This is a genomic window from Zhongshania sp. (assembly GCF_041584495.1).
Classification (GTDB): domain Bacteria; phylum Pseudomonadota; class Gammaproteobacteria; order Pseudomonadales; family Spongiibacteraceae; genus Spongiibacter.
Window position 1 is genome coordinate 1 of the sequence record NZ_JBFHDY010000005.1, and the last position, 57,671, is coordinate 57,671.

Annotated in this window: 54 protein-coding genes (1 of these 54 running past the window's edge); 25 read left to right on the top strand and 29 right to left on the bottom strand. The window is 50.5% G+C overall.

From position 1 onward, the window contains the following. Window positions 1–84 precede the first annotated feature (84 nt). Both ABYP33_RS01635 and ABYP33_RS01640 read left to right on the top strand, forming a co-directional pair. A complete protein-coding gene (locus tag ABYP33_RS01635) occupies window positions 85–1,065 on the top strand; it encodes a malate dehydrogenase (protein WP_373087606.1) in 981 nt (326 codons plus the stop codon). 179 nt (window positions 1,066–1,244) lie between these two features. Continuing rightward, a complete protein-coding gene (locus ABYP33_RS01640) occupies window positions 1,245–1,910 on the top strand; it encodes a nitroreductase (RefSeq protein ID WP_373087609.1) in 666 nt (221 codons plus the stop codon). A gap of 69 nt (window positions 1,911–1,979) precedes the next feature. Here ABYP33_RS01640 and ABYP33_RS01645 read toward each other — a convergent pair whose 3' ends face one another. Then, window positions 1,980–2,456: a PleD family two-component system response regulator gene (locus ABYP33_RS01645; RefSeq protein WP_373087612.1), complete on the bottom strand. Its 477-nt coding sequence runs from the start codon at window positions 2,454–2,456 to the stop codon at window positions 1,980–1,982. A gap of 463 nt (window positions 2,457–2,919) precedes the next feature. After that, window positions 2,920–4,206, bottom strand: coding sequence for an MFS transporter (locus tag ABYP33_RS01650; RefSeq protein ID WP_373087614.1), 1,287 nt, complete (start codon window positions 4,204–4,206; stop codon window positions 2,920–2,922). A 333-nt stretch (window positions 4,207–4,539) separates the two neighbouring features. Here ABYP33_RS01650 and ABYP33_RS01655 point away from each other — a divergent pair, with 333 nt between their 5' ends. Further along, window positions 4,540–6,306 carry an autotransporter assembly complex family protein gene (locus tag ABYP33_RS01655; RefSeq protein ID WP_373087617.1) on the top strand — a complete coding sequence of 589 codons (1,767 nt, stop codon included), beginning with the start codon at window positions 4,540–4,542 and terminating at the stop codon, window positions 6,304–6,306. Further along, the gene (locus ABYP33_RS01660) at window positions 6,303–10,022 is read left to right on the top strand and encodes a translocation/assembly module TamB domain-containing protein (protein WP_373087620.1); all 3,720 of its coding nucleotides are present in this window, start codon (window positions 6,303–6,305) and stop codon (window positions 10,020–10,022) included. The genes ABYP33_RS01655 and ABYP33_RS01660 overlap by 4 nt, the downstream gene beginning before the upstream one ends. Window positions 10,023–10,100: 78 nt before the next feature. Here the strand turns inward: ABYP33_RS01660 and ABYP33_RS01665 are convergent, their stop codons facing one another. Both ABYP33_RS01665 and ABYP33_RS01670 read right to left on the bottom strand, forming a co-directional pair. After that, window positions 10,101–10,343: a hypothetical protein gene (locus ABYP33_RS01665; protein ID WP_373087623.1), complete on the bottom strand. Its 243-nt coding sequence runs from the start codon at window positions 10,341–10,343 to the stop codon at window positions 10,101–10,103. Next, window positions 10,340–10,576, bottom strand: a complete 237-nt coding sequence (locus ABYP33_RS01670; protein WP_373087626.1) for a hypothetical protein — start codon at window positions 10,574–10,576, stop codon at window positions 10,340–10,342. Before ABYP33_RS01670 ends, ABYP33_RS01665 begins: the two co-directional genes overlap by 4 nt. 178 nt (window positions 10,577–10,754) lie before the next feature. On the opposite strand from ABYP33_RS01670, the gene ABYP33_RS01675 reads away from it, so the two are divergent. Further along, on the top strand, window positions 10,755–11,420 hold the full coding sequence (locus ABYP33_RS01675; protein WP_373087629.1) for a TetR/AcrR family transcriptional regulator: 666 nt from the start codon (window positions 10,755–10,757) through the stop codon (window positions 11,418–11,420). 22 nt (window positions 11,421–11,442) lie between these two features. Here the strand turns inward: ABYP33_RS01675 and ABYP33_RS01680 are convergent, their stop codons facing one another. Then, a complete protein-coding gene (locus ABYP33_RS01680) occupies window positions 11,443–13,938 on the bottom strand; it encodes an ABC transporter permease (RefSeq protein WP_373087632.1) in 2,496 nt (831 codons plus the stop codon). Continuing rightward, on the bottom strand, window positions 13,935–14,648 hold the full coding sequence (locus ABYP33_RS01685) for an ABC transporter ATP-binding protein (protein WP_373087635.1): 714 nt from the start codon (window positions 14,646–14,648) through the stop codon (window positions 13,935–13,937). The genes ABYP33_RS01680 and ABYP33_RS01685 overlap by 4 nt, the downstream gene beginning before the upstream one ends. A gap of 61 nt (window positions 14,649–14,709) precedes the next feature. Between ABYP33_RS01685 and ABYP33_RS01690 the strand changes: the two genes are divergently transcribed. Next, the gene (locus tag ABYP33_RS01690; RefSeq protein WP_373087637.1) at window positions 14,710–15,306 is read left to right on the top strand and encodes an arylesterase; all 597 of its coding nucleotides are present in this window, start codon (window positions 14,710–14,712) and stop codon (window positions 15,304–15,306) included. 42 nt (window positions 15,307–15,348) lie between these two features. Then, window positions 15,349–15,795 carry a thiol-disulfide oxidoreductase DCC family protein gene (locus tag ABYP33_RS01695; protein ID WP_373087639.1) on the top strand — a complete coding sequence of 149 codons (447 nt, stop codon included), beginning with the start codon at window positions 15,349–15,351 and terminating at the stop codon, window positions 15,793–15,795. A 76-nt stretch (window positions 15,796–15,871) separates the two neighbouring features. On the opposite strand, the gene ABYP33_RS01700 is transcribed toward ABYP33_RS01695, so the two are convergent. The 3 genes from ABYP33_RS01700 to ABYP33_RS01710 form a co-directional block, all read right to left on the bottom strand. After that, window positions 15,872–16,525, bottom strand: coding sequence for a DsbA family oxidoreductase (locus ABYP33_RS01700; RefSeq protein ID WP_373087642.1), 654 nt, complete (start codon window positions 16,523–16,525; stop codon window positions 15,872–15,874). Between the two features lie 215 nt (window positions 16,526–16,740). Then, window positions 16,741–17,085, bottom strand: a complete 345-nt coding sequence (locus ABYP33_RS01705) for a carboxymuconolactone decarboxylase family protein (protein WP_373087645.1) — start codon at window positions 17,083–17,085, stop codon at window positions 16,741–16,743. 79 nt (window positions 17,086–17,164) lie between these two features. Further along, window positions 17,165–18,529, bottom strand: coding sequence for a class II fumarate hydratase (locus ABYP33_RS01710; protein ID WP_373087647.1), 1,365 nt, complete (start codon window positions 18,527–18,529; stop codon window positions 17,165–17,167). A gap of 134 nt (window positions 18,530–18,663) precedes the next feature. Here ABYP33_RS01710 and bioA point away from each other — a divergent pair, with 134 nt between their 5' ends. Together bioA and ABYP33_RS01720 are read left to right on the top strand one after the other, a co-directional pair. Then, complete coding sequence (gene bioA, locus ABYP33_RS01715) at window positions 18,664–19,968, top strand: adenosylmethionine--8-amino-7-oxononanoate transaminase (RefSeq protein ID WP_373087649.1); 1,305 nt, start codon at window positions 18,664–18,666, stop codon at window positions 19,966–19,968. 6 nt (window positions 19,969–19,974) lie between these two features. Further along, on the top strand, window positions 19,975–20,793 hold the full coding sequence (locus ABYP33_RS01720; RefSeq protein ID WP_373087651.1) for an ion transporter: 819 nt from the start codon (window positions 19,975–19,977) through the stop codon (window positions 20,791–20,793). A gap of 185 nt (window positions 20,794–20,978) precedes the next feature. On the opposite strand, the gene ABYP33_RS01725 is transcribed toward ABYP33_RS01720, so the two are convergent. Both ABYP33_RS01725 and ABYP33_RS01730 read right to left on the bottom strand, forming a co-directional pair. After that, entirely contained in the window at window positions 20,979–21,554 is a 576-nt protein-coding gene (locus ABYP33_RS01725) for an outer membrane beta-barrel protein (protein ID WP_373087653.1), read from the bottom strand. A gap of 75 nt (window positions 21,555–21,629) precedes the next feature. Further along, window positions 21,630–22,001: an EF-hand domain-containing protein gene (locus tag ABYP33_RS01730; protein ID WP_373087656.1), complete on the bottom strand. Its 372-nt coding sequence runs from the start codon at window positions 21,999–22,001 to the stop codon at window positions 21,630–21,632. Window positions 22,002–22,382: 381 nt separating this feature from the next. On the opposite strand from ABYP33_RS01730, the gene ABYP33_RS01735 reads away from it, so the two are divergent. The 3 genes from ABYP33_RS01735 to ABYP33_RS01745 are packed head-to-tail and all read left to right on the top strand — an operon-like array spanning window position 22,383 to window position 25,668. Next, the gene (locus ABYP33_RS01735; RefSeq protein WP_373087658.1) at window positions 22,383–23,798 is read left to right on the top strand and encodes an ATP-binding protein; all 1,416 of its coding nucleotides are present in this window, start codon (window positions 22,383–22,385) and stop codon (window positions 23,796–23,798) included. 8 nt (window positions 23,799–23,806) lie between these two features. Then, a complete protein-coding gene (locus ABYP33_RS01740) occupies window positions 23,807–24,313 on the top strand; it encodes a hypothetical protein (protein WP_373087660.1) in 507 nt (168 codons plus the stop codon). Then, window positions 24,310–25,668 carry a sigma 54-interacting transcriptional regulator gene (locus tag ABYP33_RS01745; protein WP_373087663.1) on the top strand — a complete coding sequence of 453 codons (1,359 nt, stop codon included), beginning with the start codon at window positions 24,310–24,312 and terminating at the stop codon, window positions 25,666–25,668. Before ABYP33_RS01740 ends, ABYP33_RS01745 begins: the two co-directional genes overlap by 4 nt. Window positions 25,669–25,738: 70 nt before the next feature. Here the strand turns inward: ABYP33_RS01745 and ABYP33_RS01750 are convergent, their stop codons facing one another. From ABYP33_RS01750 to ABYP33_RS01770, 5 genes are read right to left on the bottom strand one after another with little or no spacing between them, the layout of a single operon-like run. After that, window positions 25,739–27,082, bottom strand: a complete 1,344-nt coding sequence (locus ABYP33_RS01750) for a serine hydrolase domain-containing protein (RefSeq protein ID WP_373087665.1) — start codon at window positions 27,080–27,082, stop codon at window positions 25,739–25,741. Beyond that, window positions 27,073–28,608: a carboxylesterase family protein gene (locus ABYP33_RS01755; RefSeq protein ID WP_373087667.1), complete on the bottom strand. Its 1,536-nt coding sequence runs from the start codon at window positions 28,606–28,608 to the stop codon at window positions 27,073–27,075. The genes ABYP33_RS01750 and ABYP33_RS01755 overlap by 10 nt, the downstream gene beginning before the upstream one ends. 1 nt (window position 28,609) lies before the next feature. After that, the gene (locus tag ABYP33_RS01760) at window positions 28,610–30,136 is read right to left on the bottom strand and encodes a M28 family peptidase (RefSeq protein WP_373087669.1); all 1,527 of its coding nucleotides are present in this window, start codon (window positions 30,134–30,136) and stop codon (window positions 28,610–28,612) included. Window positions 30,137–30,138: 2 nt separating this feature from the next. Beyond that, window positions 30,139–32,490, bottom strand: coding sequence for a TonB-dependent receptor (locus ABYP33_RS01765; RefSeq protein ID WP_373087671.1), 2,352 nt, complete (start codon window positions 32,488–32,490; stop codon window positions 30,139–30,141). Between the two features lie 40 nt (window positions 32,491–32,530). Next, window positions 32,531–33,244 carry a TetR/AcrR family transcriptional regulator gene (locus ABYP33_RS01770; protein WP_373087673.1) on the bottom strand — a complete coding sequence of 238 codons (714 nt, stop codon included), beginning with the start codon at window positions 33,242–33,244 and terminating at the stop codon, window positions 32,531–32,533. Window positions 33,245–33,452: 208 nt separating this feature from the next. On the opposite strand from ABYP33_RS01770, the gene ABYP33_RS01775 reads away from it, so the two are divergent. Beyond that, window positions 33,453–33,863 carry a secondary thiamine-phosphate synthase enzyme YjbQ gene (locus tag ABYP33_RS01775; protein WP_373087675.1) on the top strand — a complete coding sequence of 137 codons (411 nt, stop codon included), beginning with the start codon at window positions 33,453–33,455 and terminating at the stop codon, window positions 33,861–33,863. Window positions 33,864–33,992: 129 nt separating this feature from the next. Beyond that, entirely contained in the window at window positions 33,993–34,562 is a 570-nt protein-coding gene (locus ABYP33_RS01780; RefSeq protein ID WP_373087678.1) for a YtfJ family protein, read from the top strand. A gap of 25 nt (window positions 34,563–34,587) precedes the next feature. Here ABYP33_RS01780 and ABYP33_RS01785 read toward each other — a convergent pair whose 3' ends face one another. Continuing rightward, a complete protein-coding gene (locus ABYP33_RS01785; protein WP_373087681.1) occupies window positions 34,588–35,106 on the bottom strand; it encodes an SRPBCC family protein in 519 nt (172 codons plus the stop codon). Between the two features lie 173 nt (window positions 35,107–35,279). On the opposite strand from ABYP33_RS01785, the gene ABYP33_RS01790 reads away from it, so the two are divergent. Beyond that, entirely contained in the window at window positions 35,280–36,062 is a 783-nt protein-coding gene (locus tag ABYP33_RS01790; RefSeq protein ID WP_373087684.1) for a pseudouridine synthase, read from the top strand. A gap of 101 nt (window positions 36,063–36,163) precedes the next feature. Then, on the top strand, window positions 36,164–37,765 hold the full coding sequence (locus tag ABYP33_RS01795; RefSeq protein ID WP_373087686.1) for a GMC family oxidoreductase: 1,602 nt from the start codon (window positions 36,164–36,166) through the stop codon (window positions 37,763–37,765). Between the two features lie 15 nt (window positions 37,766–37,780). Here ABYP33_RS01795 and ABYP33_RS01800 read toward each other — a convergent pair whose 3' ends face one another. Then, on the bottom strand, window positions 37,781–38,647 hold the full coding sequence (locus tag ABYP33_RS01800; RefSeq protein ID WP_008249463.1) for a DUF2971 domain-containing protein: 867 nt from the start codon (window positions 38,645–38,647) through the stop codon (window positions 37,781–37,783). A 75-nt stretch (window positions 38,648–38,722) separates the two neighbouring features. Beyond that, window positions 38,723–39,508, bottom strand: coding sequence for an alpha/beta fold hydrolase (locus tag ABYP33_RS01805; protein WP_373087689.1), 786 nt, complete (start codon window positions 39,506–39,508; stop codon window positions 38,723–38,725). Between the two features lie 67 nt (window positions 39,509–39,575). Between ABYP33_RS01805 and ABYP33_RS01810 the strand changes: the two genes are divergently transcribed. Continuing rightward, a complete protein-coding gene (locus tag ABYP33_RS01810) occupies window positions 39,576–40,394 on the top strand; it encodes a hypothetical protein (RefSeq protein WP_373087691.1) in 819 nt (272 codons plus the stop codon). Here ABYP33_RS01810 and ABYP33_RS01815 read toward each other — a convergent pair. From ABYP33_RS01815 to ABYP33_RS01825, 3 genes are read right to left on the bottom strand one after another with little or no spacing between them, the layout of a single operon-like run. Beyond that, entirely contained in the window at window positions 40,388–41,389 is a 1,002-nt protein-coding gene (locus ABYP33_RS01815) for a HupE/UreJ family protein (protein ID WP_373087693.1), read from the bottom strand. The genes ABYP33_RS01810 and ABYP33_RS01815 overlap by 7 nt on opposite strands. Then, the gene (locus tag ABYP33_RS01820; RefSeq protein ID WP_373087695.1) at window positions 41,376–42,356 is read right to left on the bottom strand and encodes a peptidyl-prolyl cis-trans isomerase; all 981 of its coding nucleotides are present in this window, start codon (window positions 42,354–42,356) and stop codon (window positions 41,376–41,378) included. Before ABYP33_RS01820 ends, ABYP33_RS01815 begins: the two co-directional genes overlap by 14 nt. Further along, the gene (locus ABYP33_RS01825; protein ID WP_373087697.1) at window positions 42,296–44,296 is read right to left on the bottom strand and encodes a DUF3604 domain-containing protein; all 2,001 of its coding nucleotides are present in this window, start codon (window positions 44,294–44,296) and stop codon (window positions 42,296–42,298) included. Before ABYP33_RS01825 ends, ABYP33_RS01820 begins: the two co-directional genes overlap by 61 nt. Window positions 44,297–44,473: 177 nt before the next feature. Between ABYP33_RS01825 and ABYP33_RS01830 the strand changes: the two genes are divergently transcribed. Next, complete coding sequence (locus ABYP33_RS01830; protein ID WP_373087699.1) at window positions 44,474–44,770, top strand: hypothetical protein; 297 nt, start codon at window positions 44,474–44,476, stop codon at window positions 44,768–44,770. Window positions 44,771–44,810: 40 nt separating this feature from the next. Here ABYP33_RS01830 and ABYP33_RS01835 read toward each other — a convergent pair whose 3' ends face one another. Continuing rightward, the gene (locus ABYP33_RS01835; RefSeq protein WP_373087701.1) at window positions 44,811–45,434 is read right to left on the bottom strand and encodes a glutathione S-transferase family protein; all 624 of its coding nucleotides are present in this window, start codon (window positions 45,432–45,434) and stop codon (window positions 44,811–44,813) included. 106 nt (window positions 45,435–45,540) lie between these two features. Between ABYP33_RS01835 and ABYP33_RS01840 the strand changes: the two genes are divergently transcribed. The 4 genes from ABYP33_RS01840 to ABYP33_RS01855 are packed head-to-tail and all read left to right on the top strand — an operon-like array spanning window position 45,541 to window position 48,417. Continuing rightward, the gene (locus ABYP33_RS01840) at window positions 45,541–46,053 is read left to right on the top strand and encodes a glycine zipper 2TM domain-containing protein (RefSeq protein ID WP_373087703.1); all 513 of its coding nucleotides are present in this window, start codon (window positions 45,541–45,543) and stop codon (window positions 46,051–46,053) included. Between the two features lie 21 nt (window positions 46,054–46,074). Continuing rightward, window positions 46,075–46,377, top strand: coding sequence for a PepSY domain-containing protein (locus tag ABYP33_RS01845; protein WP_373087705.1), 303 nt, complete (start codon window positions 46,075–46,077; stop codon window positions 46,375–46,377). A 19-nt stretch (window positions 46,378–46,396) separates the two neighbouring features. Beyond that, on the top strand, window positions 46,397–47,080 hold the full coding sequence (locus ABYP33_RS01850) for a response regulator (RefSeq protein WP_373087707.1): 684 nt from the start codon (window positions 46,397–46,399) through the stop codon (window positions 47,078–47,080). 2 nt (window positions 47,081–47,082) lie between these two features. After that, window positions 47,083–48,417 carry an ATP-binding protein gene (locus ABYP33_RS01855; protein ID WP_373087709.1) on the top strand — a complete coding sequence of 445 codons (1,335 nt, stop codon included), beginning with the start codon at window positions 47,083–47,085 and terminating at the stop codon, window positions 48,415–48,417. A gap of 92 nt (window positions 48,418–48,509) precedes the next feature. On the opposite strand, the gene ABYP33_RS01860 is transcribed toward ABYP33_RS01855, so the two are convergent. The 5 genes from ABYP33_RS01860 to ABYP33_RS01880 form a co-directional block, all read right to left on the bottom strand. Further along, window positions 48,510–49,034, bottom strand: coding sequence for a hypothetical protein (locus tag ABYP33_RS01860; RefSeq protein WP_373087712.1), 525 nt, complete (start codon window positions 49,032–49,034; stop codon window positions 48,510–48,512). 321 nt (window positions 49,035–49,355) lie between these two features. Beyond that, window positions 49,356–51,089: a ShlB/FhaC/HecB family hemolysin secretion/activation protein gene (locus ABYP33_RS01865; RefSeq protein ID WP_373087715.1), complete on the bottom strand. Its 1,734-nt coding sequence runs from the start codon at window positions 51,087–51,089 to the stop codon at window positions 49,356–49,358. Window positions 51,090–51,112: 23 nt separating this feature from the next. After that, a complete protein-coding gene (locus tag ABYP33_RS01870; protein WP_373087717.1) occupies window positions 51,113–52,060 on the bottom strand; it encodes an OmpA family protein in 948 nt (315 codons plus the stop codon). 262 nt (window positions 52,061–52,322) lie between these two features. Then, window positions 52,323–53,300, bottom strand: coding sequence for a hypothetical protein (locus ABYP33_RS01875; protein WP_373087720.1), 978 nt, complete (start codon window positions 53,298–53,300; stop codon window positions 52,323–52,325). 311 nt (window positions 53,301–53,611) lie between these two features. Continuing rightward, window positions 53,612–54,022 (bottom strand): nuclear transport factor 2 family protein, encoded by a 411-nt coding sequence (locus ABYP33_RS01880; protein WP_373087723.1) that lies wholly within the window; start codon window positions 54,020–54,022, stop codon window positions 53,612–53,614. Between the two features lie 280 nt (window positions 54,023–54,302). Here ABYP33_RS01880 and ABYP33_RS01885 point away from each other — a divergent pair, with 280 nt between their 5' ends. After that, window positions 54,303–55,316: a YheT family hydrolase gene (locus ABYP33_RS01885; protein ID WP_373087726.1), complete on the top strand. Its 1,014-nt coding sequence runs from the start codon at window positions 54,303–54,305 to the stop codon at window positions 55,314–55,316. A 6-nt stretch (window positions 55,317–55,322) separates the two neighbouring features. On the opposite strand, the gene ABYP33_RS01890 is transcribed toward ABYP33_RS01885, so the two are convergent. Beyond that, window positions 55,323–56,186 (bottom strand): CoA ester lyase, encoded by an 864-nt coding sequence (locus tag ABYP33_RS01890; RefSeq protein ID WP_373087729.1) that lies wholly within the window; start codon window positions 56,184–56,186, stop codon window positions 55,323–55,325. Between the two features lie 170 nt (window positions 56,187–56,356). Here ABYP33_RS01890 and ABYP33_RS01895 point away from each other — a divergent pair, with 170 nt between their 5' ends. After that, on the top strand, window positions 56,357–57,622 hold the full coding sequence (locus tag ABYP33_RS01895; protein ID WP_373087731.1) for an imelysin family protein: 1,266 nt from the start codon (window positions 56,357–56,359) through the stop codon (window positions 57,620–57,622). 3 nt (window positions 57,623–57,625) lie between these two features. After that, a protein-coding gene (locus ABYP33_RS01900) for a di-heme oxidoredictase family protein (protein ID WP_373087734.1) crosses the window boundary here: on the top strand, window positions 57,626–57,671 show its beginning. Its footprint extends 1,328 nt past the window's final position; only the first 46 of its 1,374 coding nucleotides appear in the window; the start codon lies at window positions 57,626–57,628; its stop codon lies beyond the right edge, outside the window.

Consider the following 57,671-nt stretch of genomic DNA (forward strand, 5'->3'; position numbering starts at 1 on the left):
CACGGGTGCATGTCGGACTGTGTAATCCACATCCGATCGCACCCGCTCACAAATCAGCCACTCATTCAGAAAGGGAATCGCCCAATGAAACAACCAGTTCGCGTCACCGTTACCGGTGCAGCCGGCCAAATTGGCTACGCTTTACTTTTCCGCATCGCCTCTGGCGCTATGCTGGGCGACGATCAGCCCGTAATTCTGCACCTGTTAGACATCACTCCAGCCATGGACGCCCTGCAAGGCGTGCGCATGGAACTGGAAGATTGCGCCTTCCCATTATTGGCTGGCGTAGTTTGCACCGACAATCCAAATGTTGGCTTTAAAGATGCCGACTACGCACTACTGGTTGGCGCACGTCCACGTGGCCCTGGCATGGAGCGTAAAGATCTGCTCGAAGCTAACGCGGCAATCTTCTCTGTTCAAGGTAAAGCCATTGACCAGAATGCCAGCAAAAACATCAAAGTATTGGTTGTTGGCAACCCCGCTAACACCAACGCCCTGATCGCCCAGCGCAACGCGCCGTCTATCAGCCCACGCAACTTCACTGCCATGACCCGCTTGGATCACAACCGCGCCATGACGCAGATTGCTATCAAAACTGGCAAAACTGTAAACGACGTGACCAATATGACCATTTGGGGCAACCACTCTGCGACTCAGTACCCAGACCTGTTCAATGCCAAGGTCTCTGGCCAGACTGCAAGTGACTTAGTTGACCAAGCGTGGCTCGAAGGCGACTTCATCCCGACTGTTCAGCAGCGCGGTGCAGCAATCATCAAAGCCCGTGGCGCTTCTTCTGCTGCTTCTGCGGCTAACGCTGCAATCGGTCACGTGCGCAGCTGGGCACTGGGCACCGAAGGCGACGACTGGGTTTCTATGGGTGTTCACAGTGACGGCAGCTACGGCATTGCCGAAGGCCTGATCTACTCATTCCCTTGCCGCTGCAAAGATGGCGAGTGGGAAATTGTTCAAGGTCTTGAAGTTAACGACTTCAGCCGCGCAAAAATGCAAGCTTCTGAGCAAGAGCTGGCTGAAGAGCGCGACGGCGTTAAACACTTGCTTCCTTAAGACTTAAGCAAGTAAAAAAGGCGACCTCAGAGTCGCCTTTTTTGTGCCCCGATGAAAACCAAAACCACAAAAGACAGAATAAATGCAGCGGTGACAGCTGTTCAAAAATACCTTATCTTAAGACTTTTGTTTTCACTGAAAACTTACATTACTTTATTCGGTAACACAGGATGCACACCATGAATGTCTCAGATGCCATCTCGGCGCGCCGTTCAATTCGCGGCTTTAAACCAGACCCGGTCGCACCCGAGCTACTCGAGAAAATATTCACAACCGCAAGTTTGGCGCCCTCTAACTGCAATACCCAGCCTTGGCATATTGTCGTGGTTTCTGGCCAAGCAAGAATCGACTTACAAACAGCCATTTTTGCAGAAATGAGCGCGGGCAAAGCGCCCTCTCCTGCCTTTCCACCAGGCGACCAAGGCCTAACCGGCGACTATAAAGAGCGCCAATACCAATGCGCTTTTGGCTACTACGGCACCATGGGCATTGAACGCCACGAAAAAGATAAGCGCTTTGCACTTATGATGAAAAACTGGGAGTTCTTTGGCGCACCCCATGTTGCATTCATTTCCATGCCCACGAGCATGGGGCCTGTCAATGCGATGGATGTCGGCATTTACCTTCAAACCCTTATGCTAGTATTAGTTGAGCACGGACTGGCTAGTTGCCCACAGGGCGCGCTCGCCTTTTACCCAGATGAAGTCAAGAAGATCGCCAACATCCCAGAAGGCAATGGCATTATCTGCGGACTTTCCTTTGGTTACGAAGAAGTCGGCGCACAGATAAACAAGGTGATCATGGATCGCGCGCCGCTTGCAGATACCGTGCAATTTATAGACTAAAAGTAACGACATCAGTACATGTTCAGGCTACGAATTGAACCGCGCAGCCTGAACAATTGGCCTCAATGACTAAGCCCTTGCATCTACCCAAACAAGCCCAGGTGTCGACGAAATTTGATGACGCCGCCCTGCACGATTGAGCGAGCGAACCCCCGCCTGCAAACGCACCCTCAACTCCTCACGCCAAGCAGGCTTTGCAATATAATCGTCGGCGCCCGCATCCATGGCTGCAATTAAGTCGACCGAGGCATTACGGCCGGTCAGCATTATGAAATAAGGACGCCCTAAATCCTCGTCCTCAGCCAAGCGCTGACAAAGTTCTAGGCCAGTCATGCCCGGCATCAACCAATCGCTCAGTACGATATCCACCTTCCGCTTTTTAATAAACCGCAAACCCTCACTTGCATTCTCAGCGAGTATTGGCGCCATACCCATTGACTGCAAAACGGCCTGTAAGCGCATTCGCTCCACTCGATTATCCTCTACAACCAAAACCTTGACCTCGGAGCCGCCGTGCAACATCTCGCTCTTTTCAAAAAACTCCATACATCACCTGCCCATGTAGTTTACGTCTTCGCTTAAACAGAACAGAGCAAGCTTTAAGCCACTGGACAAAATATTTATAAACAATTGAATTGAATGGAGAGTTTAAAATTCGCCAAACTCAAACACGCCGAACTCGCGCCATCTCGCGGTAAATGCTTAGCAATATGCAATGCTTTTTGCGTAAATCGAGATAATGGATGGCGCCTGTCAGCTGACTGCTTGCGACCTGTCCTTAAGCATCTGCGTATGACGGCCAATTTCGTTCCAGCCGCCACATCAACAAAGACCTCGACGACGGCAAACGGCAGGTGGTACTCCCCAACGACCTATAGGCCCATCTATCTTTGCGGAGACGCCCGAGCGCCGCCCGGCTCCCCCGCGCGTTAAAGCCTTTACCGAACTCTTAGAGGAGCAAGTGGCCGACGAGCGCTGGACTTAACACCCCTGTTACTACGATGAAATGCTAAACCACAGGCCCATCCGGCGGCATGTCGCCACCGGAATCCGTTTCTGTGGGCACTAGGGCATCGTCGTCCATACGCGGATCAAGTTCAAAAATCACCGGCGAGGTCACCGACACCGGCCGGAAGGGTTCAGTTTCATCAACAATCGGCACCTCATGGGATTTACGACGGATGGCAATACCCAGGGCAAAGCCAAGTAGACTCAGGGCCGAGAACACAAACAAGCCCTGCGGGCCCAGCAGGGACATGAGCAGGGACGCCAGTGGTGCGCCGAGCGCGGAGCTAACGCCAAAGATAAACAATATGCCACTGCCGATTAGCACAAAATCGCTGGGCTCGGCGTTGTCAGAGGTGTGGGCCAAACAGATCGAATACATGGTCATTGCCGATGCACCCCACAGCACCGCGAGCAACAGGAGGAAATCACCACTGGCGGGCATAAAACCCAAAACCAGCGACACCACGGCACCAAAAATACTGGCAAAAAGCAAGACTAACCGCCGGTCGTAGTGATCAGACAAACGCCCCAATGGTAACTGAAAAAGCGCACCACCCAATACTGCGCCGCTCATAAACAAGGTCAGTTGCGCAGTATCTAAACCGAGCCCCCGCGCATAAACCGGCCCCAAGGCCCAAAATGCGCCCGTAATTAAACCACTACACACTGCGCCTTCCATGCCCACATGAGATAGCTGCCACAGCCGCTTAAAGTCGAGCTTTACGACCTGCATCGGTGCGGGCGCCAAGGTAAGAGTGAGTGACACCGGCACAATTGCCAGCGACAACAACACCCCTGCGAGGCCAAATAACACGGGCCCCGACGGCTCCGCAAAGTTAATCATTTGCTGACCTAAAATAATCATACTTAAATTGATTACCGTGTAGATCGACAGCAAGCTGCCTCGGGTTTCCCGCGTGGCGCGGTCATTCAGCCAGCTCTCGATCACCATGTATAAACCAGAGATACAAAAACCCAATACAAAGCGCAGCACCAGCCACACTTCAAATACGGGCAAGGCGTGGAATAGAAACACAATGGCGGAAAAAACCGAACCCAAGACCGCGAAGCTACGAATATGACCAACCCTGCGCACAATATGCGGCGTCATTAGACTGCTAACCACAAAACCAACAAAATAGCAGGACGCAGTAAGGCCAATCTCGGTGGGGCTAAACTGCTCAATTTCGGCCCGCAGTGGCAGCAGTGTTAGCATCATGCCGTGGGCGAGTAATAATAAGGCATCAGACAATAACAACGCCGTCAGGGGCAGTAATAAACGTCTCATAAATCGTCCATTTTAGGAGCTACAACCGCAATGCTATAAGGCGGGCCTGAGTTTCTATATGCTATCGCATGTGTATGCATCTTATTGTACTAAACTCGTTGTTGGTAAATCTAAAAACTAGCCCTTGCGTATCGCAAACACGTTCGGCCAGCTAAAATAGCGCGCATGGTGCTCACCCTGTTATGCACATCGCAAATCATCCCGCACGCTCGGGCATTTACACAACAAGCTATATTTGGATTTATGCTTAAAGCTTTGCTTTGCCAACCCACATTAGCCCAAAGGCGGAGCGGCTGCTTTTCCCTAACGCTGCTCTGCTGCCTATTTTGGGCAATGCCCGGCTGGGCAACTGATTTCGCCAGCTTGAAAATCAACGGCGGCAAAAATGAGTTGGAAAAAAATATTCGCGCTCACCTCGATCTTGACGACATTCCGTGCAATACCACTGAAGCGCGACTGCGCACCCACTTACGGGGCAGCGACAACAATATTTCCAACGCATTGCGTGCCCTCGGCTATTACCATGGCAGCTGGGTTTTACGCCGCGAACACGCGCGTATCAAGCCTAAACGTATTAGTAACAATCCGATCACCACGGCAGTGAAAAAGATTGGCAACGGTAAATCGCCTAAAACCACGCCAGATGCTGAAGCTTGCTGGCTGCTAACACTCGAACTAACACCCGGCCCACAAACCCTGATCAAGCAATTAGATGTGAGGGTTATTGGCCCTGGTGCCCGTGAGCCACTGTTCAGTCAGTACCTGAGCAAGCTTCCCATTGCCATCAATGACCCGATTCAGCACGAGCTTTACGAAGAAACGAAAAAAGCCATTAATCACCGCGCGCGCAGTGCCGGCTATCTTGACGGCAAGTTTGTGGAACACCGCTTGGAAGTGGATATCGACCGCCATAGCGCCGCCATTATCTTAGTATTTGATAGCGGCACCGCGTATACCTTCGGAGAGATAGACTTTGGCCCCTCGCTGCTCAAAACCAGTTTCCTTGAACGCTATCTCCCTTTTAAGCCTGGCGACGCATTCGAGCCGAATAAAATTGTGCAACTACAAAACAATTTAATCAGCAGCAATTATTTTTCCTCAGTCAATATTGACCAACAAAGCCCCGACCCAGAGGGTCACAGTGTTGACCTGAGCATAACGAGCACGGATAAACCAAAATACGAAACCACCGCTGGCATTGGCGCCTCAACGGACACGGGTCCACGCGTGAGCTATGGGCTGCGCAATAGGCGGGTGAATGACGACGGCCACACCTATCAAGTTGCGAGTCAGTACTCACCGGTTTTGTCCAACCTCAGTTTTCAATACACCTTACCCGGCACCAAACCGCTGACCGACAAAATACAGCTGGCAACCGGCGTTGAGCGCAAGAAAACCGATACCTCAGACAGCACCAGCTACCGCGCTGAAGTGGCACAAATTTCCCTGCAAAATCACAACTGGATTCAAACCTTAAGCCTCAAGTTTCTCCGCGAGAGCTACGATATCGCCGAAACGAGCAACACATCTACCCTGCTTATGCCAGGTATCGGCTGGTCCCGTAGCGAAGCCAATGACCGCCGCTACCCCAGCCGAGGCTGGCGAATCAATACGGCTGTGCGCGGCGCGCTGAAAGGCGTGGTATCTGATGTCAGTCTTGCCCAAGCTGAACTCGACGCAAAATTGATATTCCCGCTCTGGGGCGGCCGTATTATTAGTCGCGGTGGACTCGGTGTTACCGCCCTTGATGATTTTTCAGAATTACCCGCCTCCCTGCGCTTTTTTGCCGGTGGCGACAACAGTGTGCGCGGCTACGGTTATGAAACCCTAGGCCCGGAAGACGCCGCAGGCGAAGTGGTCGGCGGCAGTCACCGCCTCACCGGCAGCATTGAATACGATCACCGCGTCTGGGGCGACTTCGCGCTTGCCACCTTCTATGACGCGGGTAATGCCTTTGATACCAGCGATTTCACTTTTTATGAAAGTGCTGGCTTTGGTCTGCGCTGGTTGTCGCCTATTGGCCCGGTTAGAGTCGATTTTGCATTCCCGTTGAAAGACGGTGGCTTTCACTTTCATTTATCCATGGGGCCGGATCTATGATCGCTACCTTCGGGCTCTATTTATTCCGCACACTACTGGCCTTGTTTGCCCTGGCCTTTTTATGTGTGGCCAGTGTTTACCTCATATTAGATACTCAGCGCGGCAGCGACTGGCTCTTACACCGTGGTCTGGCGCTAGTCTCGCCAGAAGCCGAGTTCACCTCTTATAGCGGCAGCTTAGCGCGGGGCATACAGCTCGAAGGCCTGCATATTCCCTTAGATGGGATAGACATCCAGCTCGGGCAGTTAGACAGCAGCTGGAATTTATGGGGTGTACTCAGTGGCAGCTTAACCATCAATAAACTGCACCTCGACGAGCTGCGTATAAAAATTGACGCTAGCGCGACACCCACTGCAGAGTCGAGCGCGACATCTCCCGGCCCCTGGCCCAGTTTAAGCCTGCCCATTGCTATTGCTATCGACAACCTAAAAATCGCCCAGCTGCAGCTTATTCAAGGAAGCGATATTCAAAACATTGAACAGATAAACCTCAGCGCGGCGCTCGGTTTAACACGCAGTAAAATTAAAGCCCTAAAGATTCAAACCGCCACTCAGCGGCTGAACATGCACGGTCGAATCAACAATACACCGCCCTACCCAATGGACATTAATGTGGATTGGGAAACAAGCACCGAGGAGTTTGGCGCCCTCAGCGGCAAGGCTCAACTCAGCGGTGATTTACGCAAACTACAACTGAGCCACCGCTTAAACCAACCCGCCCTGCTCGACTCTAAGGCCAAAGTTCGTCTGCCCTATCGTGCCGAGCATATGGTCATCGACTACCGAGAAATTCAACTTAGTCTTAATAACCAGTGGCACAATTTCAAAACCTCGGCGTTAACCTCCTCTGAGGTGGCATTGCAGAGCACGGGTAGTTTGACCATTGAAGGGAGCTGGCAGGATTACCAGTTAAACCTAGACACCACCATCAGCGCAGACGGCCAGCATCGTCCCCAGAAAACGGCTCCGGCGCCAGCAAGTACCGCGCAAATTTCCGCCAGTACCGCTCCAGACATGGCGAGCATACTGAACGCGGTATTCAAAGAACCCGGTCAGTTCGCCGCCAAGCTCAGTGGCAATCAACTCAGTATTGCCATTGCCAAGCTTGATGCGAAAACCGCGGTCGGTGAGCTAGCCGTAAACGGTAAAGTCAATGCCAATAATTTTCTCAATAATACAGCTGCCAGCGCTCAGCAAGCGCTGCAGTGGCAGCTCGCCATAACGGCCAAGAACTTGGATAACCGCAGCCTCACCCCCCAATGGCCCGCGCACTTGTCAGCCAAACTCAACAGCAATGGTCATTGGCAGGGCGATCGCTACCAGCTCAGCGTCGACATTGAATCCCTTAATGGCGATTTTTTGGCACGGACTGCCCAGGGCAGCGGCCAAATACGGCTTAGCGAACGCGGCCAAGAATTTAAACAGCTCAAACTGCAACTCGGCGATAACCACCTGCAATTACACGGCAAGCTTGCTGAAACCAGTTCCCTAGACTGGCAGCTTGACGCACAAAACCTCGGGCAAATATTGCCTGAACTCAGTGGCGCATTGACTAGCGAAGGCAGCCTACGCGGTGGCCCGCTGGCCACACTGCTTGGCCCACTAAGCAGTGCCACCAAAAACACACCCCAGATCAATGCCACCGCGAGTGCCACCAAGCTCCAGTATTTGACTTATTCAATAGCCCAGGCCGACCTAGACGCAAAATTAAGCGCAGACCAAAGCCTGACACTGAAGGTCAACGCCACAGAACTCAATGTCGGCCCACTGTCTAAGGCTGATATGGAGTTGAACGGCACCGGCAGCTTAGAAAATCATAAACTCGCCTTTAAAGTGGCGGATCGCAATCAGCAAGTTGAATTAAGCCTGTCAGGTGGCTTAGGCACTGCGTCAACATCTGCCAAGACTAAAGCGCAAACCGCAAGCGCCACATGGTACGGACATATTGAACACCTCGCCGTAAACCACCCAATGTTAGGCCCCTGGTTTTCTAAGGCGCCAAGCTCCCTGCGTGCATCAGCGACCGAGATACAGCTAGGCGAGCTCTGCTTAGTTCAAGAACAAGACTCCGCACCCGCCAGCCTCTGCACTGCATTGAACTTCAATGACGACACCATAAAGCTCAATGGCGAAATTCAGGGTCTGTCACTCAATCGCTTCAGTGCCGGTCTACCCCCGGGATCCTCTCTGCAAGGCAAAGTCGACAGCGAATTTAATGTGGCCGGTAAGCTAGACCAACTCACTGGCCAGTTCGCGCTAGCAGCAGCACCGATTCTCATCCGCTACCAGGCCGGTGTTGACGAAGCGGCCCTTGAACACCACGCCAGCTTAAGCGCCAACGCCAGCCTCAAAGACAATGAAATGCGCAGCGAAATGGCATTTGTGATCGCCGAAGTCGGCAGTATAAACGGCACACTGAACACCCGTGGTCTTGACCCCGGCAGCGCAATTGAGGGCTCAGTGAGCAGCCAATTTGACAACCTGCTTTGGCTCGGCGGTTTCTTTCCTGAACTTGACAAACTCGACGGTAGCCTAAATGCCGATCTTGCCATTAATGGCAGCGTCGCGGCACCCGCGCTGGTCGGCGCCGTGGGCCTCGACAATCTTCATATGCAATTGCCCGCCATTGGTCTCGCGCTCAATTCTGGCAGCGCCAGCCTTCACTTGGCCAATGCTGGCGACTGGCAGCTAGAAGCCGGTATCAGCGCCGGTGCAGGCCGCATCAATCTCATCGGCCAAGGTGTTTTTGAGCCGAGCAACGGCCCCACCGGCAATATCGCCATCAGCGGCGAAAACTTCACTGCCGTTGATCTTGCAGATGCCAAGGTGCTTATTTCGCCGGATATTAATATCAGCCTTGCCGCCGAACTCATTAAGATTCGAGGCAACCTCGCGATCCCCCAAGGTAATTTCACCTTAAAATCTCTGCCCGCACAGGCCAGTTCGGTGTCCGCAGACGAGGTGATAATCAGCAGTAAAAGCGCGCCTACCATCGCCGCCACGAGAGCAATTGACACCCAGGTCACCATCTCCCTAGACGACAGCTTTCAGTTTACCGGCTACGGCCTGAGCACCCGCTTTGGCGGCAAACTCAAAATAGTGCAGAAGTCCCAATCTGCAGTACAGGCCTTTGGCAGCCTCTCGCTCTACGACGGGGTGTATAAAGCCTACGGACAAGACTTAAGCATTCAGCGCGGCTTACTGCTCTTCCAAGGCCCGGTAGACAATCCCGGTTTGAATATTACCGCCGTGCGCGACGTGGAACGCTACCGTGTCGGCATCAATATTGGCGGCTTCGCGCAGGATATACGCAGTGATTTATTCTCTGACCCCACTATGCCGCCCACAGACGTGATTTCAATGCTCATCACCGGCAAAGCGCCCGGTGCAATGAGTCAGTCTGATGCCAATCAAGTCATGAATGCCGCGACATCACTGGGTATATCCCAGAGCAAAGGCATAACTAATACTCTGCAAAGTACCTTTGGCATGGATGTGTTGAATTTTCAGGGCGGCGACAGTTATGAGGAAAGCTCACTGGTGGTAGGAAAGTACTTAACGCCAAGTATCTTCATCAGTTATGTACAAAACCTATTTACCCCAGCAGGCAGTGTCCAGCTGGACTACACCCTGAGCAAATCCCTAGGTTTAAAAGCCCAGTCTGGCGAAACGCAAAGTATTGACCTCTTGTACCGAGTTGAACACGGCAAAGATTAAATGCGTTACTTACCCCGCCACTAGCACACCGTTTGCATTGTGCCGCCATCCACAGCACGGTACCGCCGGTAATATAGCTCACGACTGGCGACAGCAGAAAGCTCCCACCTTACCAAACGCAACAGGCTCGCCATAGCGGCCAAGGGGAATAATCCGCTCATTGGCGCGGCGGTGATCGTTAATACTAAGGTGCTTAGCCTGCGCTTGGAGCTTGTCTAAATCCTGCATGCGACCAGTGGCGATCAAGCCCGGTATCAAATTATTGACGCCGATATTTTCGGCCGCCAACTGTTTTGACAAACTTTTGGCCAAGCTCGTCACGCCAGCCAATCCTCATTATCAACGTTATTAAACTGATCAACTGGCGGCCCGCCGGCATTCACCACGAAGCCATCGGTCCGCCCGAAATCGCTATACGCATAGCTTACCCACCGCTGAATACTGGCGCCGTCACTCGCGGCCACCACATAGGCCTCTACCGGATTTCCGCTGTAACCGGTCAATTCAATGGTGCTCGCCACAATAGTTTGCGCACTGCGACTCGCAGTGGCCACCAAACTTAATCAACCGAGACGGCTAGGTGGGAATTGGGTAGAATAGCCCCCAAAATAGGTCGGTCCGAATTTTGCTTTACTTAAAGCGTATTGTTGCTGACTCAAGAAAACCTAAAAAACACATGACATCAGATATAATCGCTGTCAACATTACCGCACGATGACGGGCGAATACATTATGACAACTGACACGAACACAAGCACAAGTTATCACCACGGCAATCTCCGCCAAGAATTGATGGAGCTCGCCGAAAAGCACCTCGTTACTGGTGGCATTGGCGAGCTGAGCCTGCGCGCGCTCGCTCGAGAGATCGGCGTTTCACAAACTGCGCCTTATCGGCACTTTAAAGACAAAAATGCCTTGCTTGCAGCGCTGGCCACCGAAGGTTTTCGCCGTTTCTTTGCATTGTGTGAAGCAAGCGAAAATGAACCAAGGGCTGACCTAAGCTTATTAATGTTTGGCTTGAGCTATGTACAATTCGCCAAACTCCATACCGAAATGTTCCATCTCATGTTTGGCCCGGTATTACAGCCTCGCAATGACTACCCAGAACTGTTTGCCGCTGGCCGTGAAGCAATTTACAAAGTCCGCGCCGGTGTTGAACGCGGCTTTAAAACCAATGTTATTCGTCAACTCGACGATGTTGCATCAATGGCACACACCGTTTGGGCCGCCGTACACGGTGTTGCGACGCTAATGCTTGACCACGGCGACACCTATGGTTATCACCGCGACCTCGACCTTCAAGCAGAAAAATCGCTGCGCATGATGATCGCGGGGCTTTGCACCGACCCCACCGATATTGCTAAATTGCCAACAACGCCTAGCCCAGCAGCCGAATAAATCCTTCGGCTGTAACTCATCGTTATAAGCGGCCCAAAACCAATAATGGCGGCGTAGTAAGTACGGTTCGGCAATAAAACCACCCCGTTGCAGCCATTGTCACCGCGCCCAGTAATGGCACCACCAAAAACACCTCGCCATGCCAAACGCCGTCCATATCCAACACCCAACGCTGCACGCCATAAAGCGCAATATTACTGCCTAGGGCGGCCAACGAACCGGCTAGCAGTCCTACTGCAGAAAACTCTAACAGCAAGCCGCTGGCGACAAGTTTTCTGCTCGCCCCCAAGGTACGCAATATGGCATTTTCGTGCAGGCGACTGTCTAGGCTTGCCTGCACATTCGCCACGCTCACTAGCAAGGCGCAAACCACAACCAATAGCAGAACTAAGCCAATGGCCGCACTCACCTGCGCGACCACGGTATTCATTTGCTTAATCACGGCATCAATTTCGATCAAGGTCACCGTGGGAAACGCCCGTAACAACGCCGTAAGCAACGGCTTGTCGCCCTCCGCCAAATAAAAACTGGTGATATAACTCCCGGCGTATTTCTCTAAGCTGCCCGGCGGAAACATAAAATAGAAATTGGGGCGCATACTGCTCCAGTCCAAGCTGCGGATACTGCCAACCTCCGCCTGCAAAGTCTGCCCGCCAATATTAAAGTTAAGCACTGAACCAAGCTTAAGATGCAATTGCTCGGCAAGCTCCTGCTCTACTGAAACAGCAATATTGTCAGCGCCGTTAACGCTCACCTCGGGCCACCAAGCCCCCGCCTCTAGACGGTTATCTTCAGGTAAGTCACTGGCCCAGCTCAAATTTATTTCTCGATTAACATTGCCGCGCTCGGCATCAATACCCTCAATGTCCTTAAGTAGCATTTCGTTAATATGCGTCAAACGGCCCCTGACCATGGGGTATAAACCGGCATCCGCAATTTGATGCTCAGCGAAAAAGGCATTCAAGGGCGAAATTTCATTTGGCTGAATATTAATTAAAAAATGATTAGGCGCACCCTCGCTCAATTGCATTTGCCAATCGGCCAATAATGTTGATCGCAACACGCCCAAGGTAGTTAGCGCCATTAACGCTAGGGCAAAACTTGCCACCTGAAAAGCATTGCCAAAGCGTCGCCGGTAGATAGCCGCAAGCGCTAGACGCAGTGCGCCCTGTGAGCGACTCGCCGTTGCGCGCCGAGCCAGAGAAATCAAAAGCAGCACCAAGCCCGCGGCCAACAAACCTAAACTCAGACTTGCCAGTAACAGCGCACCGCTAAGCTGAATGTCCTTGCTATACCACCACATTAATAGTCCAACGCCGAGCAAGCCAATCAAACCACTGCTCAGCAAGTCATCACTACTGTCAGCAAGGTCTCGGCGCAATACCCGCAACGGCGCCACTTTGCTAAGGCGCCACAGTGGCGGCAAGGCAAATACCGCGGTGGATACCACGGCGGTAATTGCCCCGACCATAAAGGGTCGCCAGCTAGGCGGCGGAATTTCAATATCAATTAAACCCTGCAAGCTACTGAACAGAATTTCTTGCAAGCCAAAGCCCAATAAGCCGCCCAGTGCAATCGCACCGCTGCACAACAGGAGCAATTGGCCAAGATAGCGGTATAAAATCTGCCGACGTTGGGCGCCCAGCGCCTTCATTACGGCAACATTATCGGTATTGCGGTCGCCGTAGCGCCGCGCCGCCAAGGCAATTGCGGCGCCCGCAAGGGCCACGCCCAAACTCGCCGCGAGCAATAAATAGCCCTCGGCCCGCTTTAAGGTATTCGCTAGCGCCGGCTGCCCATCGCGCAGGTCTTCCCAGCGTTGCCCTTCAATTAAATGCGGTGCAAGCCACGCCCCGTAGGCATCGAGCTGTTCAGCATTACCTGCAAATAAATAGCGGTAGCGCACCAAACTACCCGGTTGCACAACCTCGGTGGCCGCCAAATCGCGGATATTGATCATTGCCCGTGGTGCCAGCATGTCATTCATGCCACCACGATCAGGCTCACTGAGCAGTGCCCGACTAAGCCTGAAATTCGCCTCACCTAAGCTGACTTCATCGCCAAGCGCTAAATTCAGCAATGCCATTAAGCGGGAGTCCAACCAAATCTCCCCGGTTTGGGGGCCGCGATTGACAAGCTCTACCTCACCAAAGGCGGTGTCGCTCACGCCTAACTCGCCAATTAATGGGTAGGCTTCCGACACCCCGCGCACCGAGGCCAATTGCATGTCTTCATCCGCAGCGACCATCGAGCGAAAGCTCACCACACTGGCAGTGCGCAAGCCCTGTGCCTGGGCCTCAGTTAACCAGCTCTCAGGAATACTGCGGGCAGTTTTCAGCACCCGATCTGCGGCTAAAAAATGATGACTCTGTTGCGTCATGGCGCCGCTGAGCCGCTCCGAGAACCCCGCGATGCCGGTAACAATCAATACCGCCAAACACAGAGAAAAACCCAATAAGCCCAGCTCGCCGCCCCGCCAAGCGCGGCTGAAATTGCGCAGCGCCGCCACAATATTCATAGCGCGTCCAGCGCAGAATCACTTGGTGTCGCAACGCCGCCATTATCAAATTCTTCACTCAAAACACCGTCGTGCATCACAAATTGTCGTTCGCAGCGCCGCGCGAGGGGTAACTCATGGGTGACCAGTACAAGGGTGGTATCGCTCTCGCTATTTAACGCAAACAATAACTCTATAATGCGCTGACCAGTGTGCTCGTCTAAATTCCCGGTGGGTTCGTCGGCAAACAGAATATCTGGCTCCACCGCAAACGCCCGCGCCAGAGCAACTCTCTGCTGCTCACCACCAGAGAGTTGACGGGGGTAATGATGGCCGCGTTCGGCCAAGCCGACCTTATCAAGAAACACTTTTGCCTTAGCGGCAGGGCCAGAGCGGCCGCTCAGCTCTAGTGGCAACATCACATTTTCTAATGCGGTTAAACCCGGCAATAACTGGAAGGACTGGAACACAAAGCCGACATGCTTGGCCCTGAGACTAGCGCGCTGATCCTCGGTCATCACACTGATATTTTGGCCGTGCAGAAATACCGCGCCACTACTGGCATTGTCCAAGCCAGCCAGCAAACCCAATAAGGTGGACTTGCCCGCCCCAGACACGCCAATAATGGCCGCGCTCTCCCCCGCCTTGATTTCGAGGTTAATCCCTCGCAATATGGCAAGTTCTTGGGCACCGCTGGTGACCGTCTTACAGAGATCTTGTACTAGAATCATGTTAAAACCTGTGTTTTCATTTTATTCACGTCTTCGTCGCCGCGCCGGATTACTTATACTCTTGAGCTTAATATCGCTAGGCGCAACGTCTGTTGCCTATGCGAGCGCCGCTGATAAAACAGCCAAGATACTGGTGCTTGGCGACAGTATCAGCGCAGGCTATGGCTTTGACCCCGCGCTGGGCTGGGTGACGTTGCTCAGCAAGCAAATCCCCGAAACTTACACGGTGGTCAATGCCAGCGTCAGCGGCGAAACCAGTGCCGGGGGCTTAAACCGCCTGCCCACACTACTGGCTAAACACCAGCCGAGCATCGTCATTATCGAACTCGGCGGCAATGACGGCCTGCGCGGCTACCCCGTGAATACTTTACGTAAGAACCTGCAAGCTTTGATCAATTTAAGTATCGAGGCCGGCGCCCAACCGCTGCTCCTCGGCATGAAAATTCCACCTAACTACGGAAAGCGCTATACCGAGGCCTTTGCCGCCAGCTACGCAAAAATCGCAAAGGCCAATGATCTGCCCTGGATAGACTTTTTCCTCGACAATATCGCCACCAACAGCAGCCTAATGCAAAGCGATGGCATACACCCCAACGCCGACGCCCAAGCATTGATAGTACAGAAGGTATTGCCAGCACTGACACCCCTGCTGAATTAAGTTTTGGTAAGAGAAGCTATAAGCAAAGACAGAGGAAGCAGTATGGATGGCAATTTTGAGCAAGCGAACCCACCACCGCCCGGATTTTTAGGCACCGATGATAAACTCGTGGTGTTCGACGGGGTCTGCAAGTTCTGTCATTTCTGGAGCCGCTTCATCATTCGCTTTGACAGCCGCCAGCACATCAAACTTACTACCGCACAATCGCCAGTCGGTATCGCGCTATTTAAGCATTGCCGTTTAGCAAACAGCGAGATTCAATCCGTCTACTTTTTTGCCGGTGGTCGCGTATTTGAAAAAAGCACGGCAGTTTTCCAAATCATTAAGCAGCTGCCCTGGCCCTGGCGGCCACTGCTCGTATTTTCACTGATCCCTCGCCCCATTCGCGATCTACTCTACGATCTTATTGCCCGCAATCGCTACCGTTGGTTTGGCCGCTACGAGCAATGCCCCCTGCCAACCGCTGAGCAAGAAAGCCGATATTACTAACGTAGCTAGCCCCACACCCCGGGTAGGATTAACTATGCTGCAGCGCTGCAAAATCACATTGCTAGCGTCTCATTACTCACGCGCTCTCTTCGGCCAGCTGCTTCAAAATACGGGTGTAATTCTCAATTCCTTGAGCACCGGTCACAAGGTGACGGCGATTAAATACTACCGCGGGCACACCTTGAATACCTCGGTCTAACCAGAATTCTTGAGCCACTCGCACGTCATTGGCAAAGCGCTGATCGGTCAATACAGCTAAAGCCTCGCTGCGTTCGAGTCCGATTGTGGCAGCGATGTCCGCTAGAACATTGATGTCCGACAGATTCTTGCCGTCGGTGAAGTGCGCCGTAAAAAGCGCTTGTTTTAGCTCGTGCATACGCCCGAACTGATTTGCCCAATGTAATAACTGGTGCACGTTAAACGTGTTATGCATTCGCATATCGTCACTAAAATTCATTTCAAATCCAACTTGTGCAGCAGCCTCAGTCAGCCGGATTCGGCTGTCTTGCGACTGCTGTTTGCTTGTGCCATATTTTTCGGCAATATGCTCACGAAGATTTTGGCCCTGAGCAGGCATATTGGGATTCAGCTCAAAGGGATGCCAACGAATTTCATGGGGCGTGCCACTTGCTTCCAGCGCTGCTGCGAGCTGCCTGTAGCCAATGACGCACCATGGACAGACGACATCAGATACGATATCAATTTGCAGATTATTTAAACTACTGCTCATGTTTGTCTCCTTTAATTAATTACAACGGGCTAGGCGCCAAAGGCTTATTGCTATGCGCGCAGAGTATCTCCGTCCTGAAGACATACAATACGCCATTAGTAAGCATAAAAGCGTCAGCTGCAGGGCAAATTTCACATCCATGCTATACAGACGTGTAACAGGTAATTAACTCAGCGAAGGCAGTGAAAAAGCAATGATGCATTAGCGGAACAAGCCTAAGAGCTCATCATTGCCGTATTTGACTTAGCTCCCAGCGTGCTTGAGAGATACGTGAATAATCTCGTCTTTTCCCACAAAAATTGCGTGAACGCTTTATCGACCGAAGTCTGGGCCAGATGATGTGTATAGTTGCTCATTATTTTTTGACTAAGCCCCAAAATCACTTCCAATACACTTTTCCGGGTAAAACCGGCTAAATAAAAATCTTGTACTTGTTTCTCTTCCAGCGCACCACGTTGACGTACCACCGCCAAGGTAAAGTCGCGTAAGGCTTCGAGCTTGGCACTTGGCAGCGACGCCTCCTCGCGCAAAGCATTACTGATCTCACCTGAAACCTTCATGGCCTTCGCAATACCAGTGTGAGTCGACACACAATAATGAAAGGCATGCTCCACATTACACTAAGGCCGTCATAAAAAATCACACCAAGCTCGCTGGATCCAACAAAACAGCCAATTCATCCCGACTTAAATCGGTCATTTCCACGGCCACGTCCAGTACCGGCCGTTGCTCGGCATAGGCTTTTTTAGCTATTTTTGCCGCCGCTAAATAGCCGATAACTGGGTTGAGTGCAGTCACTAATATTGGGTTGCGAGCGAGGCTGTCCGTCATTACCGCCTCGTCGATGGTGCAGTCAGCGATGGCTTTATCGGCCAGCGCCCGACAAGCATTACTCAGTATCTCGATACTTTGCAGTAGGTTGTAGGCGATAACCGGCAGCATGACATTCAACTGAAAATTACCTGACTGCCCAGCGACGGTTATGCAGGCGTCATTGCCAATTACCTGCGCGGCAGCCATGGCCACCGCCTCGGGTATCACTGGGTTTACTTTACCCGGCATAATACTGCTGCCGGGCTGCAGTGCTGGCAGGCGAATTTCGCCCAAGCCCGCTAGCGGGCCGCTGTTCATCCAGCGCAGATCATTACTGATCTTCATTAACGCCACCGCCAAGGCCTTTAATTGACCAGAGGTGGCCACCGCCGTGTCTTGGCTAGATAACGCCTCAAACAGCGAGCAGTTGGGTTTAAAGTTCAAACCTGTGTCGATACTAATCGCCAAGCAGAACTTCTCAGCAAATAAATCGGGTGAATTCACCCCGGTGCCAACGGCTGTTCCACCTTGCGCCAACTGACAAAGTTGCTTTTGGGTATCCAGAAGACGTTTGCGGGCCTTATGAATTTGTTCTGCCCAGGCCGAAATTTCTTGAGACAACTTAATCGGCATCGCATCCATAAGATGAGTTCGACCGGTTTTGAGAACACCGTCAAGCTGGCTCGCCTTGCGTTTAAGTACAGCCTCTAAATGTTCTAGCGCTGGCAATAATTGCTTGTGCAAGGCCAGCGCCGCGCTGACATGGATCGCGCTAGGAATAACATCATTACTACTTTGGCTCATATTCACGTGGTCATTGGCGCTGACCTCAAGACCGCTACTCTCGCTGGCGAGCTTAGCCAATACCTCGTTTACGTTCATATTTGTGCTAGTGCCCGAACCGGTTTGAAATACATCAATCGGGAATTGGTCGCTATAGGCGCCATCCAAAACTTTATCTGCAGCACTAACAATCGCCTGAAATAGATCTTCCGACAGCAGCTCTTCTTCGCGATTGACCATAGCCGCACAGCGCTTGATACGCACCACTGCGTGAATAAACTGCTCGGGCAGAACCAAGCCGCTAATTGCAAAATTATCAAGGGCGCGCTGAGTTTGCGCCCCGTATTTAGCCGAACTAGCAACCTTCACCTCGCCCATACTGTCGCGCTCGAGCCGAAACGTATTCATGGTATCTCCTCCCTAGCCAGCAAATTTACGCTTAAACGCCGTCATAACATAAAGCGCTTAGCTCTATGGCAATGATAATTCGTGTTATCTCCCCATAAGCCCTAAAATATATCAGCCTTAACATGGAGACCAATATGCCCACAGACTACCAAAACACTAGCACAGATCAGTGGCTACAATGGGACAAAGACCATATTTGGCACCCATACTCCTCAGTACTGAACCCGCCAGCGATGGTTCCGGTGGTATCCGCCAAAGGCGTGCGACTCACGCTAGCCGATGGTCGTGAACTTATTGATGGTATGTCATCTTGGTGGTCAGCTATACACGGCTATAATCATCCGGCCTTAAACGCAGCGGCAAAAGCCCAGCTCGATGATATGTCGCATATTATGTTTGGCGGGCTTACTCACCCCGCCGCCGCCACCCTAGGCAAACGCTTGGTAGATATTACCCCAGCGCCACTCACCCGCGTATTCATCTCTGATTCTGGCTCTGTTGCTGTAGAGGTCGCCATTAAAATGGCACTGCAATACTGGCATTCTATCGGCCAGCCCCAAAAAACCCGCTTGCTCGCCCTGCGCAACGGCTACCACGGTGACACATTTGGCGCGATGGCGACCTGTGATCCCGTCACCGGCATGCACCACTTATTTAATAAGGTTTTGCCAGAACACCTATTTGCCGAGGCGCCCAAAACTGCCTTTGGCGAACCCGCCACCGAAGCGGATTTAGCGAACATCAAATCACTTGTACAAAACCATCATCAGGAGTTAGCTGCAGTTATCCTTGAGCCCGTTGTACAAGGTGCCGGGGGCATGCGCTTTTACGGCGGCGACTACTTAAAACAACTGCGTACACTCTGTGATGACTACGATGTATTACTCATTCACGACGAAATCGCCACCGGCTTTGGCCGCAGCGGCAAGCTCTTTGCCTGCGAGCACGCGGGTATTAGTCCCGATATTATGTGTGTCGGCAAGGCATTAACCGGCGGATACTTATCCTTAGCGGCAACCCTGTGTAGCGAAAAAATTGCCCACGGCATATGCGAAGGCGAAGCTGGCGTGTTTATGCACGGCCCCACCTTCATGGGCAATCCTTTGGCATGCAGTATTGCCAATGCCAGTATCGACTTGCTCTTGGCCAGCGACTGGCAAACTAATATTCAACGAATCGAGGCAGGTCTGACTACCGGCCTAGCCGCCGCAGCCGAGCTAGACACCGTCCAGGCCGTACGTTGTCTGGGCGCGATTGGCGTGATTGAAATGAAGGCGCCAGTCAATATGGCCAGTTTACAGGCCAGGTTCATTGACAAGGGGATTTGGATTCGACCTTTTGGCAAGCTGGTGTACACCATGCCCCCCTATATTATCAGCAACGCCGATCTCGCCTTACTGTGTCAGCAGATGGTCGCCGCCTTGGCTGAAGAGGAATAAATCCAAATGAGTAATGCCAATTTTAAAACCTGGCTCCACGAGATTATTTTTGGCACCGAACTTGGTCCCGGTCGCAACTTCGATATTTGCTTGATTGTGGTCATACTGAGTAGCGTCGCCGCCTTATTTGTGGATTCGGTAGCATCTATTCACCAGCGCTACGGCGATTTCTTATTTGGCATAGAAGTTTTTTTTACTATTTTATTCACGCTGGAGTATGGCGCGCGAATATACTGTTCACCCAATCGACGCGCCTATATTTTCAGCTTTTATGGCTTAATTGATTTACTCGCAACAATACCCACGTATCTATCCATCTTTATTCCCGGCGCCCAGCATTTATTGGTCATCCGAGTATTCAGAGTACTCAGGGTCTTTAGGGTATTTAAGCTTTTTCACTATATGAGCGAAGCCAATGTACTGCTGCGTTCGCTGCTTGCATCACGGCGCAAAATATCTGTTTTCCTCGTTTCTGTGCTGACGGTAATCGTGGTTTTTGGCGCCTTGATGTATTTAATAGAAGGCCCAGAGAATGGCTTTACCAGCTTACCCAGAAGCATGTACTGGGCGATTGTGACCGTGACCACCGTCGGTTATGGCGACATCGCACCCCACACCCCACTGGGCCAACTCGTTGCTGCTATGGCGATGATAACGAGCTACGCCATTATCGCCATTCCCACCGGCATTCTCAGTGCAGAATTAATTCAAGAAAGTCAGCGTATGATCACCAACCGCCAGTGTGTTAACTGTGCAAAATTTGGCCACGACAAAGAAGCCAATTACTGCAAGCACTGCGGCGAAAAAATGCCGCCTCCTCAATAAGCACAATGGGCATCAAATAAAAAAGCCAGTCGCGACAAATGAGGGGGACACCGCGACTGGCTGAGGGAAGCTTCACTCCATTTAAATTGCTGTGTCACTCGACGTTGCTTGCGATAAGCAAAGTAACGGCGAGCGCGAAAACCAGGCTTATTAAACCCTAAACTTTAATAAGTCTAGTTTGCATTTTAAAATACAAATCTAGCGCCCAGCTTCACGGTGTCCATATCCTCTTCCCAGTTTGAGGCTGGCGCGGGAAAGGTCGAGTCATCAAGATCAATTTTGTAGCGATCGTACTCTAGTGCCACAACAATATGCTCACTCACCTTTAAGTCGGCACCGACACCGAAAAAGGGCTCATTGCCATCGTAGCTTCGCTTAAATCCTGCGGTACGTATGTCCGTATCCCAAAATAGTTGTCCTACTTTTGCATAGAGGCCCATTTGCTCGGTTAAGGGCAAACGACCGACCATCGCCAAACCGTAGCCATCAACACTGCCCTTACCAACATCACCACCAAATGAACCGAAATCAATATAACTAGCTTCAAAACCTAAAAATGGATTAAGTTGTGCGCCCACGATGGCTTCTTTAAAATCATCGTCCTCATCAAAATCGCCACCGCGATCCTTATAACCACCGTAATTGGCCCCGACGTATGCGTGCGGCCCTACCGTTGGATTCGCAAACGCGGTAGATGCCAACGCTGTTGTGCCAATAACCGCGGCAAGTAAAGCCAAGCTATGTGAATATAATGTGCGCATAAAATTTTCCTCTATGAATTAAATTCAAATTTAGAGAATGGATAAATGCGGGCCAATGGCCCGCACACAAGCGGATTACTCAGCTTCTTCTTCAGTCTCTTGAATCGCTTTCCAGCGACCAAGATACTCGTCACGACTTACCGCGCCATCGGAATCAGTATCGATTGCAGAGAAATATTGGCTTAATGAGCTCTCTGATTTCGCTTCACTCTCGTCGAGTGCGCCGTCACCGTTCTGGTCGAGTGCAGTAAAAATTGCGCCGCTCGCCTCATCAGTTCCCTGCATAGATCCTTGGCCACGCAATCCGCCTGAGCCTATGCCACTGCCCTGCTGAATATCAGTATTCACACCACCTTGGCCACTACCTTGAATAGCGCCAGATACCGGCTCTGCCAAACAAAATGAACTTAATGCCAAACCTACGAAAACTGCTGCTATCTTTTTCATGAATTTCTCCTTAATTATTGCCAATTTTAAATAATCGGCATAATTTCTGATTTATCAAATTCACCTATAACACCTAAAATTGCCTTGTTTGTTAAAGCCCTTCTGCGGCGTCGCCTAGACAACAGCAACGGCTGTGCCAAAATTTATTTTATAATAAAAACAACAACTTATAATTTTATCGCGAACTAAGTCACCAGGCTCGAGGTCAAATCGTTGGCTTTTGGCAACACATTTCCAGAATTAAATTATTTAATTAATTACATCAGTAACTTAGCTAGTCTTTAATTTGCAACATACTAAATTTTTTTAAAATGGAAAGGGGTAATAGCGATTTTTATTAGTAAAAAACTCAGCCTTACCCAGCAATGGATAGGGACAACCATGCTGTCAATGTTGCCGCTTATTATTGCGGTAAGCTACGCTGCCTTAGAAATGAGCAGCCAAGCACGTGCGCAGCAACGCCTTGTTATGGATCAAGCGCAAATATCTCAGCTTAGTATTACCGTTCAAGAACTCAATAAAGAAATCGAGCGATCAGCACGGCAGTACCAGCTACTGCAAGACCAAAGCCTATTAGAAATACTAAAAATCAAGCAGCATCAGCTTAGTGAAAGTCTCAGTAAAATTGAGCGTCAATTACCCGAACTTAAAAAAAGCAGCACATTAACGAAAATCGAGAAAACCGTTGCAAATATCAACAAGGTATCACGTAGCGACGCCCGAAAACAAAAACAACAATTAAGTACGCTTTACGCAGATTTAAAGAGCGCCGGTAACGACTTACACAATCAACTAAGCAAGGCAGTTCAAAGCAATTTAAACAATGCCGAACAAGCCTTAAATAATGTTTTATGGCGCATGCTAATTACTGGCTTACTGGCACTGCCTGCAAGTTTGCTGCTACTGGGCGCAAGTTCCATCATCGTTACCCGATCCATACGCCGCTTATCTCTCGCCATTAACCATCTTGGCGAACGCAGCTGGGACACACCGATTGACATTGACGGCCCATCCGATTTAATCGAGCTCGGCCACCGATTGGAATGGATGCGGGTTCAGCTACTAGGTGCCGAGCAATACAAGGCGCAATTCACCCAACACATCACCCACGAACTAAAAAGCCCGCTCGCTGCCATAATGGACGCACAAGCGCTTCTCGCCGATCAAATTCCGGGGCAACTCAATGACAAGCAGATGGCGGTACTCACCATTTTGCGAAATCAAGCCGAGAACCTCCAAGAGTTAATTCAACAGCTACTCAACTTCAATGCGGTGTCTCAGGGTATAGCCGCCCACAAGGAGCAAATAGACTTATCTCTTATGTGCAAAAATTTAATTGCTCGTTACCGCAGTTTTTTGCCGGATACCGCGCTCAACATTAAAGCCCCTAGTAATGGCCAGCTCGTTACCGCTAATGCCCAGCTGATCGAAATGATTTTGAGTAACTTACTGTCTAATGCCATTCACTTTTGTCGCACCGGCGGTGAAATCGCGATTAATTGGGGACATTGCAATATTAAGCAACACAGCCACGACGTTAACGCCCCCCCAGAAGATTGCAGTCATTGGTGGCTGCAGGTCAGCGACAATGGCCCCGGCATTGATATTGACGAACAAGAAGCCGTATTCCGGCCCTTTTATCAAGGCAAGAACAAACGACACGGTGCCTTGAAAGGTAGTGGCATTGGACTGGCCATTGTTAAAGCCTGCGCCGAACAGGCCCAGGCGACACTGACATTAAAATCACAAAAAGACCAAGGCGCAGAATTTACGCTCTGCTTTCCCAAGCAACGATGAAACGGACTATGAATAAAAATCTATTACTGCTCAATATTTCACTACTCGGCGCGTGCTCCTTAGTTGCTCCTGTCCCAAAACACGAGTCGGCTCCCGTTAACGACACAGCGCCGGAGGTAGTGGCAATCCACGTACCAGCGCCCGTGATCGCGCTGCTTGCAAAACGCCAGGCCTGGTGTCTACTGCCAGAAGACGAACGCTTACAGGTGCAGGGGATTTTGCAGACGCGAAACAATAGTACCAGTCAATTCCAGCAATTAATTTTGGCCACATGCGCACCTGAGCACAACGCAAAACAGAGTCGCGCATTAATCACCACGCTTAGTGCTCAGTCACTAAGTGAAGCCGAGCGGGCCTTATTGAGCCTCATCGACGATACCAACCGCGCCTTACTGCAAACCCAGCAAGAGCGTGACGTATTACAGGCCAAGCTGCGCCACACCATTGACGGTATTAGCGATATCGAAGCCGAAATCAATAGCAATGAAACCCAGCAGTTAAGAGGTCAACAATGAATACACAACCGCGCATTAAAATACTACTGGTAGACGACGATCCCGGCGTATTGCAGTTGCTCTCAATGCGCTTAGAGGCATTAGACTTTGAGGTAGTCTGTGCCGATGGTGGCAAAAGTGCACTGGCAACGCTGCAAAAAGAGTGCGCAAATATTGTTATTTCAGATTTACGCATGGACGGTATGGATGGCATTGAGCTTTTTGAAAAAATTCAACAACTATATGCTGGCCTACCGGTCATTGTACTTACCGCCCATGGTTCTATTAAAGAAGCCGTGAGTGCGACCCAAAAAGGCGTATTCAGCTTTCTAACAAAACCTGTCGACAAAGATGAACTACTCAGCAGTATTCAGCAGGCGCTAAGTTTTAGTGTCGACAGACCATCCGAACACGGTGTTGGAAGCAATATTATCACCTGTTGCGCGAAGATGCAGCAGCTACTAGAGCAGTCAAAATTACTGGCTAAAAGTGATATTAATATTATGATTCGCGGTGAAAGTGGCACCGGCAAAGAGCTCTTAGCCAGCGCTATACAAGCAGCTAGCGATCGAGCCGACCAGCCATTTATTACGATTAACTGCAGCGCAATTCCCGCCGACTTACTCGAGTCAGAATTATTCGGCCACGTTAAAGGCGCGTTTACTGGAGCCAGCCGCGACAATAAAGGATTGTTCGCCAGCGCCGACGGCGGCACGGTATTCTTAGATGAGATTGGCGACATGCCGCCCCCCCTGCAAGTAAAACTACTCCGAGTGCTACAGGAACAAAAAATCAGACCTGTTGGCAGCCAACAAGACATCAGTATCAATGCTAGGGTGCTTTCTGCCACCCACCAACACCTTGAAGATGCCATTGCTGATGGGAGATTCCGCGAGGACCTATATTACCGTCTCAATGTCGCATCGCTCCGTTTACCGGCCCTGCGCGATCGTCGCGCCGATATTCAGCTTTTAGCAAAACACTTTTTACACAATATTGGTTTGCGGGCAAATAGCGAGGCAAAGCGTTTTTCGCCTGCGGCGCTGTGTGCGCTAATGGCCTATGATTGGCCCGGTAATATACGCCAGTTAAGCAATATCGTTGAACAGCTTGCGGCGCTTTCTCCCGCTGCGATTATTGGCGAGGCCCAAACCATCGCCGCCCTGCCCCAAGCAATCCATCCCGCCAGCGAACTCCCACCGCTCGCCGAAGCTCGAAAGAAATTTGAGCGTGAATATCTAGAGCTGGTGCTGGCCGCGACGAAAGGAAATGTTACCGATGCGGCGCGACAAGCCGGCCGAAATCGTTCAGATTTCCACAAGCTCATCAAAAAGCACCAGCTAAACCCCGCTATTCTGCGCCATGCTAAAACTTAAAACAGCCGATGACGCACGCCGCTAGCGCGCATTCAACACCTTGCGCGGCTCGCCGCACTCAGTCTTGGTCTCAATAGTGTGACTTGGGGCGTGCTGAGTTTAAGGGGAATTGTTTCGCAATAGCTCGCAAGTAAGCATAAGCACTTTTGTTCTTTGACGTTGAGAACATAGCGATAACAACATCGCGAGAGGGGGAAACATACAGCGCCTGGCCGTCAAATCCGGATTTAAACAGATCGCCATCACTGAACAGCGCATCCCATTGCGAAAGGGCATTAACCGGCCGCTCGCCTAATTTATTTAAGGCATTTTCAGCCGCTGCTGGCGCATTTTGATAGTGTTGATTGCTTTTGATATCTGTAATTTTATTTAATACAGCTCCAGCGACAGTCGCTTCATCACGTCCCGCTGGCGTATACAGTAAACCAAAGCGACCGAGATCACGAAGCCGGGATGCAAACATACCGTGCGCTATTGCGCGACCATCAGGGCTTAGGCCCAGCAAAGCGTCAGCTTCTGCACCTATTTTGGACCACACTCGCTCTTGAACAACATCGGCATATCGCCGATTGCTAAGGGCTTCAATGAGTAATGCCAATATATTGGTGTTGGCCGACGAATACTCGTAGCGTAAACCGGGCTCAGCATGTGAATCCATTAGTTTTAATGCCTGATTGTGCGCAATTGTTTGCGCCGTAGTGAACGCCAAGATACCTTCTGCGCTAATAAGCCTACCAATACCTGATGTAGGATCGACATAATCTTTAGCGGTATCAACCGCGTCGATACCGCTGGCCATATCAAGAATATTCTGGACCGAAATCTCTGCCCATGCGCTTTCAGAAAATTCGGGCAAATAATGTGCAATTTTCTGGGTAGGGTCTAATTTCTTTTCATGTATAAGCTGCTCAACAACGAGTCCAGTGATGACTTTTGCCAAGGACCACCAAAGGTGACTATCACTTGCACGCATACCTGGATACGATTCGAAAACGATATTACCCTGGTGTAAAACAATAATGCCCTGCACTCGACTTTTTGGATGAGCAATCATTTCTTGGAAGCTCAAATTTCCGAGCTGCGTCACTACCCTTACTTTTCCAAGCTTAGGCCGCAATTTCTTCACTAGGGGCTTCACCTCCCCCGTGCGAGATACCTGCTGATGCGGAAAAAATTGCGCCATATTTAAATAGGTATAAAGTGCCTGATTTTCGCCTAGGGCAAGATTTATCGATGCAAAGTTCGCTAAAACGGTATCGCACTGACTTAGCGAAAAGCCATTTTTAGCGACAGCAACTGGCCATATTTCATTACCTGGCTGATCAGAGTATGCACCCGGTATATTAGCAATCAGTATTACGATGGCTACAAGCCACCGCGCAAATGCGTAATTCAATGGCACTATTATTTCCATATATGAATATTCTCCTTGCCATTTAAAGGCTCCCACAAGTAATTATCCGGCTCTCTATTACTAGGCATTGTTATGCGAAGAAAACCGTAAATATTATGCACAATGTCGCTATGCAATGCCTCGCGCTGCTTTTTATTCTCTTCTGTCCACGCAAAGCGCATATAAATTTTATGGTCTTCAATAAAATTGCCAAATATAAACGGAATATCTAAGCCGTGAAACGCGCCCATTTCAGAGCGCCAGGGCTCCGGGTAGTTAGCCCACGCAAACTGGTATAGGTAAACAGCGGGAAGCTGCTTTGCATATTGTTTGCTGTATTTCATCAATCGCTTTTTTACAAATAGATTTGCGAAGCCGACACGGAGATCCCGCACGAGCCCTGATAGAAAGCCCAATTGTTGATTAATCGTTTTGTCGCGGGGCTCGCCGTTCACCAGCGGCCAGATTTTCTCGGCACTACGGCCAAAACCTTTTATAGGTGTGAGTGTGGTCATCTCATCCTTTGTACTGCCGATCATTAACGGAACGCGGCTTAGGGCCTTAGCAACGGGCTTATCCGGCGTTTCAAGGCTCGCCAGCACCGTACCATCCGCTACTATAGCTGGCGACAGCCCAAAGCCAGAGGCATTAAGCAAATCCCTTGTCGATAGCTGATATAAATAGTCTCGCAATTGCGTAGTCGCGTTCGCCGCAAAAAGATTGGCGCCCTTGCCGTCTACGGCAAACCCCAAATTCTGAGACGCGAGATTACTAAGTAATTTCTCGGTTCGCTTTAGAGCAGTCTCCGCAGAAGCTGAAAATGGCAAGCCCGAAAAGCTTATTGCCCCCTGAAACTTTCCCTTTGCCAGCGGTGACCGCAGTAGCGCAAGCACCGAGACCGCACCTGCAGATTGCCCTGATATCGTGATTGCCTTGCTATCGCAGCGGAACGCCAAGCAATTTTCACTAAGCCAATCGAGCACGCGAATCATATCTAGCAGAAAATAGCTGCCGGAATCTTCCGCAGGATCGCCAGTGTGGAGAGCGGGACTTTGTAATGAGCCAAAAACGCCAAGGCGATAATTAGCTGTAACGACAACCGCATTTGCCTCCTCTGCCAAGCGCTGACCGTTATATAAAGGATGTGCGGAGTCGCCAACGATTCCTGAACCACCGTGGAAGAACACCAATACCGGTAGTAATTCTTTTGGCGACGCTGGCGCCCAAATGTTTAGATACAAGCAATCTTCTGAGCCATATGGCTTATCGAAGTTCGCTTCGTCGTCGGTGCTAAAAAAGGAGCCTATTTGCGCGCAGGGGCTGGCCGGCGCCAATGCCGGTCTAATACCCGCCCACGATGCCACCGGCTGTGGCGCGCGCCAGCGTAATTCACCAATCGGTGGCGCGGCGTAGGGCACCCCTAAATATTGGTCTATATGTCCGTTGCGCACACCCGCAATGACACCCGAGCTAATCTCTGCCGTTGTGGCGCTCGCGAGCTGAGCGCAGGCAACAACTAGCAGCGCAATGAATATTTGCTTGATCATTTTAATTTTTCTCTGGCTTACGAAGATCAGCCATTGGGGTAGCTGCAAGTGTTAGTGTCATTTCAGTGAAGGCAATCGTTTCGCGAAACAAGCGCTGATAATTAACTTTGTCTGCGGTACTGATACCCCAATTAAACAAGTAGTTGGGACCAGCAATATAATTTGCGGTGGGAATGCGACTACGCCCCCAAAAAACCTGCCCTTCGCCCGGCCACACATGGTCATGGAACAGGCCCTTGCCTTCCGGCCGTGTTGGCGGCCGAATAAAGGCGGGAGCTGCGTCGGCACGCTTTAAGGCGACTTCTGCGGCGGCAATCAACGGCGGAATATTTGGCATAAAGAACCAGTACGGTTCTGGGCGTCCCGTTGGCATCCAGCGACCACCCGGCCCAGCCACCCATTCCTCGGCCCCTAAATGCTCTAGGCATAGCACCGCAGCAATACGCTCCAGGGTGCCATCGTGTAGGTGCTGATCAATAAAGCTCTGCCCCCCTTGCGCGCCGGCAAAGTGGCCTGAGCTTAGCAAAATCATAATGCTGCGCGGTAACGCGGCTCTCGGTAGTCGCGCAAGGTATTGCGCCATGCCGACAATCACGTTTGGACCATTATCCTCAATGCCGTTAGGCCCATCGGTATGACTATTAAGCACCACGAGTTCGTTAGATTGACCCGGTATAATACCAATCAAATTACTACTGTTAACCTTGGCAATGCGTGCCTCTAAAGTGAGACGAAGTTCAACATTCCCATCAGCCATATTGGCTAGGTATTTAGCCGTGTCTTGGTCAACATATAATGCAGGCACATTTCGATTGATGGCATCGTAGGGTGCATACATCCCGAGGGCATTATTGCTCGGTTCTTCGAGACCGATAATAGCCGCGCTGGCCCCAGCGCGGTGGAGCATATCGAGTTTTTTAGCGAGAGTGCTCAATGCAAAATAGCTGCGCTGATATGGCGTGTCAGCGTGAACACTGCGCGCAGGATCATAACGGCGCCACGCGGCACTCTCAAAAACCGCCAAAGTAGATTCTGGCTTTTTGAGTGTTAACAGTACAATCTTCCCAGCAAGCTCACCCTCACCATAGCGCGCATCTGCGTTAATTAGTTTGAGCTTACCAACGACGCCGCTGGCGGAAGTCGACCCAGAATACGGGAGATAAGCTGTGGTTGGTAATGGCACCGCACCTTGCGCACCCATTAACTCCAAGCCCCAGCTGTCGGCCAACCATTGATTGAGTTCGACAGGTTCGCGATAAGTGCGATCTACCCCGGCGCGCTGTAAACGCTTTTGCAACTCATCAATATACGCTTCATGAGCAACGCTGCCTGCGGCGCGTAGGCCGCGAGCATCAAGGTCTAATTGCCAGTCTCGGTGCTGATCTATCGACACAAATTGCGCAGGATCAAGTGCGCTTGCCGCAGAAGCAGGCAAAGCCTCCATTGGCCACGCCGTATCGGCATTAACGAAGTTCGTTAATGTCAGATAAACCAACAACATTGTAATTAAATTGAAACGCAAGGCCATGACTAGAACTCCAAACTAAAGCGCGCACTAATGGTTCGCGGCGCATTAAGAATCGCAAAATCGTTTTCTGCAGGTGTATTTATCAAGCTAACCGCCGCTGTTTCATCGGTGATATTAAGGACATTCAGCGCGAGTTTGGGGTTTCCCGTAAGCGATGGCAGCGAGAGATTTAAGCTGAAATTATAGGTACCGTAATCGTTAACAATATCGTCGTTGGCAATGTCATTATATGTTTCACCCACATAGGTATAACCGATCAATCCAGATACATTGACCAGCCAATCTGGCGAGCCAAAGAAAGCGAGATTGCCACTGTACTGATAGTCTGCGGACCCAGGCAAGGGCTTACCTGCAGGCACAGTGTCGCGTCCCGCCTGGAAGTCTTCAGTAGTTTTAGCATCGACGGTGCCACCGCTCACTGTTAGTACTACCCCAGGAATTGGCGTTAACCAACGTAAATTGGCTTCAAATCCGTCGCTTTCGGCAGTGCCGACATTGTCGTAATAATTAATTTGGATGGCGTTTTTCAATACAACTAAGGCGTCCGTGTAATCGATATGGAAAGCCGTTACGTCAAATTCCAAGCTATTGTCAAACCAGCTTGAGCGCGCGCCAAATTCATAATTCCAAATAAAATCTGATTTATAAGTACCCGGCACATTTTCCAATTCACTCTCCGGAATATTCTGAATGCCGCCAAACCTAAAACCCTTGTTTGCCAAGAAATAAACTGAATGGTCATCGCTAAAGCGGTAGGTTACAGAGAACTTAGGATTGATGCCCTCCTCCTCAATTGTGGTTGTTAAGTTAGCAGGAGACATTCCGTTATTCACGGCGCGGGCACCAACGCCTTGGCCGACAAACCCTCCCGCGACCGTGGTCTGGTAAACTCGTGCGCCTGCCGAAACTTCCAAAAATTGCCATGGATACCACGTTAAGTCGAAAAACAGCGCTTGCTCCTTAGCTAAAGCGTTGGTTTCAGCACACAATACCGCAAGTTCACAAGCCACATTACCGGCGTCAAGCCCTAAAGACGCTAAGGTTTCTGCCGTTATCGCGCCTAATCCGAACGCATTCGCGGTGGCATTAACGGCATTCGTTAATTCCTCGTAGCTAGCAGAAGCCATATTAAGCGCCTGTGCATTCAGCACTAAGGCATAACGAATTGGCGAGCGGAGGTAATACGCTCCCAAGAGCCACTCTAGTTTCTCGCCACCCACGGATTGAATTCTAAGCTCTTGTTGAAAGGAGGTTGATTCTTGATCTGTCTCAAAAGGGATAGCCAGCGCGTCTGGCGCCCCCGCAGGTGGAATTCCAGCAATAGCACCATAGGAGTCAATAATATTAAAACGCTCTTTTTCCGTTCTTGAGGTCGATGAGATCACCTCAAATTTTTCAGCGGTGTACTGTATACCAAGGTTATAAAGTGCAAACCGATGCTTGTTGGGCCACGGAATAAGCGAGCCCTCGGTTTCTCGCGGGCCTTCCCGTGAATCGGCGATGATCAATCCATTTTCAGCGCTATAATCTTGATCAAGATACGTGAATTTTAATTGCCATTCTTCACTAGGCTCCCAGGTCACACCAACACGAATTTGTTCGCCCTCGCCGCTATTAACATCTTTCTGCGCTTGTTCCGGGCGAATATCGTCAGTGACACCGGGGTACTCTCTCGTAATATAGGTCAATCTAATACCGAGATCGCCACCTTCACCAAGCAGCGGCGCGTTGACAACAACACCTTGGGTTAACGCCTCGGAACCATCTTTTGGTGAGATATATTGTGCGAAATAGCGCGCTTGAAATTCATTAGGCAGCGCGTCATTCAAGCGATAACGCAAGACCCCAGATAGTGCCGCGCCGCCAAACAGCGTCCCCTGGGGGCCTTTAAGTACTTCTACTGCCGCAAGATCAAAGGCAGATAAGTCCGGTGTAATACTGGCCGCATAAGGTTCATTGAGCGCTGTGTCGCCGATAAATATACCTACCGGGTAAGGCACCGTGCTATTGGGCGACGAGCTTGTCGAGATCCCCCGCATGACAATTCGCTGATCGCCAGGCCGCGCGGCATTCGCTGTGACGCCCGGGGTTTGTTCGAGCATGTCATTAATACTGAGAATCCCCTGAGACTCCATATTTTCACCGCTAATCGCGGCCATCGACGCAGGCAAATCGCGCATGGACTTCTCACGCTTAGTCGCAGTAACTATAACCTCTTCTAACACTCGATGATTCTTACTTTTAGCAGCAAGCGTAGGCGAATTCTGCACTTCGTCTGTCGCGCTAGCAGTCGCACTTACAAGCAAGCTGCTCGTAAGCAAGGCGATTATTTTCCTTCCATGAAAGCTTTTCATAATGGTGTCACTCATTTATTTTTTGGGTTTACATCTAGCTTTATTCACTTACTAGGGCTTGCATTGAAATTAGCAGCTCGTCATCGATCGGCGGCAAATAGGGTATTAGGCAGCTAATTAAATAGTCGAGCCGATGAACAAATGACGAGATGCGCAATGAATACTTGCCATTTTGTACCAGCGGCCTAAAAAGTGGTTCAAACTCATCCTGTGGTAACGCGGCAATTGCTTCGATATCGCCCTGAATTGGCACTTTACGACCAGTGGTGCGGGTCCGTTCCGCATTCGTCGCAATCAAACCAATTAGGGCGTTATAGGCGACGGCGACATCTTCTAGCTGCTCATCTTTTTCGCAACACGCTTGCTGCACTCGCACGAGGCAACGCATGTGTATTTTCCAAGCCGAGGTGCCCGCCGGTGCGTGACAAAATTTGGGGTGGACAATCTGAGTTTTCCGCACAGCGAGTAAATGTTCAATAAGCTGCTGACGAATTGGCTGGGGATTGCTTTTATCAGGAACGGGGATTCGCTCCATTAACGCACTTAAAGCATCCCGCTCGACTGCCTCAATATTGTCAACATAGTTATACAAGGTTGCGTGATTGATGCCGAGTTGTCGCGCTAACGCGCGCAAACTCAAACTTTTAAAACCTTCTTGTTCCATCGTCAAAAGCGCCGCATCAATAATTTGCTGATGCGTGACTTTTTTCGGTCTGCCCGCGGCTTTAGTAGGCGGTTTTTTTGACGTGTTCATAGGCCCAACTGATGACATTATAATATTTGTAACCACGTGGTTATTTATAATTTATGGCCTCGCCTGCCTATTGTCAAGCACCGAATAGCCTGCTACCGCAACCTAAACGGCGCTAAATTTCAATATTTTCTTATAGAACATCCGTTTAAGCTCGGTATACTGCCCCCAGCGACACAGTAAAAAAGGCGATAAAAGGCCTAACGAAATCATGATTGAACATCTCTCCTTTTCAGTTACAGGCCAAGGCCTACACAGTATCACTTCGGTTGTGAACCAGAGCATCGCGCGACACTTCGGGGGGCAGAATGGCTTATGCACACTGTTTATTCAGCACACCTCGGCAAGCTTGCTCATTCAAGAGAACTACGACGACAGTGCCCGCATTGATTTAGAGCGCTGGCTTAATAGACTGGTGCCAGAAAACGATCCCCTTTACACCCACACCATTGAAGGTCCCGACGATATGCCGGCCCATATTAAAGCGGCATTAACCGCGAGTTCCCTCGCCATTCCAATCATTGACGGCCAACTTGCCCTCGGCAGTTGGCAGGGAATCTACATTTGGGAGCATCGCCGCGCAGCGGGCAAGCGCACACTCCTCATGCACTTAAGCAATTAGTTTCCGCAACTGTTCAGTGGAGGTTAATCTCCGTGGCCTAGACTATGAACTAAGCGTCATCATTGTTTTGAGATCGCTATGCTATTCTTGGCAAACTTTTAACCTTACATACACCACAGGAAACCCTAAATGTTGCGTTTAAAAAAATATTTATTAGGATTGGCGCTTCTTGGCAGTATTAACAGCTACGCTCTCGAGCTAGGCGGCACACTCGCCGATGTCAGCATTCCCTCAAAAGGCGAACTGGTCTTAAATAAATCGAACGTCGATTATAAAAGCTGGTCTACCGCCAGCATTCAACGTGGCTCGCCTGCCTTAATTTTTCATCTTGCCGCGCGAATGTCCTCAGACCACATCATCGCACCACTGCGAACGCGTTTAGAGGAACAGGATTTCACTCCTGGCAGCTTTCAGTCGATCAGCGTTGTCAATATCGAGGACGCCATGTGGGGTACCTCAGGTATGATTAGTAGTGAAATGGAGAAAAACAAGCGTGCCCACCCTGAGGCGGTGATGATCGCCGATGACGCTAGCCGTGGACGTAAAACTTGGCAATTAAAAGAAGGCAGCGTGGCGGTAATACTGCTCGATGCGAACGGAAAAATTCGCTATTTAAAAGAAGGTAAGCTTGGCCGCAAAGATATAGATACCATTATGGCCTTACTCGAGACAGAAATTTCTCAGGTTGCCAGCAAGTAACGCTAGCGGCACAACTGCGCAATAGCTATTTTTTAAGCCTGCCAAAGCACTGGCGGCCTTCCACTAATTTAGCAAATTTACGCAGCATCAACTTCACTCCAAGATGCAAAACCGGGCTGAAAATCGGCAAAAAATACCGACTAAAGCCCTTTGGAAGCATAGCCATTGTCCATTTCACTCTGCAGCTATCGTTATCGAGCTCTTCGACCTGATAGCGCTCGGCAAAGGATTCAATATTGCCCTCACTGGTATGTGTGAAGCAAAATGCCATTTCTCGGCCACGCTCCCACGCGATAAACTCTTCGTAGCCAACTAGATTGCCCACCATAGTCACCGTGCGTGTGGTGCCAATGCCAAACGGCTGCGGCGCGGTCCACTCCACGTTAAGTATCGGCATCGCCCAGCGCGGCCAGTCGTCAGCATTTTCAAAGGAAGAAAACACATCAGCAGCACTAGCACGAACCACAACCTCCGCCACATAGCGGAATGGGGCGGTATCGAAAAAAGTCATGTCGACTGTTTTACACGGGTATTTCTTTGCCACGCAACGTCTCCAAGTGAAAATGGATGTAAGCCTGATCCAAAACCAGACGCCAGCAGCAGATCTGAACAATGCCAATCAACTGCTAGGCCGAAATCTAACACCACGAGCAAAACTCAAACAAGCAATGATGATGAATATGACAAAGTCTTCATCTACACCCATAAGGTAACGCTATGAGCACATCGCCCGAAACACTGTCGATTTTGTACCAAGATGAAAATATCATCGCCATCAATAAACCCACGGGCCTACTGGTTCATCGCAGCCCTATTGATCGGCACGAAACACGCTTTGCTATTCAAATGCTTCGGGATCAGATTGGCCAATATGTTTACCCTGCACACCGTTTAGACAAGCCAACCTCAGGAGTATTACTGTTTGCGTTAAACTCAGACATGGCAAGCCAGCTCGCGCAAGCGTTTCAGGCGCACGAGGTCGAGAAATCCTACCTCGCGGTACTGCGTGGCTACTGCCCCAATGCGGGCCACATCGTTCACCCGCTGACGGAAGAACCCGATAAGCGCATTGTCCGTAGCAAACCTACCGCACCGCAAGACGCCATCACCCACTTCCGGCGCCTAGCAACGTACGAACTCGACGCCCACATTGAAACCTACCCCCAGTCCCGCTACTCCCTCGTTCTCGCCCAGCCGATAACTGGTCGCCGCCACCAGCTACGTCGCCATTTCAAGCATATATCGCACCCAATTATTGGCGACGCCAAACACGGCCGCGGGCGTCATAATCGCTACTTCGCCGAACAGCTCGCCTGCCCGCGCCTTCTACTTCACGCATTGCATTTACGCTTGGTTCACCCGCTAAGCAAACAGGAAATACGCCTGCAAGCGCCGCTAGATCAGCCTTTCACCGAGCTTATTAAGCGCTTTAGCTGGGAAAAAACTTCACTACAGAATTGCAAACTAGAAAGGTTACTAAATTATAACTTACATGCATGAAACTTTCGCCGTAAGGTAGGCCTATCGGAACAATATCGCTTACCGGCCCGCGTACCAAGCCATGACTCCCACGGAATACGGGCAAGACAGGTGCAAGCTTAATGAGCATAACAAACTATTACGATTATATCATTGTGGGTGCTGGCTCGGCCGGTTGCGCCCTAGCCAATCGATTATCAGAAAACCCCAAACACAAAGTCTTATTACTCGAGGCGGGAGGCAAAGACACTCATCCTATGGTGCACATCCCGCTCGGTTTTGCCTTCACCATGAAAAATCCAGACTTTAGCTGGTGTTATCGAAGTGAAGCCGAGCCCCATATGAATCAACGCTGCATTGATCAGCCGCGCGGGAAATTGCTTGGCGGTTCGAGCTCTATTAACGGCATGGTGTATATTCGCGGGCAGCGGGAAGATTACGACCACTGGGCTGAGCTGGGCAATCGCGACTGGGGCTACGATGATTTATTACCAATCTTTAAACGCTGCGAACACAATAATAATGGTGAGAGCGATTATCACGGCAAAGACGGCCAGCTCTGGGTCGACAATGTCACTGACAAATACGACTTGGCGGAAATGTACATCCAGGCGGCAGTAGAGTCGGGTATTCCCCACAACACAGATTTTAATGGCCCCAGCCAAGAAGGCGCCGGGTATTTTCAGGTTAATATTCGCAATGGTCTACGCCAAAGTTGCGCCAAAACCTACTTAAAGCCCATATCGAAACGCCCGAATTTGCAGATTGAAACCCGCGCCCTCGCGAGCCGCATTGAGTTTCAAGGCAACAAAGCCACGGCTTTGCGTTATCTGCAAAACAATAAAGAAATTACCGCCCGTTGCCGCGCCGAAATCATTCTCTGCGGTGGTGCTATCAATTCACCACAATTATTAGAACTGTCGGGGATTGGCAACCCTGAATTATTGCAGCAACGCAGCATCAAAGTCGCTGCCGCTCTGCCTGGGGTTGGCGAGAATTTGCAAGACCACCTCACCGTTAATACCCAGCGTGCCTTTGTTGGCTTGAAAACATTCTACGAAGACAGCCGCCCGCTGGCGATGATAAAAACCCTCGCTAAACTGATTTTTAAACGCAGTGGCATGCTGATTCACCCCGCATCTCAAGTCGGTGTATTTTTCAAGACGGATCCCGCCTTAAAGCGGCCAGACGCCCAGATTCATTTCACCCCAGCTGCGGGCACCCAAGATGAAAAGGGGCGAATGATAACCGTGCCAGGCACCACTGCCACCGTATGCTATTTGCGGCCCAAAAGCCGTGGTTGGGTACATATTCGCAGTAACGACGCCCGCGACGCCCCAGCGCTATTGCATAATTACTTGGCCGAAGAGGAAGACCGCCAGAAAATGATCGCCGCCGTGCGTAAAGCCCGAGCGATTTTTGAGGCGCCGGTGTTTGCCGCAAACCGGAGGGACGAGCTCATTCCTGGACCAGAGGTACAAAGCGATGAAGAAATATTAGAATTCATTCGCAATACGGGTGAGTCGGTCTACCACCCCGTTGGTACCTGTAAAATGGGCAGCGACCCCATGGCGGTCGTCGACGACCGCCTAAAAGTACATGGCCTAAGGGGCTTGCGGGTTGCCGATGCGTCTATTATGCCAACCTTGATCTCCGGCAACACCAATGCCACTGCCGTGCTGATTGGCGAGCGTTGCGCAGACTTTATTTTAAGTGGGGATTAGTATGGCCTGTTGGCTTTAATTCTGCCGGTAGGGTATCTGACAATATTCGATACCTCGCGCCGGCCGAATACCGTGCTTGGCTAAACACATTTTCATGGAGTTCATCGACAAGCTTATATTCGGCGTTGGGCCGAGAAAAACATGATCGAGCGCAACCGGCTCATGGTCTTCCAGCGCCAAGGCGAAACTCATATACGGCACTAACATGCTCCGGCCCTCACGAAAGCTAACCGCCGCCTGACGATAATCGGGAACAACTGGTGACACCAGACGCCACTCTTGCTCCTCTTCAAATGAAGGGTGTTTAAGAATGGCCGCCAACCGCAGCAAATCGCTTTCTAAATGCTCAAACAGTTCGTGGTATACATCGCGCTCCACACCATCATCAATCTCTATCGCCAACACCTCAACGGCATCAAGCACTTGGGCAATAAGCTTTTGTTGGGTGTGGCGATCATAAATACAGCGCCCCATGCGAAATTCTTGCATCTGGGCACAGCGGCTTACGGTTTCAGCGTTAAAGCCGAGGCTCGCCCCCTTGCCGATGGCGCTATAGCCGCGCCACTGACTCAGCAAATTGCCATTAGCCCGAAACGAGGCGCCAAACAAAATATGGCCGTTAGTAATGCGATTTTTTACCCAGTCTAAAAAACTCGTGAGCAAATGCGGGCGACTGTGGCCACTGTTAATTCGCTCAGCCACTTCACGCCCCACCAAATCGGCGGTATGGCGCAGTTCCGCCGAATCATTCATATAGCGAATATCACTGGCCCACAGCGTACGACTGCCCACTATACCCAAAACGCCACTCAAGGAAGTGTAGTGGTAGAGTGTTTCCTGAGGCTGTTCCGAAAATAGCGCCTCGGTTATCCGGCTAATCATAGCCCTCCTCCGTTATTAACCGCGTGTTTACGTGTACGTTTAGACTGCCAGCCGTTGATTAAACGCGCTTTACACCTAGGCATTGTCCGCCGCCAAAAAGTCAGCGACCATGGCGTTAAAAATCTGCGGAAACTCAGCGTGAAGCCAATGCCCAGCCCCGGCAATGGTAAGCAAGGCCATTTGCGGGAATTGGCGCTGCATCGGCACGCGATTCTCGTCGCGAATATACTTAGACAATTCACCCCGTATAAACAGCGTGGGGCCTGCAAAGGCTTCAGCATTCGGTGCGTCACGTAAGTTATCGTAACAGTCGGCAATAACCGGCAGGTTCATTCGCCACGCCCATGCATCTTTGCCGTCACGCACTATATTTTTTAAGAGAAACTGCCTAATAGCCAGCTCTGGAACAGCTTTCTGCAATAAATTATCAGCCTGCTCGCGACTGCGCAGGGCCCGTAAATCCATACCTAATAGGGCTGTGATGATTTCGTCATGCCCACGCCCGTAGCGCACGGGGGCAATATCGGCAACAACCAAGCGACTGACCCTATCCGGCGCCGTTACCGCCACTTGCATCGCCACTTTACCCCCGAGAGAATGACCGAGCATATGGGCTTGCTGGACACCTAAGGTGTCCATAGTGGCCAGAACATCTTCAGCCATGATCGGTATATCCATAATATCGCTGTGTGGCGATTTACCGTGATTGCGCAAATCCATGCGAATAACTTTATAGTCTGCCGCTAAACTGCGAGCAACAGCCATTAAATTACTGGCCGAACCAAATAAACCGTGCAGTAGAATTACGGGGAAAGCGCCGTCTCCGCTCACTTCAGTGTGTAAACTAAGAACCCTGGGCATATGTTCGCTTCTCTTCATCTATAGCGGTTGCTAGAATGCACAGGCTTTCAAATAAAAAGGTGTTACTGTGCGATTAACTTTTCTCATTTTAGTGTTGGTCGGTGCTGTCTTCAGCACAGGCTGTAGTTCAACAGATTACAACCCGACGACCTACGATTATTTTATCAGTCGCGATGATCTCAAACAAAATCCTTTAAAAAAAGTCATACTAGCAACGGTCAATATTAGTGGCGAACCCACGCGCTCGATCTTGCGTGACAGCGTAGATAAAGTCGACAATCACGTTGTGGACTATCTTGAGAGCAATGGCTACAGTTTTGCACCTAGCCACTTATTTGATAATGCCTGGCGTCAGGCCCTGCTCAGCTTTGGCAACTTTTATGATCCAACCACAGGCAAGGTTGATCGGGTTGCTTGGCAGCAAGTTATGGCTGCAACGCTGCAAAGCCTAAAAGAACACAAAGACATTGACGCCGTTATCTTCACCGACCTGCTTGAACACGATATTCAGCACAGCCCCGGCATGAAGCACTATGCGCGCTGGTACGGCGTAAGCCGGGAACCGGCAACAGAAGGCCCGACCGCAAGCGTGTCTACCGACTTCAATTGGACACAAATCATTAAAGGCGCCACGCTTATGGTGACTATTTACACCACCGATGGCAAACCCTTGTTTTCTAGCCGCGGCGGTATAGACACCCTACACAGCATCGACTCGCGCAAGTCACAAAAAAGCTTTGTACGTCGCAAGAAAATATTGAGCCGGTCAAGCAATATTGAAGAAGGCATTGAGCTCGCTTTTCACCCCTTAATCAAAATGAAGCGCTACCCAGGAAAGGCGCGACCAGCCGTAGAAGAAGCGAACACGGCCGCCACTGCTCAGTAGAGTCTAATATTCAAAGCGGCGTCAACAACAACGGCGCCGCGCTCGACTAACCAGAATACTGACACCGAGCCCATCGCGTATATTGCCGCCCATCGTAGACCGCCAGTCCACTGTGCCCGCAGACAACGGCGCAATACCCACATCATGCCCAGAATACCAACAACAAACAGCAGCTGCCCAAGCTCAATTCCTAAATTAAAGCCCAGCAATGCGGGTACAAGGCCCACCCCGCCGTCAAGCAGTTCATTCAAGACTCCGGCAAAGCCCAATCCATGCAATAAACCAATGCCAGCCACTAATATGTTCATACTCAGGTGAGGTCGCTGGCGCTGGCGCCGCCCAGCCAAATAACACGCCATGAGCAGTACACTCAATGCAATAAGACTTTCCGCCAAGGTCGGCGAATAAGGAATAACACCCAAGCTCACCATAGCTAAACTAATACTGTGTCCAAGCGTAAAGCTAGTAACCAATAACAACAAAGGCCTGAAACCACTGGCCAGCATCAGTAAACCAAGCACAAATAGCAAATGATCGCTGCCAAGCAAAATATGATGAAAGCCTAGAGCGGTAAACTGCAGTAAACCCTGCGTCCAAGCAACATCAGATCGCGGAATAAAGTAGTCGTCATCGCTACGCAGCAACACCTGCTGCTGACCACCACTAACGCTAAACCACCGCAATAAGGCTGCCGTTTTCGATTCACTTAAACCAGCAATTGAAAAGCCGGTGCTGTGCTTGAGCGCCCCACACACAATGGGATATCTATATTCAACTGCGTTACCGCGAATAACGTGTTCCACACCACCGAGCGATCGGCAAGCAACTGGCAAAACGGGCATTGGCTGGTTCAGCGATTGTAGCGGTGTGCGCCACAGTAACTCGACTACCCCACCGGGCTGCTCACGTAACTCCAATAGTGAGGGGGCGAAATTATGTGCCTGCGCAAAACTGCTAAGGCAGATTAGGATGCAAAAAAGCTTAAACCTCGTCATTACACAACACCCGATACTGCCCGCGCAACTCTGTTACATAGGCCTGCCAGCCGCCACGCTGCTGCTCCCGCCGCCACATTAAACTCAATTCTGGACGCACTGCGGCAAAATCCTTAGCCACCCTAGGGAAATACCCTTGCCATTTAACGAGGTGCCAACCATAGACCGACTTAACGGGGCCAAACCACTGACCTAAGCTCATGGTCGGGCTCGTATCAGACCAAAATCCTGCACCGAATATTCTATTAATTTCGCGAGCGGTTAATTGATTAAACAACTCGCCGCTCAGAAATACATCTGCGCTCGCGGGTAATTCCTCGCCATTAAGAATACTCAGCGCCTGCGTTGCACGCATTTTCGCTGCCGTCGTGTCCCCGGAGTAAAACCGCTGCTGAAAGCTGTAGCGCGGAGGCGCTTCACTGATCGCAGGATTTTCGTCATACAATCGCCTTAAGTCTTGGTCGTTCGGCGCCTGCCCGTGGGTATCCGCGATAACGCGATGTTCCAACAACTGAATTAAGCGTCGACGAATGACTTCATCGCTGTCGAGCAAACCTATTGCCAATACTGTTTCGATTTGATCCGCACGATCCCCCTCAACACCAAGAAATTCCGCGTCGCGCAGCAGACGCTGAACAATAACGTCATCACGCTTGTGCAGGCCCTTAATCAGAGCTTCGCGAAAAAGCATTTGCTCGTCCATTGCGCTCTGTCTAAGTGCCTGCCGTAATTTATCGGTCATTGGCTGACGGTTTTGCTGAGCCCACTTTGCCGCCATCGAATCGATTTCAATTTTCGATGGACAAACTAGCTCCCTCTGCTGATACCGCGAGTAATACCCGTCAACACCGTATAGCACGATGCCAAAAACCATAAAGTGGAATAACTTGGCGCGAAGCAAGCGAATCAAGGTTGGCCAGGCTCTAAAGCTTTCCCATCCACCTGTGCAGCTGCCGGGGCGTACCATATTGGCGAACTCCAGGCGCGCTCTTGGATGATTGGTCGATGTTCGGTGCTGCAACAAGACTCATAACCCGGCTTAATCGTCGCTGGCTGGTGGCAATCAACCGCTGCGGCAACACACAACTGCTGGCTCCATCGGCAACTCGGGTTTTCCAAAACCCGGGTATAATAATATGCGCGCTCGACGGGATTAAAATTGGGGTCCTGCCAATGAGCACAGAGTTGTGGCGCGCCTTTGCCATAGGTTTTACACGTTGCGAGATCAACACCCACCTCAGCAGCACCGCTGCTGACAACATCAATCACCTGCTCGCGGTTCTCACCGCCTGGGCCAACACTAACCTTAATAATTTGAACTGTTTTTAATGGCATGCCCGGCTGGCTCGCGGTGCCTGGGTCCATGCGAGCAAATACTGAAAACACCGGCGCATCGTTACTGTGCGCTGGCTGTGGTAGTAAATCACCGCCCATGGCAACGCCGTGCTCGTAACCACTCGCAACGTAATCTTGCTGTTCACACATATCAGTAGGCAATTGCCAGCCACCAAAAAACCGTAATTCAATACGAGGGCCACTGGTAGCGTAAGTTTCTCGGCGTTGCATGGCAGCAAAAATACTATCTCGACTGTTCTCTGTCGCCCACACTGCCGCTAAGCCACCGGGATTAAACTCCAAATCATCAGGCAAGCCCTCTGGCAGCTGCGCACCAGCCGGTACTCCTGCGCCGCCGTGACCTAAAAACCCTTTCTCATTGACCGCGCCTGGCGCGCTGATATGAGTATCTGAGCTGGCAATAAAGCCAAATTTAAATGGGTTCACCCCTAAGCGCTGCTCCTGGGCCATACCTTCCCTTAATACATCGCGAACAAAGCCCGACTTTTCTGTGGCCTCCTCGCGGAGAAATGGCACAAACTTACCAGAAAAGCGGTTGTACGGCAGTTGCTCAAAGCCGCACAATTCATCGGCACTGCTCAGCGGGTTATAAAAGCACTCTGAACTGCCCTTGTGCTGCATAATTTCAACTAAGCGCTCAAGGCGCAGGCGTTGCGCCGCGTCGGCCGCTGTTATCGCAGAGCCATCATCCCTGACTGTGCTAAACATATAGCCGTCACTTAAATTCGAGTTATGGGGAATGACTAACACCTCGCAGCCAGTACCGGCGTTAACGCAATCGCGATCCAGTCCATCCCAAAGCAGTGGTGCCGATGGCGTATCAATAAAGCTTAATGGCAGTACCGGCACTTGTTCGTTCTTAAAAATAATATTGCGATGTAAGTTGGCGAGATTCGCCGAAGCGCCAGTCCACTCATAGGCAACAAAGCTCGTAAACTCACAATCGCTGCTGCGATCGTAAGCATCTTCAGCAGCCTGCTGAATCTCTTGCCATGGGCGCAATCCTGCCTGCCGACAGCGCTCGCCACCCTTGCCGCAAAAGCCTAAACGGCCAGCAAGGGAGGACTGGGTATTAAATATAAAAAACGCGGCACGAGGATAGTGACGAAAAAGCTTACACTGCCAACTGCCGTGACCGGCCAACGCTGGGTCGCTACAAATGTCCACTTCACCAAATAGCTCGGCGTGATCGGTTACCACGGCAAAATCGAGGGGACGATCTAATTGCAAAGTACGCAACGGCTGCCCATCTGTGCTCCACGGCTGAACACCAATTGGCGCTCCACGGGCAAAGCGATAGGCATCTGCCGGTGAGGTCCGGGTGCCCTGGGTACTGGCATCTAGCGAATACTTGGTGTGCACATGGGTATCACCAAAAAGGGCCTTACCTAAGGGGTATTGCTGGGTGCAGGGCTCACGTTGCTCTTGATATGGCTCTGCACCAAGGACCTTCGTGGTCAGTGCTTGGCCACTGACCACGCTAGCAGATAACAGTGTGCTTAGGACAATTAGCGTTTGTTTACAGTTCCACAGCCGCAGAAGTGCTGGCATTAAAACTCGCATGGGCAATAATTCCATTTTCATGAGTTCAGGCATTATCCCCACGACGACACGATGAAGCCATGATCCTTTCGCAGTAGCAGTGCTCACCCAGTTTGATACGGTTCAGCCATGGTTCAGATTCGCTATGCCACTCTATAGCTGTTCTTCAGCCTAGGAGTCATCATCATGAATTTACGTATTAGCCTCGCTTTTATTATTGGGCTGGCGTTCGCCGTAAACAGCTATGCCGACCACCGGCACAGTAACAGCGAGTTTGAGGCCCGCTATCAGTATAGTAACGGCAAGGGGCATGACCGCCACGCCGATAAGCACCACCACGATCATGATGTTTATTACGTGCGCGACGATCACCATGACAGATACCATGACCGCTACTATGTTCGCCATGTTCACAGCCGCCATTGCAGCCATCACTACGAGCCCGCGTTCAATACCCGCGTTAAAATATTTCTAGGGATTTGACCCCCAAGGCCGCAGGACATAAACCAGCGGCCTTGGTACCCTACTCGCCGAAGCGCGTTTTCATACCGCTAAACCAGTTTTGTAGCACTGGACAATTATCTGGAATTTGGCGTTTAACCCAGCCAGAAAAGCCCAAGGTTACATAGAGATCAATATCTGCCTGACTCAGGTTATTGCCAACCAAGAAATCTCGACCGGTAAGCTCTTCATTCATCGTCTCGTAAAAAGCGCCTATACGAAGATTACCCCGGTCAATTAACGCCGGGATTTGTGGCATTTTTAACGGGCCCGGCAACGGCCGATCCTTAAAGGCCTCACCCTTATTGCGCAGCACTTCCGCCACTGCGGAGAAGCCTTCAAAAAATATTTGGTGGCAGCGACCAATAACCTGAGCCCGCTCTAGATCGTTGCGACCAAACAAGGGTTTCTCTGGGTGTAAGCCATCGAGATACAGACAGATCGCAATGGTATCGGTCAACACAGTACCGTTGTCGAGTACCAAGGTTGGCAGGGTAGACCGCGGATTGATGGCGCAAAAGCTGTCAGAAAACTGCTCCTTCGTCATCATATCAATCGCCTGGGTATCGATACTAATACCCTTATGTTTAATAAACAGCCCGAGACGCCGCGGATTTGGTGCCGGTTCATAGGTATATAATTTCACTTACTTCTCCCGTGTTTTATTTACTTACAAAATCAATGCAATATTCAGCTCAAGTTAAGGCTCGGCAGACTAGGCTATCTGCTAACTGACCACTGGAGTATATGCCATGTTGAAGTACTCTGTAATTCCTCTGTTCGCGCTTTGTTCTGCAGTAGCGCAGGCCGACCATCGCCATTACAGCCACAGCACTGCCCGCCTCGCTTGGGTAACTCAGGTAAGCCCAATTTACGAGCGCATTAGTTACTCAGTGCCTCGCGAGCAATGCTGGCAAGAAAGCGTCTCTTACGAACACCGCAGCAATACCGCGCCAATCCTGGGCGCCATCATAGGCGGCGCCTTAGGTAATGAGCTTGGTCATCACAAAAGTAATAAACGAGTAGGCACTGTGGTTGGCGCGGTGCTCGGTGCCAGCGTCGGCAGCGATATATCGCGACGGCATCAGGGCCATCATTACGAAACGGTTGATCGCTGCGAAATTCAAAACCGCCACGAATGGCGAGAAGAAGTAGTTGGCTACAATGTTAGCTACCGCTATCAAGGTGAGATTTATCACACCCGTTTACCCTATAATCCGGGTAAGCAGATTGAGATTGAAGTTAATGTTACTCCCCGTGGATAAGGGCTGATGCCCGGGAATGTTATGAGCAAATTAAAGTGGTGCAATGTTCTAGTATTCGTCAGCGCTACCGCACTGACCACCACCGCCAACAGTGATCCGCTACGCGGCGCCAGCGGCGGTCGCTTCGGTTTACCTGAGCGACCTCAACTTGAACAGCGTTTAGACGCCTCCAGAGTTCGCGACGCAATGACAGCCAACGAGGCAATTAATATTGCAGAACAGCGTTACGGCGGGCGAGCTGTTGGCGCAAAAAAGATCGGTTCAGCCTATCGAGTCCGAATTCTACAAGACAACGGCAAAATCAAGAACGTCACGATTGATTAAGCCCTGACGAGAATTATCTATGCGCATACTACTTGTAGAAGATGAGCAGCTACTATTAGACCAACTCCGCCGCCAATTTGAGCTAGCTGGCTATGCCTGCGATTGTGCCAGCGATGGCAGCGAAGGCTTGTTTTTAGGGCAAGAAAACCCCTACGACCTCGCTGTAGTAGACCTCGGACTACCAATGCTTGACGGAATTAGCGTCATAAAGCAGTGGCGTAGCGAAGGCCGAAAATTCCCAGTACTTATATTAACCGCCCGTGATCGCTGGCAAGACAAAGTCGAAGGCCTTGAATCAGGCGCCGACGACTATGTTGCCAAGCCCTTTCAAATAGAAGAGGTCATGGCAAGAGCCAATGCCCTCATTAGACGCTCGGCCGGTTTCGCAAGTCCGAAAATGGAATTTGGCTGTATCACGATCGACACGGGAGCCAAACGCGCATTGTTGAATAACCAAGCCCTAGAGTTAACCGCTTACGAATACAATGCCTTGGAGTATATGGCCATGCGCAGCGGCCAGGTAGTTTCCAAAACGGACTTAACCGAACACCTGTACGATCAGGACTTTGACCGCGACAGTAATGTCATTGAAGTGTTTATTGCCAGGCTGCGTAAAAAAATTGACCCCGACAATACCTTAAGGCCGATCTCGACGCTTCGTGGCCGAGGCTACCGCTTTGAACTTGGCGAAACCCAACACTGAACATGCGACGCACCCGCCCCAGTTCGATCACACGCCGCTTGATCATTGCCAGCCTTACCCTAATGCCAATACTACTGGGGGTAACCGGAGTCGCGATAGACCGCGCCCACACCAACAGTTTAATGAGTGCGGAACAGGAGCAATTGCGTCTACAATTCTTTGGCTTACTTGGCGCTCTAGAATGGCAAAACGGCGAATTTGAGATGGGCGACCGGCTTAAGGAACCCCGCTTTTGGCAATTCCGCTCAGGCCTTTACGCTGAAATTCGTCGACGCGATCACTCGATAGTTTGGCGCTCAGTATCAAGTGACACGCTAAATTTACCAACACCGCAAAATATGCCGCGCTCAGGCCAAGAGCTTTTTGGCGAAGCGAAAATAAACCAAGAATCTTACTTTACATTCCACTACCATGCTATTTGGGAAACGGACAATGAAAATGAGGTTCCTCTTCTTTTCTCCCTTTACTCACAACAAAGCACACTGCTCAACGAGCTAAATAATTTTCGCAATCAGATTAGCCTATGGCTTGGACTCGTATTAATCATCTCGTCGGTCGTTAGCGCTGTTATTCTGTATTGGGGGCTACGCCCGCTTAGACGACTTGCAAAAGACCTTCTCCGTCTAGAGCAAGGTAACACTGTCCAGCTCAGCGACAATTATCCAAGAGAGCTGCAAGGCATTACTTACAATCTTAACCAACTACTCAATAAAGAAAAGAAGCAGAGAGAGCGTTACCGCAACACCCTCGCGGACCTAGCTCACAGCCTTAAAACTCCGCTAGCCGTACTTAAATCTGGCAGTAGTGACAGTCATGCGGTGAATGAACAAATTACCCGCATGGATAATATAATTAACTACCAGCTTAAGCGTGCGGTAAGCAGCGGAAAACAGAAATTGAGCAGTAAAACCCGTGTTCAATCACTAGTAAATCGCCTTAATCAATCTCTTGAAAAAGTCTATCGCGACAAATCAATACAATTTCAAAACTTACTAAAACTCGATTTAACACTGGCCATAGATGAGCAAGATGCCATGGAATTATTTGGCAATCTTTTGGACAATGCCTGCAAAGCTTGCCAACACAAGGTTGTAATTAGTGCCGCAGAAACACCTCTTCTATGCCATATATACATAGATGATGACGGCATTGGCATGAACGAGATGCAGCGCGAAACTCTCACACAAAGAGGGCTGCGTGGAGATCAATACGGGCAAGGACACGGCCTAGGACTTGCTATTGTTAGAGACATCATTGATAGCTACGACGGCGAACTGAGCTTTGAGCACTCCACACTTGGCGGCTTGCAAACTAAGGTCACCTTAGCAAAATCATAGACGCTTACTCACAAACCAAAAGAGCCGCTTATCACCAGCGGCCCCCCTCTAATCTTACGCAATCACCTTAATTAACAGATGACTGAGCTCCCTTAGATAGGCAGCAGCGCAAGTGGATCAACAGGCAGGCTAGAAAGAACAGGTAGACTTGGTAAACCGCCGCCACCAAGGAGTGACAACAACGGATCTAGCGGCAGGCTAGAAACAACAGGCAGATTTGGTAAACCGCCACCACCAAGGAGTGACAACAACGGATCTAGCGGCAGGCTAGAAACAACAGGCAGATTTGGTAAACCGCCGCCACCAAGGAGTGACAACAACGGATCTAGCGGCAGGCTAGAAACAACAGGCAGATTTGGTAAACCGCCACCCAGTAGCGACAGTGGATCTACTGGCAGGCTAGAAACAACAGGTAGACTTGGTAAACCGCCACCAACGAGTGACAACGGATCTAGTGGCAAACTAGGAAGCGCTGACAAGACAGGCAAGTTGCCTAATTGCGCATCAACTGTGCTCAAAACATCAATCACTGGCGCAAGTGGGCCAGCAAGACCAAGGCTACTACCAGAGACCAATGTCACAGCAATCGCTAATTTCTTGAATTTTGTGATTTCCATAATTTCCCCTAAAAATAAACAGTTAAGCAAAAACACTTATTATCTAAGCGACACTATTTCACTTATTACTAAAAGATAATAGGCCGCGACCGCACATTGATAGTACGCAGTAACACCCACACCTAGGCGTGATTTAGATCACAAAAACGTGGGAGAAAATCAAATAACAGCCCCCTACGACACGGAGCCATGGGACTGCGCACTATTGGCATGTGCAGATTAAAGTTGGAGGTTAACAACTGTAGTTTATCCGCGTGAAGCACTTAAACCGGGACCGGTCAGAAAAAGGCACCTCAGCGGCTTGAGATGCCCTTATCGCAATTAAAATTTCAGTTTTAGTCGCCAGAAAAAGTCCACTTCCAATGCCGATAGGGACTTTTCGTCAAGATTGTCATCGTACATTGGTGTCGCCGCGATCAGCTCAGTTTCAAAGGTCTTGCCAAGTTCCAGTTTCACACTAAACCCGGCATCCGCAATTGCGCGCACATCGCCTGCACTACCGGCAGCATCCTCGTACCAGGCTTGCCCGTACTCCACAAAAACGACTGGCGTAAAATTCAACCCCGCAAAGGGAAGCCCATTATTCTCTAGCGCAAGCTTAGTGTACAAACCCGAGTCACCGACCAATACACCCGGCAAATAGGCACTAAGGCCACTGCCGCCACCCAAAAAGAACTGCTGTTGCAGGGGCAACTGCGTGTTATCAGAATATTGACTAATAACATCCCATTTTACACTGACCCAGTCGGCAACAGCCATTTTCAAGCCACCACGGGGTTTAAAGATAAGAAACTCGCCAGTCCGCCGCCCGGTGGCGACAACGCCTTCTCGACTATCAGTTCCCAGTGTTCCGGCGTCGGCCTCTAATCCCGCCTCAAGCAAGCCCTGTGCAGTTAATTGGGTACCGAAGCCGAACAAGCGCATCAGCTTGGTGTACTTCACCCCCAACTCCAAGCTTGTGTGGGGCTCATCTAAGGCAAGACCATAATCCTTTACCTCAATATAGCTATCAATTTTCTCTAAGCGTTGTGATGTCGTCAGACGCTGAAAACTATCGCTGGAGATTACCTGCTCGCCACTGAACGCAATCGATTTTGTTTCAGAATATATATTAAGGGTTGTACTCGTCCCGTCCGGTGAAGGAAAAAATGGTGTGCCACTACCAAGCCCGTTTAAATCCAAGCCCAGCAGCGCCTCACTAACATCGCAAATTAGCGCTAAGGTACATAGCCCCGTCGAGTTTCCGCCAGCATCTCCGCCCACATCACCCGTCAAAGAAACATCTGCATCTCTAGCGTACTCGATATACCGCGCGTCTAAACCATAGAGACCGAAACTGCTCGGGTAGTTCAAACGAAGGGTATAACCGTCGTAATAATCACCACCATTCACCTCCCCCAATTCAGTTAGCGCACGATCATAGGCGAATGAGGCCTCAACACCCGATTTAAAATCATGTTTGAGGCTCGCATTGCCAAAATAGCGACCAAGAAACCGGTTACCAAAATTATTCACACTAAAATCAAGGTCGGTGCTGTCATAGTCAGCTTTGGGCTTTTCGGTGAACACGAGGGTGTAAGCTTCCGGATCCCCCCCCAGTTGGTAACTAACGGCGTAATCCAATCCCGCGCGATCACTCTTCACACTTGCCAGCACCTGCTTGCTACCAAACTCCGATTTTTGTAAGTCTTTGTCGCCAATCAATGTCGAAAAATACGGGTATATATTATCAGGCGCCTTCACCGCCGCTAAATTCCCGTTAATGACATGAGCAAAGATCGTGTTTTCGCGTTGCGCAAAATAGACCGTCACCAATAAATGGCCTAATTGGTAATAAGCTTGATTTAGAGCACTCACCGCCTGCGCGGGCGACTGCGCGGCACTCATAATCATGTCCAGCTGTTCACGACTTAGGTAGCGATTACCTGAAATTTTTAAGGTGTAATCGCCAATATTCACGTCGACAATATTATCAGAATGCAGAGCGGCGTATTGCTCTATGCGCTCCGCTGTTGAGGCTTGCGGTGGTATTACTGGCGGCAAATCAATAGCCATAATGTCTCCATTCCTGTTTTAACTCAGTACTGAGCTTTATTCTTTACTACAACGAGCTCTACTCGCCTATTCCGCGCGCGGGCATCTGCCAAGGCCTGGCCAGCAAGCCCATCAACACTTATTAGCGGGCGACTTTCCCCATATCCTGTTACAACAAGCATCCCTACGGGAACCCCCTCGGCGAGAAAATAGTTTTTTACGGCATCAGCACGACGTTCTGACAGCCGCTGATTATAGTGTTCACTTCCCAGATCATCAGTATGACCCGAAATTTCAAACGTCAGTTTAGGGTTTTCTTTAAGGATTCGTGCCGCCTGGCGGAGTGTCGCAACAGACGATGTTGTCAACAACGCGGTATCCACAGCGAACGTCACGTCGCGCAACGCTAAAGGAGCTGTCATATCAAGATGGCAGCCTGAGGGTAACACCATTACATTAGCGGGCGAGTTAGGACACTGGTCTTGGCTATCGCAAACACTGTCATGATCTTTATCAATGCAGCGATAGGCACCCGCGTTAGAGCCCCCCCCCAAAGAATAACCTTTTGAGCTTGGCAATCTATCTTTACTATTATCAAAACTGTTTTCCGAACCATTACTGGCACCGGGCAACTCAATAGTTAAAACAGTGGGATCAACAGTACCGTCGCTCGCTGTATCTTGTAAAAACTCAAGAACAGCACCTTGAGAGTCACCTATACCCAATAATGGCGCTAATGCCCCCCCCCTCGGATCGTCGGCAACTGGAGCGCCCAGTAACAATATATCTTGACCGCTAATGCTAACACCGAGAAGCGCACTGTCGCCGAGCACTTCAACACCCAATAAATTATCAAAGCCGTCGCCCCCACCACTAAGCAAATCCACATCCGACAAGGCACCATTAACTGGTACAGTGAGTGAGCTTCCTAATAATTCAACATTAACTAGTTGCGCACGTAAAAACGGCGACATCGCGACAACGCTAATCATCAATAAAAGTAACCGCGCTAATCGAGCCAAAAGAGGGATTCACTCCGCATTAAAAGCAAATAAGGCACCATAAAACCAAGCTGAGCTCTGTTCCCGCATCACGCATGGCAAGTTATTCACAGTATATCTCTAATGTGGCATAACATCACGGCTTTAACACACAGCAAAAAGCCAGCCTTTAACAGAAAAGACCGGCTTAAAACACACTATTTGCTGTCAATCACAACGCCCCAAATACCCTGTAATATAGAGAATCGTGCAACTAAAGCGGGCTATCACCACCGGACAAAGCCATTAAATTGGCTTGCAAATTGCCCCCTGCGGTTTCGATTGTTGGCAGAATAGCTTCAATACTTGCCTGGGCTGCAGCTGGGTCGGTCACCAACACATCAACTACATCCGTCACTGTGTCAAACAAGCCATCGCGACCACTGATATCGCCAGCGAACTGGTCAACTGTGAAAGTGAGCTGTGTTACGTAGCCTGCAAGCGGATTGCCACCCCCACCACCTAGCAAAGACGCTGGATCAATTGGCAGAGCGTCTAAACCAGATAAGCCACCATCGGCTAAACTAGCAGGGTCAATTGGCAACGCATCCAAACTCGGAGCGCCGCCGCCATCGCCGCCAGTCAAAGACGCGGGGTCAACCGGAAGCGCGTCTAAACCGGGTAAAGCAGCGGGATCAAAAGGCAGCGAAGAAGAATCGCCGCCAGCACCCAACAAAGCCATTAAATTTTCCTGCAAATCGGTCAGCGCCGTCACTAATGTAGCAGGCACTACTTGGATGCTGTCTGGCAGCATTGCCGGATCCAGCACCAGAATATCAACAACATCCGTCACTGCATCGACGGTGCTGTCATCACTTCCGAGATCCACCGCAAGCTCATCAGCAGCAGAGGTAAGTTGAGTAACATAGCCCGCCAGAGGGTTAGCGCCCCCACCACCGCCACCCAAGGAAGTCGGATCAATAGGCAGTGCGTCCAAACCAGGCAAGCCGCCACCAGCAAGCGCAGCCGGGTCAACGGGTAAGGCGTCTAAACCGGGCAAACCACCCGCAGACAGGGCTTCTAGCTGCTCATCCAGACTGCTAAGTTGATCAGTCAGCATCGATAAGGGTGTTCCCGCCACGGCACCTGCGATCGGGTCAACTACCGGCGCTATAGGCCCCGCAAGTGAAACAGAAGTCATTGACGCTACAGCTGCTGCCAACGTTAGTTTTTTCATTGATGGTGTTTTCATGATATGTACCCCAGATAATGTCTATATTTCATTTCAACACTGCCAAGTCATAATATAGACCACAGCGCAAAATAGCGTTGTTGTATGCCATGGTACGTGAAAGTACCGATTGACTTTAGTGACTCGCGTCACAGAGATCGTAGACTAACATATAAACTTATAGGCGCTAAAATTAGACAGAAAGCCGCCACGCATGACGATGAGACCACGCTCAAAGACCCAAGTTCACACATAGTTATTATGAGTATTAGCGCAGCAGCTCCAGACGCCGTATACGGAACTGCTGCATTTAACACGATGCAATAAAATCTTTAACTTGACATTAATTTTTCCTGAACTGCGTCAAAATCCCAATACGCCTTAAGAGAAGAAATCTTTCCATCATTATCCGCTTTATAAACAACAACCATATTCATTTCCATTTTTAGATTATCTGGCAAATTATTAACCAAATAAACTAAGTTGGCACATTCGTCGCCGGCAGGAAATGATGACAAAATCGTAAATTCAATTTTGCCCGGCGCTATAATTAAGTCCCAAAACCCAGCAATTGCCTCCTTGCCACGGTGGCCTTCACCCCTTGGATCGAGTGGTGATTTTCCAACCGGATCCTGAACCACGGCTAGGTCTGAAAACAGCGCCAACCACGCCTCTTTATCGCCCTGTTCGACGTACTTGCCTGACAAACGACTCGCCGCCAGCGCTGCCTGTGCATTTCCCATTGTACTTCTCCTAAACAACTAAACGGTTAATATGCTGACTAATAACACGCACTTAAAATTCAGCGTCGAAAAACGCGCCGCTAGCCTGCCATGATCTACCCGCAGCAATAATTGGTCCTTAGCAATGCCCGTGGCATACTGTCAGCTGAAGCCGTAACAGGCACTTAGCGTCGAGACCTCATTAAAAGCCTCTGATGGTCGCAATAAAGTGCCCTGCTGAAACATAGCCCATTCGACGTAGCACAGACGATATACAACCGCATATTCATCAGGATTTACCATGAATGATTTTGCCCCTAATGGGCTTTTGAGAAACCCCCACGCCCAATCTATTCTGGCGTCGACCAAATTGCGAAAATTACGCAGCTATCCCCGTTCGCGAGCGATGCTAAATGCCAGCAAGACCGTTGTATTAGATTGCGGTGCGGGCCAACAACTATTGGGCGAGCACGCCGCTCATGCGGTTCGCAGCAAGGGCTTAATCACACTCATTCACGGCTGGGAAGGCAGCTCCCAATCAACTTACATGCTTTCCGCTGGCGGCAGCCTGTTTGCAGCAGGTTACGACGTATTTAGGCTTAACCTCCGCGACCACGGCCCTAGTCATCACCTTAACCGCGAATTATTTAATTCTGCACGACTCGGTGAGGTGGTGGGCGCAATTCAAGCAATCCATAAAACCTACCCACAGCAGTGGCAATTTTTAGCGGGCTTTTCCTTAGGCGGAAATTTCGCACTACGGGTCGCCGCAGAGGCGGCAAACGTCGACCTGAAAATCAAGCAAACTGTGGCTATTTGCCCGGTAGTTGATCCCGCGAAAACCATGATTTCCCTAGAAAAAGGCTGGTGGGTTTACGAAAAATATTTTGTTCGAAAATGGCAAAAATCCCTACGCAAAAAAATCAATTTATACCCAGAGCTTGGTTACCAAGACAGCTTATTTAAGCTAAAAACATTGCGCGACATGAACAACTACTTTATTCCAAACCACACCGAGTTTGGCGATGCCGCTGATTATTTTCAGGCTTACTCTATCGCCGAAGATGCTCTGGTAAACTTAAACGCCCCGGCCCACATCATTGCCGCGCAAGACGACCCTATTATTTTGGCGGAGGATTTCGCGCGGCTGGCCGAGACCAAATACCTAAGCATCGAAACCAAACGCTACGGCGGTCACTGCGGCTTTGTTAAAAACTATCAACTCGACAGCTGGTTAGATGAACGTTTACTCGAGCTGATCAACCTAAGGCGCTACCCAACGGGTGATCCCGCTAAAAGTAATCAGCAATCGTAGCTAGATTCACTTCATGGCGATTTGTTCGGCAATCGCCAGTAAACGCGCAGCCTCTTCAACGTGCAAGGCTTCAACTAGACGGCCGTCAACCAACACGACCGCTTTACCCTCTGCCATCGCTTGCTGCCAAGCTACTTGAATCTTTTCCGCTCGCGCCAAAGCCTCTGCTGACGGCGAGAACAAGTGATTGGTAATAGCAATTTGCTTGGGGTGAATCAACGTCTTACCATCAAAACCGAGTTCGACGCCCTGCTCGCACGCCAAGCGCAAGCCATCTTCATCATCTAGATCCAAATGCACACCGTCTAAAACATCAATGCCGTTCGCACGAGCTGCCAAAACACACAAACCCAGCGCGGTCAGCATCCCAAGCCGCTGAGGGGTGTGGGGCACCCGCAAATCTTTGGCGAGGTCTGAGGTGCCTAGCACAATGGCACCCATGCGCTCGTGAGCGCCGGCAATTTCATTAACCGCCAATATCCCTCGTGGCGTTTCTGCCATCGCCCACAGTTTCATGTCGGCACGGGCGCCAGCCTGCTTTAAGACCTGAACCACGGCGTGAATTTCTGCCGCGGACTCAACCTTTGGCAGGCACAGCGCAGCAATCGGCGCGGTAGCAAAAGCCTCAAGGTCCTTTCGGCCCCACTCGGTATCGAAGCCATTCACTCGCACGACTAACTCGCGGCGACCGTAGCCACCAGCCATCACCGCCGCCAGCACCTGTTCTCTTGCCAGCGCCTTTTGCGCTGGTGACACCGCATCTTCTAAATCCAAGATCAAAACATCGGCGTCTAGACTACGTGCCTTCTCTAAGGCTCTGGCATTGGAACCGGGCATATACAGCACTGAGCGACGCGGATTAACGGCCATAAGACACTCTCTATAATGTAAAAAGACGGTCAGTTTATCACAGCTAAACCCCTGACCAAGCCAACGCTAGTGCACTGAGGGCAAGCATTAATTGCGAATCATTATCAATTAGCGATAGAATATCCGCCCCGCTTCTCCAGAGAAGCCAGTTTTCATTGCGGAGTCTGTTAATGTCAGCGCTGTTTCGCCACGCTTTTACCCTTCTTGCCGGTCTTGTTCTTTCTTGCTTCGCCCAGGCTGAAGCCCAGCCTGGGGCAAAGGTCAATGCGCTAGCAGTCGTTAAGCATTATGCCGACCTCGGTCACGCAATTTACAGTGACGCGGAAAGCAGCGCTCGCCAATTACAAATTCAGATCGATGCTTTTTTGCAAGCGCCTGATCAAAAAGGCTTAATTGCAGCGCAAAAAGCATGGCAAACCGCACGTATTCCCTACCAGCAAAGCGAAGCATTTCGCTTTGGCAACCCGGTGGTCGATGACTGGGAGCACCAACTTAATAGCTGGCCACTCGACGAGGGGCTAATCGACTATGTCGCAGACGATTATTTCGCCGCTCTGGGCAATATTGGCGGTGACCTCAATATTATCGCCAATGCCCGCATTAATCTGAGTGGCGAAATTATTGACGCCAGTACGATTAATGCTGAGTTACTGCGTGGCCTCCATGAATTGGGCGGCTCCGCAGCCAATGTTGCCACAGGCTACCACGCTATTGAATTTTTACTGTGGGGACAAGATCTTCACGGTCACGAACTCGGCGCGGGCGAGCGCCCCTACACCGATTACAGCCAAGGCGCGCAATGCACTCACGGCCATTGCGACCGTCGCGCCGCGTATTTGCGCACGGCGGTCAGCATCCTGGTCGAAGACCTCAGTTATATGAGCAAACAGTGGGCGCCAAACCAAGCGGGCAATTATCGCAGCCAGTTGCTTACCTTGAACAATCAAATTGTCTTAGCGAGAATATTCAACGGCATGGGGTCGCTATCCTTAGGCGAGCTGGGCGGTGAAAGGATAAAGGTATCGCTCGAAGCCAACTCAACAGAAGATGAACACGACTGTTTTAGCGACAACACTCATTGGTCGCACTATTACAACGGCTTGGGTATTGAAAATGTGTATCTCGGTCGCTACCAGCGACTCAATGGTGACATTTTACGTGGCCCGTCGCTAAGTGATTTAGTTCGACAGGCAAATCCCGACATCGACAAGAAAACTCAGCAGGCCCTGAGCGCAACCATGGCAAGCTTAAAAGTATTAAGCGATACCGCCGAAGCCAAGGAAAAGCCGATGAAATTTGACATGCTTATCGCCGAGGGCAATCAACGAGGCGAGGATATTCTCAGTGCCATTTTGAAAGACTTAGTCGCACAAACCCGCGCCTTTGAGGCCGCCGCGGCTGCCATCAATATCGACCCAACAGCCACAGGCTTATAAGCCTTGCCGCGGCCGCGCACGATATTGCCGTCGCTACTGCTACTGTGCG

What these genes read in the sequence shown, in the direction of transcription:
- ABYP33_RS01780 (WP_373087678.1), top strand. Translation starts at nt 33,993, where the DNA reads ATGTTGCGTTTAAAAAAATATTTATTAGGATTGGCGCTTCTTGGCAGT.
- bioA (WP_373087649.1), top strand. Translation starts at nt 18,664, where the DNA reads ATGCCCACAGACTACCAAAACACTAGCACAGATCAGTGGCTACAATGG.
- ABYP33_RS01845 (WP_373087705.1), top strand. Translation starts at nt 46,075, where the DNA reads ATGAGCAAATTAAAGTGGTGCAATGTTCTAGTATTCGTCAGCGCTACC.
- ABYP33_RS01720 (WP_373087651.1), top strand. Translation starts at nt 19,975, where the DNA reads ATGAGTAATGCCAATTTTAAAACCTGGCTCCACGAGATTATTTTTGGC.
- ABYP33_RS01890 (WP_373087729.1), bottom strand. Translation starts at nt 56,186, where the DNA reads ATGGCCGTTAATCCGCGTCGCTCAGTGCTGTATATGCCCGGTTCCAAT.
- ABYP33_RS01750 (WP_373087665.1), bottom strand. Translation starts at nt 27,082, where the DNA reads ATGGAAATAATAGTGCCATTGAATTACGCATTTGCGCGGTGGCTTGTA.
- ABYP33_RS01685 (WP_373087635.1), bottom strand. Translation starts at nt 14,648, where the DNA reads ATGATTCTAGTACAAGATCTCTGTAAGACGGTCACCAGCGGTGCCCAA.
- ABYP33_RS01770 (WP_373087673.1), bottom strand. Translation starts at nt 33,244, where the DNA reads ATGAACACGTCAAAAAAACCGCCTACTAAAGCCGCGGGCAGACCGAAA.
- ABYP33_RS01875 (WP_373087720.1), bottom strand. Translation starts at nt 53,300, where the DNA reads ATGAAAACACCATCAATGAAAAAACTAACGTTGGCAGCAGCTGTAGCG.
- ABYP33_RS01840 (WP_373087703.1), top strand. Translation starts at nt 45,541, where the DNA reads ATGTTGAAGTACTCTGTAATTCCTCTGTTCGCGCTTTGTTCTGCAGTA.
- ABYP33_RS01800 (WP_008249463.1), bottom strand. Translation starts at nt 38,647, where the DNA reads ATGATTAGCCGGATAACCGAGGCGCTATTTTCGGAACAGCCTCAGGAA.
- ABYP33_RS01820 (WP_373087695.1), bottom strand. Translation starts at nt 42,356, where the DNA reads ATGGTACGCCCCGGCAGCTGCACAGGTGGATGGGAAAGCTTTAGAGCC.
- ABYP33_RS01860 (WP_373087712.1), bottom strand. Translation starts at nt 49,034, where the DNA reads ATGGAAATCACAAAATTCAAGAAATTAGCGATTGCTGTGACATTGGTC.
- ABYP33_RS01635 (WP_373087606.1), top strand. Translation starts at nt 85, where the DNA reads ATGAAACAACCAGTTCGCGTCACCGTTACCGGTGCAGCCGGCCAAATT.
- ABYP33_RS01790 (WP_373087684.1), top strand. Translation starts at nt 35,280, where the DNA reads ATGAGCACATCGCCCGAAACACTGTCGATTTTGTACCAAGATGAAAAT.
- ABYP33_RS01870 (WP_373087717.1), bottom strand. Translation starts at nt 52,060, where the DNA reads ATGATTAGCGTTGTCGCGATGTCGCCGTTTTTACGTGCGCAACTAGTT.
- ABYP33_RS01795 (WP_373087686.1), top strand. Translation starts at nt 36,164, where the DNA reads ATGAGCATAACAAACTATTACGATTATATCATTGTGGGTGCTGGCTCG.
- ABYP33_RS01725 (WP_373087653.1), bottom strand. Translation starts at nt 21,554, where the DNA reads ATGCGCACATTATATTCACATAGCTTGGCTTTACTTGCCGCGGTTATT.
- ABYP33_RS01680 (WP_373087632.1), bottom strand. Translation starts at nt 13,938, where the DNA reads ATGAATATTGTGGCGGCGCTGCGCAATTTCAGCCGCGCTTGGCGGGGC.
- ABYP33_RS01755 (WP_373087667.1), bottom strand. Translation starts at nt 28,608, where the DNA reads ATGATCAAGCAAATATTCATTGCGCTGCTAGTTGTTGCCTGCGCTCAG.
- ABYP33_RS01655 (WP_373087617.1), top strand. Translation starts at nt 4,540, where the DNA reads ATGCCCGGCTGGGCAACTGATTTCGCCAGCTTGAAAATCAACGGCGGC.
- ABYP33_RS01850 (WP_373087707.1), top strand. Translation starts at nt 46,397, where the DNA reads ATGCGCATACTACTTGTAGAAGATGAGCAGCTACTATTAGACCAACTC.
- ABYP33_RS01740 (WP_373087660.1), top strand. Translation starts at nt 23,807, where the DNA reads ATGAATAAAAATCTATTACTGCTCAATATTTCACTACTCGGCGCGTGC.
- ABYP33_RS01825 (WP_373087697.1), bottom strand. Translation starts at nt 44,296, where the DNA reads ATGCCAGCACTTCTGCGGCTGTGGAACTGTAAACAAACGCTAATTGTC.
- ABYP33_RS01855 (WP_373087709.1), top strand. Translation starts at nt 47,083, where the DNA reads ATGCGACGCACCCGCCCCAGTTCGATCACACGCCGCTTGATCATTGCC.
- ABYP33_RS01730 (WP_373087656.1), bottom strand. Translation starts at nt 22,001, where the DNA reads ATGAAAAAGATAGCAGCAGTTTTCGTAGGTTTGGCATTAAGTTCATTT.
- ABYP33_RS01735 (WP_373087658.1), top strand. Translation starts at nt 22,383, where the DNA reads ATGCTGTCAATGTTGCCGCTTATTATTGCGGTAAGCTACGCTGCCTTA.
- ABYP33_RS01895 (WP_373087731.1), top strand. Translation starts at nt 56,357, where the DNA reads ATGTCAGCGCTGTTTCGCCACGCTTTTACCCTTCTTGCCGGTCTTGTT.
- ABYP33_RS01710 (WP_373087647.1), bottom strand. Translation starts at nt 18,529, where the DNA reads ATGAATACGTTTCGGCTCGAGCGCGACAGTATGGGCGAGGTGAAGGTT.
- ABYP33_RS01865 (WP_373087715.1), bottom strand. Translation starts at nt 51,089, where the DNA reads ATGGCTATTGATTTGCCGCCAGTAATACCACCGCAAGCCTCAACAGCG.
- ABYP33_RS01650 (WP_373087614.1), bottom strand. Translation starts at nt 4,206, where the DNA reads ATGAGACGTTTATTACTGCCCCTGACGGCGTTGTTATTGTCTGATGCC.
- ABYP33_RS01705 (WP_373087645.1), bottom strand. Translation starts at nt 17,085, where the DNA reads ATGAAGGTTTCAGGTGAGATCAGTAATGCTTTGCGCGAGGAGGCGTCG.
- ABYP33_RS01815 (WP_373087693.1), bottom strand. Translation starts at nt 41,389, where the DNA reads ATGACGAGGTTTAAGCTTTTTTGCATCCTAATCTGCCTTAGCAGTTTT.
- ABYP33_RS01880 (WP_373087723.1), bottom strand. Translation starts at nt 54,022, where the DNA reads ATGGGAAATGCACAGGCAGCGCTGGCGGCGAGTCGTTTGTCAGGCAAG.
- ABYP33_RS01805 (WP_373087689.1), bottom strand. Translation starts at nt 39,508, where the DNA reads ATGCCCAGGGTTCTTAGTTTACACACTGAAGTGAGCGGAGACGGCGCT.
- ABYP33_RS01765 (WP_373087671.1), bottom strand. Translation starts at nt 32,490, where the DNA reads ATGAAAAGCTTTCATGGAAGGAAAATAATCGCCTTGCTTACGAGCAGC.
- ABYP33_RS01675 (WP_373087629.1), top strand. Translation starts at nt 10,755, where the DNA reads ATGACAACTGACACGAACACAAGCACAAGTTATCACCACGGCAATCTC.
- ABYP33_RS01830 (WP_373087699.1), top strand. Translation starts at nt 44,474, where the DNA reads ATGAATTTACGTATTAGCCTCGCTTTTATTATTGGGCTGGCGTTCGCC.
- ABYP33_RS01775 (WP_373087675.1), top strand. Translation starts at nt 33,453, where the DNA reads ATGATTGAACATCTCTCCTTTTCAGTTACAGGCCAAGGCCTACACAGT.
- ABYP33_RS01645 (WP_373087612.1), bottom strand. Translation starts at nt 2,456, where the DNA reads ATGGAGTTTTTTGAAAAGAGCGAGATGTTGCACGGCGGCTCCGAGGTC.
- ABYP33_RS01885 (WP_373087726.1), top strand. Translation starts at nt 54,303, where the DNA reads ATGAATGATTTTGCCCCTAATGGGCTTTTGAGAAACCCCCACGCCCAA.
- ABYP33_RS01745 (WP_373087663.1), top strand. Translation starts at nt 24,310, where the DNA reads ATGAATACACAACCGCGCATTAAAATACTACTGGTAGACGACGATCCC.
- ABYP33_RS01660 (WP_373087620.1), top strand. Translation starts at nt 6,303, where the DNA reads ATGATCGCTACCTTCGGGCTCTATTTATTCCGCACACTACTGGCCTTG.
- ABYP33_RS01700 (WP_373087642.1), bottom strand. Translation starts at nt 16,525, where the DNA reads ATGAGCAGTAGTTTAAATAATCTGCAAATTGATATCGTATCTGATGTC.
- ABYP33_RS01695 (WP_373087639.1), top strand. Translation starts at nt 15,349, where the DNA reads ATGGATGGCAATTTTGAGCAAGCGAACCCACCACCGCCCGGATTTTTA.
- ABYP33_RS01640 (WP_373087609.1), top strand. Translation starts at nt 1,245, where the DNA reads ATGAATGTCTCAGATGCCATCTCGGCGCGCCGTTCAATTCGCGGCTTT.
- ABYP33_RS01760 (WP_373087669.1), bottom strand. Translation starts at nt 30,136, where the DNA reads ATGGCCTTGCGTTTCAATTTAATTACAATGTTGTTGGTTTATCTGACA.